Here is a 53,488-nt window from a genome sequence, read left to right as displayed (position 1 = left end):
GGATCGCGCTTCCCTCCGGCGTAAAATCAAGCGCGCTGGCTGGGACAACGCATTCCTCTTGGCCACCCTCAGCCATATGCGATAGCCCTGCCCGCAAGCGGGAGAGGGAGCGCACCACCTTCACCGCAACACCACCACCTGAACCTCCCCACCTGCCATCGCGACAAAATGACGTAGCCGGCACTGGAAGAGGTCCGAACGAATGTTGTTGACTTTAGCTGGCCAGCGCCAAATGTTCGTGCAGCAGGCCTTCGAATTGGCCGAGCTCTTCGGTTTGGAAACCCGCAATAAGTACCGCATCTGCGATCAAAATGGTCGCGATCTGCTCTATGCGGCTGAACAGCAAAAGGGACTTCTCGGCTTCTTGGGGCGCCAAGTATTTGGACATTGGCGCTCTTTCGAGATCCATTTTTTCGACAACACCCGACAGACGGTCATGCGCGGGGTTCATCCCTTCCGCTGGTTCTTTCAGTGTCTGGAACTGCATTCGCGCGACGGCCGGCTCATCGGAACGATCGAGCGTCAGTTTTCGATTCTCACCAAGACATTCCATGTGATCGATGCGCAGGGGAGAGTGGTGCTCGAGGTCAGTTCGCCATTTTGGCGCGTGTGGACGTTCCCGTTCATGCGTGGAGCGAACGAGCACGCGCGCGTCGCGAAAAAATGGTCCGGCCTTGCCTCCGAACTGTTTACGGACCGCGATAGTTTTCTCGTGGAATATCTAGACCCCGGCCTGACGGAAGATGAGCGAGCGCTGGTTCTTGCCGCTGCGATCTGCATCGATCTGATGTATTTCGAAGTCAAAGGCGAGGGCGGCGTCATCAACTTGTTCCGCAATTGAAGCGCGGCGGACCTCTCTCGCTTGTCCACCGCAGCTCCCTGAACCGACCCACAAGGCCAATTCCGGCCGGGAAGTGTCACGCCATGACCGCCTCTGCAACGACCAGTTCCGCCGCGCCATCCCGCCGTCTCGGCGTGATCGGTAGCATCGTCGGCGTGCTGGCGCTGATCGCGGCCGTGTTGCCGCATTGGGTCATACCTGCGATCTACCCGCCACCGCCGGCGGACAAAGTGATCGTCGACACCGGCCATCGACTGAAGGATCGCCTGATCGCACGCGTCAAGGGCGTCGAGTACCAAGCCCCGCCGCGGGAGAAGTCGACGGGGAGCCAATTGAGGGAGGCGTCCTCGATCGCTGCGATCTCGCTCGGCCTGCTTGCCATCCTGCTCTCGGTCCTCGCGCTGGTGTTTCGCGAAGAGCGGCTGCTGGCCGGCGTCGCGGCCGCGCTTGGGGCCGGCGCCATTGCCGTCGAAATCTCATTCCTGGCCATGGGCGTGCTGATGCTGATCGTCATCCTTTATGTGGTGGCGAATGTTATCGGTCTGTTCTAAACGCGGGTCCGACGGGTTTCCTCGGCCGCCGAGTGGCCTTCCGCCGCAACAAGTGCGGAATTGCTCCCCTGCTCAATTCTTTGTAGTTTCCGCCCGAAACAGGCCCGCCCACCCAACAAGACAGCGAGAACCCCGTGGCGCCCATCCAATACATCGTCGAGGGCGGTCACCGGCTCTCGGGCTCGATCGAGCCGTCCGGCAACAAGAATTCGGCGCTGCCGATCATCGCCGCGGCGCTGCTCACCGAGCATCCGGTGACGCTGGAGAATGTGCCGCGCATCCGCGACACCGAGACGCTGGTCGAGCTGATCCGCTCGGTCGGCGCGGCGGCGGAATGGACCGGGCGCAACACGCTTCACATCCATGCCAAGAGCATCCGCGCCGCCGATCTCGACCCTGAGCTGTGCGTGCGCATCCGCGCCTCGATCCTGCTCGCGGGCCCCCTGCTCGCGCGCTGCGGCGAGGTGATGCTGCCGCCGCCCGGCGGCGACGTCATCGGCCGCCGCCGCCTGGACACCCATGTGCTGGCGCTGGAGCAGCTCGGCGCCAGGGTCACCGCGACCGACCGGCTCGAATTCCGCGCGCCCAAGCTTGCCGGCGCGGACGTGTTCCTGGACGAGCCGAGCGTCACCGCGACGGAGAACGCGCTGGTGGCGGCGGTCGCCGCCGACGGCGTCACCCATTTGCGCAACGCGGCCTCCGAGCCGCATGTGCAGGATCTCGCCAACTTCCTGGTCGCGCTCGGTGCGAAGATCGAGGGCATCGGCACCAACACCATGATCATTCATGGGCCGGCAACGCTGGGAGAAGCGACCTATCGGATCCAGCCCGACCATATCGAGGTCGGCTCGCTGATCGGGCTTGCCGCCGTGACGCGCTCGCCGCTTCGCATCACGCGCGCCGGCGTCGAGCATCTGCGCTCGATCCGCATGGGTTTCGAGCGGCTCGGCATCGTCTGCCGCGTCGAGGGCGACGATCTGATCGTGCCGGCGAACCAGACGCTGAAGATCCAGGACGATTTCGGCGGCCACGTGCCGAAGCTGGAAGACCAGCCCTGGCCGGCCTTCCCGGCCGATCTGATGTCGATCGCGATCGTCACCGCCACGCAATGCGAGGGCGTGATCCTGATGTTCGAGAAGATGTTCGAATCCAGGATGTTCTTCGTCGACAAGCTGATCGCAATGGGCGCGCGCATCGTGCTGTGCGACCCGCACCGCGCCATCATCGCAGGCCCCAGCCGCCTGCACGGCGCGACAATGACCTCGCCCGACATCCGCGCCGGCATGGCGATGCTGCTGGCCGCCGTGTGCGCCCAGGGCACCTCCACCATCAACAACGCCGACCAGATCGAGCGCGGCTATGAGCGCATCGAGGAACGGCTGAACGCGCTGGGGGCGAAGATCACGCGCGTGCCGGAGCGGAAGGGCTGAGGTTCGCCCTCATCCCAACCACAGTATCGTAGGGTGGGCAAAGCGAAGCGTGCCCACGCTTCTGTTGCAGTATTGACGAGGTGGTGGGCACGGCGCAAACGCGCCTTTGCCCACCCTACGAGACCGAGCTAGCGGATAGAGCACCTCACCTCTCGTTCTCACGGGCCATGTTTTCGTCGCGCGGCCGTGCTAATGAGCCGCCATGCTCGACACCGTGCAACATCGATCGCAGCCGCAAGCCGGCGTGCCGCAAAACCATCTCGCCGAAGAATTCGTCGAGACGCTGCGGCTGGCCGTGCCGATGATGCTGACGCAGCTCGGGCAGATCGCGATGATCACGACCGATCTCGCGTTGATCGGACGGCTTGGCGAGGATGCGGTAGCCGCGGCGGCGCTGGCGCACACCGTTTATTTCGTCAGCTTCACCTTCGGGCTCGGATTGATGGCTGCGGTGTCGCCCCTGGCCGCGCAGGCATTCGGCGCCGGAGACGTCAGGCTGATCCGCCGCTCCTTGCGCGTCGGCCTGTGGGTCGCGTTGCTGATCTCGCTGCCGATGATGGCCTCGCCGCTCTATGGTGAGCGGATCCTGCTCGCGCTCGGACAGGCGCCGCAATCGGCCGCGCTGGCGCAGCGCTACCTCAACGGCCTGGCCTGGGGCATCGCGCCGGCGCTCGGCTTCATCGCGCTGCGCAGCATGATGAGCGCAGTGAACCGGCCGCAGCCGCCGCTGTGGATCACGCTCGCGGCGATTCCGGTCAATGCCGCGCTGGTCTATGCCCTGATCCACGGCCTGTTCGGCCTGCCGGAGCTCGGCCTGTTCGGCGCCGGACTTGCGACCACGATCGTCAACCTCGGCACGTTCATCGCCGTGCTCGCCATCGCAGGGCTGCGCAAGCCGTTTTCGGACTACCGCCCGCTCGCCCGCCTATGGCGGATCGATTGGCCCCTGATGCGCCAGCTGATTGCGATCGGCGCGCCGATCTCGTTTTCGCTGCTGCTGGAATATGGCCTGTTCTCCTCGGCAGCACTGCTGATGGGGTTGATCTCGACCGCCGCGATTGCCGCGCATCAGATCGCGCTGCAGATCACCGCCGTGCTGTTCATGGTGCCGCTCGGCATCGGCATGGCGGCCACCGTGCGGGTCGGCCACGCCTTCGGCCGCGGCGAGCCGGCGGCGGTGAAGCGCGCCGGGCTCGTCGCCGCCGTGCTCGGCATGGCGCTCGTCTCCGCCCTGACGATCGCCATCATCCTCGGCCGCTACCAGCTGGGCCGGCTGTTCTTCGGCAGCGGCGAGGCGAGTGCGGCCACCATCGAGCTGACCGCAACGCTGCTGCTGGTCGGCGCCACCTTCTTCATCGCCGACGGCCTGCAGACCATCATGGGCGGCGCGCTGCGTGGCATCAACGATACGAGAATGACGCTGCTGTTCGCGGCAATCGGCTACTGGGGCATCGCCTTTCCCATCGCCTGGGTACTGGCCTTCAACGTCGGGCTCGGCGCGGTCGGTGTCTGGGTCGGGTTTTCGCTCGGGACTTTCGTTTATGCCGGGCTCTTGATCTTGCGCTTCCGGATGCTGACGCGCAGACTGGCGGGATGAACGGGACCGTCCGCGAAGTCACGCCTGAGGTCGATGCCATCACGCTGCTGGCAGGCGCGCAATTCGTCGACGCGTTCCGCGTCGAGATCGGCGCAGCGACGGTGAATGCCCGCGAGGCCTGCACCCGGATGGTGCTGCACGGGCCGCGCTGGATCGACGTGCTGCTGCGCCTGCGCAACATTCTGGTGACGCCGTTCGGGCTGAAGACATCGGGCGAAGGCGCACCGGCTCCGCACGGATTGATCGGCCTGTTTCCGGTGGTCGACGAAACGCCCGAGCGTCTGGTCGCGGGCTTCGACGATTACCACCTCGACTTCCGCATCGTGGTCGATGTTGCAGGAGGTGCCACAAGCCGGCAGGTGACCTCGACCACGCTGGTGCGGACGCATAATCTTCTGGGCCGAACCTACCTCGCCCTCATCACACCCTTCCACAAGCTCGTCGTCCGCGCCATGATGGGGCGCATCGTGGAGCCGGCGCGATGACGCTGTCCGTCGATCTGTTCTTCTCCTTCCGCAGCCCTTTCAGCTATCTGGCGCTGCCGAAGACGCTGAAGCTCGTCGAAGACTACGATCTCGCCGTGAACCTGCGGCCGGTCTATCCGCTCGCGGTCCGGGTGCCCGGCTTCTTCAAGAAGGCCAGCCCGAACTTCATTCGCTATGTGGTGCTCGACAGCACGCGCGTGGCGCAGCACGAGGGCATTCCGTTCCGCTTTCCCCGGCCCGATCCGATCGTGCAGGACAAGACGACGTTCGATGTCGCGGCCGAGCAACCCTACATCCACCGCCTGACCCGCCTCGGCGCCATGGCGCAGCTCAAGGGACGCTCGCTCGCATTCAGCTCAGCGATCGCGCGCGTGCTGTGGGACGGCTCGGTGGCAGGCTGGAACGAAGGCGATCATCTCGCGCGCGCCGCCGAGAGCGCCGGCTTCGACCTCGCCGCGATGGATGAAGCGATCAGCGCCGACGCGGATCGCTACGAGCAGGTGATCGCCGGAAACGAGAAGGATCACGCCGCCTCCGGCCATTGGGGGGTGCCGACCTTCGTATTCGAGAACGAGCCGTTCTTCGGCCAGGACCGCATCGATCTCTTGCTCTGGCGCATGCAGGGCAAGGGGCTGACGAAGCGTCCGGACCGACATTGACGAACACCGCCGTGTTCAGCCCACCGGCCCCGGGGTCCAATTGTCCCCTGCAAGCGGACTCACTCTCACATCGGGAATGACCCCGAGGTCCATGCTTGGATCGAAATGGCGCATCGTCCGCTCATTGAGGTCAATGATGCGGCCAGGTCTTAGTGGCCCCACGTCATTTATCTTGACGATGACCTTCTTGCCCACGGCTTCGACGAGGGCATATTTCGGCCTCGCGCCAAATTGAACCCCACCGAATTTGCGACGCAAGCTCGTCTTGATGGCAGCCGTCCAGGCAGAGGGATCATAACGCTCGCCGGTGGCTGTCTTCGGACCGCCCTCCTCCTTGCCGGGCTTGAACGGATTGTATGTGGACGCCGCGCCAACGATCGCATCGCCGGAGGCGGCATCGACGACGTCACTTGAGTGATCCCCGCGTGTTTCACTTCGAGCAACGGCAACAGAGAAGGCGAGCGCAACCAGGGCGCCGCAAATTGCGGCGCTCGAGCGGAATAGCATCATAAGTCCTGTGATTTTTTGGATTGTCCGGTTCCAGAACCGCAAACGTGGTCAAGCGAACGCAGAAGCGTTCATAAACTCGCGCCAATCGTTTTGCGGATTCGAGCCAACCCCTGGCTACGGAACCGTCGTGGGAACCGGAGTGGTCTCACGTCGTGTTTTTCGCTTCACACCGACTAAGACAGAGATTGCGTCAGCAGCATGACCCGATGGAACCCAGCGCGTGCAGCGTCTCAAGTCGCAGGCAGCAGATCACGGCCAAGCCGCGCGACGTGCGCATTTCTCGAAAGCCGAGTTGACGAGGCCGCGCCCGAACTCACTCCGCCACGCGCGCGGATTTGTCGGCCGAGGCCTCCGACCATTCGCCGACGACGCGATCGAGGTCGCAGAGATTCTGGTGCATCTGCTCCAGCGAGAAGCCGAGTGCGAAGAAGCGTTCGGCAGTGTCGCCGGGCTGACCGCGGATCAGGCCGTCGTGGCGGACGGCGGCGACCGCTTCGGCGTAGTGCTGAAGCGCGACATGGACGGGATGGATCGGCGGCGCGCCGGCGCCTTCGCGCAAGGCCGCCGCGGCCGACCGCAGGAAGCGTGCGATCACGGCCGACACTTCCGTCAGCGGAGCTGCGAGCCGCGTCTGCACCTCGATCGGCAACGGCACCACGGTGGCGCGGCCGATCATCACGACGTCATGGCGCAGGCGCAGGACGGTGCGCAACAGCGGCCCGGTGTCCGGACCGCTCGACAGCCGTGCGGCGCGCTCGCGCTCGGCTTCAGCGCCGATCGCAGTGAGACCAACCATCGCGGTGCCGATCCCGTCCTGGATCCGGTGTAGCGCGTCGTTGTCGCGGCCGCGGGTGAGGCCCGCGAGCAGCTCGGTGAACGCGTCCGCGATCAGCTCGAGCAGGATCGCGGCGCTGGCACGGATCTGCCGCACCGCGCGCGAGGGCAGCACCAGGAACGAGACCAGCAATCCCGTAATGGCGCCGACCGCAACCTCGCTGACGCGATCGATCGCCGAGGTCATGGGATCGGAGTGATGCATGGTCGGAACCAGGAGCACGATCACGGCGGTCACGGTGGCGGCGCTGAGGCTCGGATTGATCGCGGCGATGAAGGCGAGCGGCGCGACCGAGAGCACCAGCAGGCCGAGCAGGCCTGCCTCGCTGGAATAAGGAATCAGGATCGCGATGGCGCCGCCATAGATGGCGCCGCCGATGGTGCCGAGCATGTAGTCGCGCGTCGCTTTCAACGAGCGGCCGACGCTCATCTGGGTCACGATCAGCGAGGTCAGCACCGCCCAGAGCGGCAATAGCAGATGCAGCGCGGTGGCCAGCGCATAGGCCGCGGTCGCGGCCACCGTGACCCGGATCGCCAGCCCGAGTTGCGTCCGCCGCGACCTGATCCGCTCCCACACCTGTCCTGCGAATGCCATCGTCAGACGTCCCAATCTTCTCGGGCCAAGCAAAAGCATGGCTGATGCCCGCGGCCCCGAGGCCGCTTGAAAGGCCAAATCAGCCCGCCTAACTTGCGCGCCAAAACGAGGAAACACGATGGCCCACGAAACCGCAACGCTCGCCGCCTATGTCTTCAACCTGAAATACCAGGATATTCCGGCCGAAGTGCTGGACCGCGCCAAGGTGCTGACGCTGGACTTCCTCGGCAGCGCGATCCGGGCCAGGCGCGAGGCGGAGTCGACCCCGTCGATGCTGAAAATGCTGGAGGCGCTGGCGCTCGACACCAAGGGCGAATCCACCGTGTTCGGCGACTCCAAGACCTGGACGCCCGCGGTCGCGGCGCTGCTCAATGGCGCACTCGGCCATTCCCTTGACTTCGACGACACCCACGCGGATTCCTCGCTGCATCCGAGCGCGCCGGTCGTTCCGGCTGCCTTCGCCGTCGGCGAGATGGTCGGCGCATCGGGCCGCGACGTGCTGACCGCGATCGTCGCGGGCTATGAGGTCTGCTGCCGGCTCGGCAACGCACTCGACCCGACCTCGCATTATGCGCGCGGCTTCCACCCGACTGCGACCGCCGGCACCTATGGCGCTGCCGCGGCGGCCGGAAAACTGTTCGGCCTGTCCGAGCAGCAACTCATCGCCGCCTTCGGTGTCTCCGGCAGCCAGGCCGCCGGCTCGCTGCAATTCCTGGTCAACGGCGCCTGGAACAAGCGCTACCAGGTCGGCGCCGCCGCGATGAACGGCGTGATCGCCGCGACGCTGGCGCGCAACGATTTCGTCGGCGCGACGGAATCAGTTGAGGGCAAGCACGGCCTGCTCGCCGGCTACACCGACGATGCACATCCGGACAAGGCGGTCGCCGAGCTCGGCAAGACCTACGAGACCATGAAGATCGGCGTGAAGCCATATCCGAGCTGCCGCTATACCCATGCCGCGATCGATGCGCTGATCGCGATGCGTCGCGAGCACAATCTGACGCCCGACCAGGTCAAGCGCGTCGAGATCGGTTTGCATCGGAACGGCATCACCTTGACCGGCGATGCCGCCACCAAGCGTCATCCGACCTCGATCGTCGGCGGCCAATTCTCGATGTTCTTCACTGGCGCACTCGCGCTCGACCAGGGTTCGTTCGGCTGGGACGACTATAACCGCCTCGGCGATGCCGCCATCGACGCGCTCGCCGACAAGTTCGACGTGGTGCAGGACGACCGGCTCGAGATCGGCCGCACCCATCCGTTCGGTGCCCGCGTCAGCATCACGACGGACGATGGCGTGCATGAGCGGCTCTATGCGGACCCGTCCGGCGAGCCGAATTCGTTCCCGGACGCGCAGGCGATGCAGCAGAAATTCCTGACGCTGGCGCGCCCCGTGCTGAACGCGCGCGCGGAGAAATTCGCGGATGCGATCATGACGCTGGAGCGTTTCGACCGCGTGGCCAAGGCGACGGAATTGGGGCGGTAGAAGCGACGGCTCTTTCCTTCCCTTCTCCCCTTGTGGGAGAAGGGGGCGCGAAGCGCCGGATGAGGGGTACGTCTCCGCGCAATCAACTGCATGGGAGGCGTGCGGAGAGAGACCCCTCACCCGTCTCGCCGCTACGCGGCGAGCCACCCTCTCCCACAAGGAGAGAGGGGAAGTAGCGCCACGCTCTACTTTCAATTCACCCCCGCCAGCTTCCCCTTCTCGCGCGTTGCCGCCACCACATCCCGCACCAGATCGAACACGCCATCGGCCCCCAGCGGCCCGTTCGGTGAGCGACCGAGCCTCACGATCACCAACTTCTCCGACGGGATCATGATCGCGTACTGCCCGATCGTGCCCTTGGCGAAGAAGGCATCGCGCGGCCAGCCGTGCGCGATGCGAAACTTTGCACCAATGCTGGCGCCCTGGTTGGTCCAGAAGCCGGCGCCGATGCCGACCCAGGCATGCGGCGTGGCCGACGCGGAATAATTCACCCAGCCCTCGGGCAGGATACGCTTGCCGCCGGCTATGCCGTCGTTGAGATAGAGCTGGCCGAAGCGCGCCCAGTCGCGCGCAGAGGCCAGCATTTCACCGGCCCCCTCGATCGTGCCTGAAGCGTCGAGCTGAAGCGTCACGTTGACCATGCCGAGTGGCGCGAACAATTCGCGGCGTGCGAAGCGGAGCGCATCGGCAGGCTTGCCGCCGGCGGCATCCCGCAGCAGATGCGCGAGGACGAGAAAGTTGCCGTCGTGATAATTCCACGCCGTGCCCGGCGCGGTCGCAAGCGGCGCGCGCTCGGCAAAGCTGGCCATATCGTCTTCGGCGTATTTCATGGTGTTGACCGGTTCCAGCGCGGCGCCGAGCGAGGCCTCCAGCGAGCTTCCGAGCGCAATGCCTGCGGTGTGACGCAGCAATTGATCGACGGTGATGGGATGACGCGGATCATCCGGATTTTGCCAGGCAGCGACGGGCGCGGGACCGTCGAGCTTCAACTTGCCCTGGCGCACCAGAATGCCTGTCAGCGCTGACATCACCGACTTCGTCATGGAGAAACCGAGCAGTTGCGTCTCCGGCCCGATGCCGTCGGCATAGCGCTCGGCAATGATGCGGCCGGCCTTCATCACGACGATCGCGCGGGTGCGACGATAGGGCGGCTGCGCGGGCTCGGCGAAGGCGCGGTCGAGCGCGGCTGCCAGGCCGTCACTCTGCGGCGGCACGATCCCCGGGCCGGCGATCTCGGGGAGCAGCGCGGGCTGCCTGTCGTCAGGCGGCAACGCGACATCGGCGATCCCCTGCGCGTGCTCGAGCGTACAACCAAGTCCCTCGCGATAGACGGCATGGCTGCGGCCGATTCCGAACAGGGACACCGTGACATCCTTGCGCGTGCGATCGACCCGAAGATCCATCGCCCAGGTGAGCAGACCCGCGCCCGGCATCGCGTCGGTGGTCTCGGCGAGGTCGCGCATGAGATCGAGGCCGGAGACGAATATCTCCGAGCAGAGCGTGTGGGCGATGAAGCCGGTCGCAACCTTCGGCGCGTCGCGGGCGCGTGCGGCGCCGAGCGCGAGGCCGGCACAGGCGATGGTGGTGGTGAGCAGAATGATCTTGCGGCGGCGGGTCACGGGCTTTCTCCGGCTTTGGGGCGAGTGCGGGAGAGCAGGCCGGAGGCGGGCGATACGCGCTCGCCGGATTTGGAAAACGACCTCGTCGAAACTGATCGAGGCTAGTCGATTTCGAAATTCTTACGTGATTTCAAAGGTCTAAAAATCTAGGCCGCATTCACCTTCAGCCGCCGATATTCCGTCGGCGTCACCCCAGTCACCGCCTTGAAAGCGCGATTGAACGGGCCGAGCGACTGGAAGCCGGCATCCATCGCGATGGTGATGACGGGGACCTCGGCCTGGGCGGGATCGGCAAGCGCCGCCTTGGCCTCCTCGATCCGGTGATTGTTCAGGAACACATTGAAGTTGCGATAACCGAGCCGCTGGTTGATCAGCCGGCGCAGCCGGTATTCCGGAATTTTCAGCCGACCCGCCAGCACGCCGATGGTGATGTTCTCCTGACGATAGATCCGCTCGTCCGCCATCAGCCGCATCAGGGCGTCGATGAGTTTTTGATCGGCGGATTCATCGGCCGCTGGCTGACTGAAAACAACCGGCGGGGCGGGCGCCACCGCGGCCGGAAACAAATCCGCTCCATCGATGCGCATCATGGCATAGACGATCGCCGCGACGGTGCAGGCGAGCACGCCGGCATTGATGGTTTCGGCGACATCGCCGACGTGGTGGCCGACGACGGCGATCTGGAGCACCGCGTTCAGCCCGCCATAGAGCGCGATTGCACAGACGACGAAGACACGAGCGCTGCGGCGGCGCTCGACCAGGTCAGCCGGCCAGGAGGCGATCATCTGCCCGACCGCAAGGGCGATGAAACCGAGCACGATCAGATTGACCACCGTCACCGAGAAGCGCACATGGCCGCTGGGTGCAATCCAGACGCAGCCCGCGAAGCTGAAGGCCGTCACCAGCGCCCAGACCCATCCGTGCCACCAGCGGAGGCGAAACTCGTCGTCGAACAGGGAGCGTGTGAACAGCCAGAACACTACGATGGTGCCAGTCGACAACGCGATCAGCGGTGCATGCCAGAGCGCGATCGGCGAGGTGACATCCACCGAATAGCTCACCGCATGCGCGGCCGAGCTGAGCGCGAAGGCGGCGCCGAGGCGGGCTGCCAGCACGTTGCGAAAGTCGTGCAACAGCGACGCCGCCAGCATCAGTAGCAGCGCAACGCTGGCAGCGCGGAAGGCGAGCTCGGTTGCGGCAAGGGTCATCGGCTGGGGCGAACGGGAGTAGTTGGAACCAGCCGAACATCGTTCGTTGGCGTTATTTTTTCAAGGACCATCCTTACTCACAACTGTCAGCGCCCGGTTTCACAGATCGTAGGGTGGGCAAAGCGAAGCGTGCCCACCGCTTCTTCTCGATCAGAGAAAGATGGTGGGCACGGCGCTAGCGCGCCTTTGCCCACCCTACGGCTCGATGCACCGCTTTCGCGGAGCATGACAGCGGAGTATGTGGAGCTATTGCCCCCGGCGACGGCCCCCGGCCTTTGTCGCGACGGCGACGTCAAATCCTGCTACGATCGCGCTCGCTTAATACGGAAGGAATCCACCATGAGCTGGCAACCCTCGAACGATCCCGTGCTCGGCGATCCCATGTCCTGCGATGCGCTCGATCTCGTCATCGTGCCGCGCACGCGCGATCTCGGCGACGGATTCGCGGTGCGGCGTGCGCTGCCGCATGGCAAGCGGCAGATGGTCGGGCCCTTCATCTTCTTCGATCATTTCGGCCCGGTGCAGTTCGTCTCCGGCAAGGGCATGGACGTGCGGCCGCATCCGCATATCGGACTTGCCACCGTCACCTATCTGTTCGATGGCGCGATCATGCATCGCGACAGCGAGGGCAATGTCCAGGAGATCGCGCCCGGCGCGATGAATTTGATGACGGCCGGGCGCGGCATCGCGCATTCCGAGCGCACGCCCGAAGCGCAGCGCGCCTCGGGCCAGAAAATGCTGGGCCTGCAAAGCTGGATCGCGCTGCCGGCGGGATCGGAAGAGATCGCGCCGTCGTTCCAGCATTACGGCGCCGGCGATTTGCCGATGATCTCCGAGCGCGATTTCACCGCGCGGGTGATCGCAGGCACGTCGTTCGGCATCACCTCGCCTGTGGCGATGGTGTCGCCCTGGTTCTACACCGAGGTCACGGCCGCCGCCGGCGCGAGCGTGCCGCTCGATCCCGATCATGAGGAGCGCGCGATCTATATCGTCGACGGCGAGGTCGAGATCGCAAACGAGCGTTACGAGGCGCCGCGACTGCTGATCTTCCGCCCGGGCGACCGCATCACCGTGAAGGCGCTGAAAGCGACCCGGATGATGTTTCTCGGCGGCGATGCGCTGGAGGGGCCGCGCCACGTCTGGTGGAATTTTGTGTCCTCCAGCAAGGAGCGGATCGAGCAGGCCAAGCAGGACTGGAAAACCGGCCGTTTCGCTGCAGTTCCGCAGGAACATGAGTTCATTCCGCTGCCGGAATAGGCTAACCCGGTTGCCGGCCGTGCTGTCCAGTGCGGCCGGATATCCTGCCTGAAAGCCAAGTCCGCGAAAGCTTTGCCGATGACCACCATGCTCTCCAGCGACCTGCCCCTGACCAAGATCGGACGCGGCAAGGTGCGCGATATCTACGCCGTCGACGACGACCGCCTGCTGCTCGTCACCACCGACCGCATCAGCGCCTTTGACGTGGTGATGGGCGAGACCATCCCGATGAAGGGCGCGGTGCTGACGCAGATCAGCGCGTTCTGGTTCGGCAAGCTGGAAGGCGTGGTGCCGCATCATATGATCAGCGCCGATACCGACGAGATCATCGCGGCCGTGCCGGCGCTGAAACCGCACCGCGCCGAGATCCTTGGCCGCGCCATGCTGTGCAAGCGCACCACCGTGTTCCCGATCGAGTGCGTGATCCGCGGCTATATCTCGGGCTCGGCCTGGAAGGAGTACGCCGCCAGCGGCACGCTCGCGGGCGAGAAGCTGAAGGCCGGCCTCGTCGAGAGCGAGAAGCTCGAGCCTTCGATCTTCAGCCCGGCGACCAAGGCCGAGACCGGCCATGACGAGAACATCACGATTGCGAAAATGCGCGAGGTCGTCGGCGACGAGGTCGCCTACACGCTGGAGAGCATGACCCGCGCGATCTACACGCTCGGCGAGGAGCTGGCGCGCGAGCAGGGCATCATCATCGCCGACACCAAGTTCGAATTCGGCCAGGACAAGGACGGCCGCATCATCCTGATCGACGAAGTCATGACGCCGGATTCCTCGCGCTTCTGGGCGGTCGATGCCTACAAGCCCGGCCAGCCGCAGGCGAGCTTCGACAAGCAGCCCCTGCGCGACTATCTCGACGTCGAGCGCCGTGCCGGCCGCTGGAACGGCGACGCCCCGCCGCCGCCATTGCCGGCAAGCGTGGTGGACGCGACCAGCAAGCGCTATCTGGAGGCGTATCGGCGGGTGACGGGGACGGAGCTGAAGATCTAGGTGCGATTGCTGCCGCACGCCCCGCCTCCTACGTCGACCGTCATTCACACTTCGCTGTCGTCCCGGACAAGCGTAGCGCAGATCCGGAACCGTCCGACGGGCAGAGAATTCGGATTTAAGTGGAGTTCGTCCTTAGGGCGGCGCTTTGGCCCCATCTGGGCTGCGATCTCGACTCCATTGATCCAGATCAAACCGGGAGCCAACGATAAAAGGAAGCTGATCACCTCGGCTTGATACAACAACGAGGGAGATTGCCATGAGGCTGGTCGGCATCAAGCGAACGCTACTTTTTGCAGCCGTTCTGGGCTGCGGAATTTTCGGCTCGACCCAATGGTCGAACGACGCCGGCACCGTGTTCGGCGTTTCAAGCGCCGAAGCCAGGGTCGGTCGGCCGGCAACTCCCGCGAGCGTTGCCGGCGTTGCACGCCGAACCACGCGGCGCGCGGTCGTAGGGGGAGCGGCTGTGGGTGCGGCAGCTGCCGGCGCAGCATGCGTCCGCGTCTATGTGAACGGCGCCTACGTGTGCCGCTGATGCCTTCGCGCCGGCGAGTCCAATCGCCGGCGCGGGAGCCTCGATTGCCGGTCAGATCCCAGCCATCATCACGTATTTGATCTCGACATATTCTTCCATGCCGTGACGCGAGCCTTCGCGCCCCAGGCCGCTTTCCTTGACGCCGCCGAAGGGCGCAACCTCGGTGGTGATGAGACCGGTGTTGACGCCGACCATGCCTGATTCCAGCGCTTCGGCGACGCGCCAGACGCGGCCGAGATCGCGGGAGTAGAAATACGACGCCAGGCCAAACGGCGAGGCATTGCACATCGCGACCACGTCGGCCTCGTCCTTGAAGCGGATCACCGGCGCGAGCGGCCCGAAGGTTTCCTCCTGCGACACCAGCGAGTCCGACTTGACGTCGGCCAGCACGGTGGGTTCGAAGAACGAGCGGCCGAGCTCGCTGCGCTTGCCGCCGGTCACGACCTTGGCGCCGCGCTTCACCGCATCCGCAATGTGGCGCTCGACCTTGTCGACCGCCTTCAGGTTGATCAGCGGGCCCTGCGTGACGCCGCTCTCGGTGCCGTCGCCGATCTTCATCGCGGCGACCTTCTTCGACAGCTTCTGCACGAACTCGTCGTAGATCTTGTCCTGGGCGTAGAGGCGGTTGGCGCAGACGCAGGTCTGACCCATGTTGCGATATTTCGAGACGATGGCGCCTTCGACCGCAGCGTCGATATCGGCGTCGTCGAACACCACGAAGGGCGCATTGCCGCCGAGCTCGAGGCCAAGCCGCTTCACGCCGACGGAGGCCTGCTGGTAGAGGATCTTGCCGACCGCGGTCGAGCCGGTGAAGCCGACGAAGCGCACCGCCGGATGCTCGCACAGCACCTTGCCGATCGGCGGCGCATCACCGGTGATGATGTTGAGCACGCCCTTGGGGATTCCGGCCTTCTCGGCAAGCACGGCCAGCGCCAGCGCCGACAGCGGCGTCTCGTTGGCGGGCTTGAGCACCACGGTGCAACCGGCGGCGAGCGCCGGGGAGACCTTGCGGGTGATCATCGAGTTCGGGAAATTCCATGGCGTGATCGCGCCGCAGACGCCGATCGGCTGCTTGATCGCGAGCAGCCGCGCGTCGGGCCGCTGCGTCGGAATGGTCTCGCCGTAGACGCGCCTCGCTTCCTCGGCGAAGAACTCGATATAGGCCGCACCGATATCGACCTCGCCGAGCGCTTCGGAAAGCGGCTTGCCCTGCTCGGAGGTCAGGATCAGCGCGAGATCCTCGCGGTTGGCGATGATCAGCTCGAACCATTTGCGCAGGATGTTGGAGCGCTGCTTGGCGGTGTGCTTGGCCCAGGCCGGAAAGGCACGCTGAGCGGCCTCGACCGCCTTGGTGGTATCGTCGGCACCGAGCTGCGGCACTTTTGCAAGCTCGACACCGGTCGCGGGATTGTTGACGGCAAAGACCGGCGTGCCGACCCAGGTGCCGTCGATGTAGCAGGCCTCCTTCAGGAGCGAGGGGTCTTTCAACCGGTCGCGCAGGGTGGCGGTGGCTTGCGTGGCGCGTGCGGCAGCGGGCGGGGTCATGGCGTTACTCCTCGAACGATCATTTCGGGGCGATCGGATCGGCCGGAATATAGGGACAAGCAGCGCGCAATGCACCGTCCCACAACGCACATCTGATGGGAGCTAAACCGGCAGCGGCCTTAGGCCGCGCCGCTCATATAGGTCTCGCGGCGACCGATCATGCGTTCGGCCGCGGCCTTGGCGTCGGCCTTCGACGAGGTTGCGCAGGTGCGGTATTCGAGATCGGGAACGTCGGACGGGTTGCGGCGGCCAAACCAGTTCTTGGAGCCCACCGGCAGCAGCGCCAGCGCCTGCGCCAGATTGTCGACTGCACCGAAGGAATAGAGCGCGCCCGTCCCGGCGATCCGCACCTCGTAGATCCCAGGCGAGATCGGCGCCTCCAGGTTCTCGCCCCGTCCGGGACGGGGATAGCGCTTCCATTCGCTCCAGGTCGAAATCATCTGAGGTCCCCCCCTCGCGGCCGCTCGGCGACCGCCCAATTTGCATCAAGTCTTAACGTCGGCCGTCGATTGGCCGAGTGCTGAACGCCGCAACGCACAAAATGTTTCAAGTGCTTCAAACACAGGAATCATATCGCCAGCGCCCATTCACGGTCACGGCGAGATGCGGTCATCCACCGCAGATTGTGACGGAGTGTTGCCGTTCGGCCTGCTTGTCGTCCTGCGTGGGGCAGCGACCGTCAAGTCACGACATCGCGACCGAAGCGGGCATCTGGACGCGCTTGCCGCGCGGAGCGTGCGGGAGGACAATCGATCACTGCCAACAATAATCAAACTCGAGGAAACGCCATGCAAAGCAAAGCTGAGATCGACGAGATTCTGCGTCAGAAGAGCGACGCCAAGGAGATCCCCGGCGTCGTCGCCATCGCCGCCAGCGGTAACGACGTGCTGTATCAGGGCGCGTTCGGCAAGCGCGACCTGTCCAAGCCCGACGCGATGACAGCGGACAGCGTGTTCTGGATCGCCTCGATGACGAAGGCGGTGACATCGGCGGGCGCGATGCAGCTGGTCGAGCAGGGCAAGCTGTCGCTGGACGCGCCGATCGGCGACGTGCTGCCCGATCTCGCCAATCCGCAAGTACTCGAGGGCTTCGATGCCAAGGGCGAGGCGAAGCTACGGCCGGCCAAGGGGCCGATCACGCTGCGCCAGCTGATGACCCACACCGCCGGCTTCTGCTACAACATGTGGAACGGCGATCTGGCGGTCTATCTCGACAAGAACGGCATTCCCGCGATCACCACCTGCCAGAACGCGGCGCTGAAGACGCCTGTCATGACCGATCCCGGCACGCGCTGGGAATACGGCACCAACATCGATTTCGTCGGCAAGGCCGTGGAAGCCGTCAGCGGCAAGCGGCTGGACGCCTACCTGCGCGACAATCTTTTCGCGCCGCTCGGCATGAGCGACACGGCGTTCAAGATCACCGACAGCATGCGCAAGCGCCTCGTCGGCATGCACGCGCGCGGCGAGGACGGGCAGCTCGCATCGATCCCGTTCGAGCTCGAGCAGAATCCGGAATTCCACATGGGTGGCGGCGGCCTCTATTCGACCGCAGCCGACTACATCAAGTTCACCCAGATGATCCTGAACAAGGGGAGCGGCAACGGCAACCAGGTGCTGAAGGCCGATACGATCGCCATGATGAGCCAGAACCAGATGGGCGATCTCAACATGACCAAGATGACGACGGCTGCGCCGATGTACACCAACGACGTCGATCTCTATCCGGAGCAGGTCAAGAAGTGGGGCCTCAGCTTCATGATCAACACCGCCAAGACGGCTGAAGGCCGCAGCGCCGGCAGCCTCGCCTGGGCGGGCCTTGCCAACACCTATTACTGGATCGACCCGGCGCGTGACGTCACCGGGGTGATCCTGATGCAGCTGCTGCCGTTCGCGGATGGAAAGTGCCTGGAGACATTCGCGGGCTTCGAGCGCGGGGTGTACGCCGGGCTTGATGCGGGGAGCGGGCAGAAGGCTGCCTAGCCACTTAGTATGAGGTGCGCGGCGTCGCGCGCCTTCGCCGCAATCGATAACCTCGTGCCCAAGGCCATCGGCCAGGCACGAGGCACCAGCTTTGAGGAGACGAACTTGGCGGACGATCTGGCAGATAAAGCCGACAGCTACGTTTGCGGCATCTCGGACACGCCGCTGCTCGGCGACACCATTGGCCGCAGCCTCGACCGCGCGGTGCGGCGCTGGGGCGATCGCGAGGCACTGGTCTCGCCCAGCCACGGCGTCAGATGGACCTGGAAAGAATTCGCCGAGCGGGTCGATGCGCTCGCCGCCGGCTTTCTCGCGCTCGGGCTCGAACGCGGGGAGCGGATCGGCATCTGGTCGCTGAACCGGCCGGAATGGACGTTGACCCAGTTCGCCGCCGCCAAAGCCGGCCTGATCCTGGTGACGATCAATCCCGCCTACCGGCTCAGCGAGCTGGAGTTCGCGCTGAGGAAGGTCGGCTGCGCCGCGATCGTCACGGCGACGGCGTTCAAGACCAGCAACTACATGGAGATGCTCAACACGCTGCTGCCGGAGTTGGCGCGTGCCAAACCCGGACAGTTGCAGGCGGCGCAACTGCCGGCCTTGCGGATGGTGATCCAGATCGGCGACCCGGCGGCCTCAGGTACGATCCCTTTCGAGGAGGTCGCGCGCATGGGCCAAGCGGAGCATCGCGAGCAACTTGCCGCGCTCGGTGCTGCGCTTCAGTTCGACGACCCCGTCAACATCCAGTTCACCAGCGGCACCACTGGATCGCCGAAGGGCGTCACGCTGACCCACCACAACATCCTCAACAACGGCTATTTCACGGGACGCGCGATGCGCCTGACGGAAGCGGACCGCATCTGCATTCCGGTGCCGCTCTATCATTGCTTCGGCATGGTGATGGGCAACCTTGCCTCGGTCACGCTCGGCACCACCATGGTCTACCCGGGTGAGGGCTTCGATCCGCTCGCGACGCTGCGCGCGGTCGAGCAGGAGAGGTGTACCGCGCTGTATGGCGTGCCGACCATGTTCATTGCGGAGCTCGATCACCCCGAATTCAAGAATTTCAATTTGAAATCACTGCGCACCGGCATCATGGCCGGCGCGCCCTGCCCGATCGAGGTGATGAAGCGCGTCAACACCGAGATGAACATGCGCGAGGTCACCATCGCCTATGGCATGACCGAGACCAGCCCGGTGAGCTTCCAGAGCGCGACTGACGATCCGCTCGAACGGCGCGTCTCCACGGTGGGGCGCATTCATCCACACGTCGAGGTCAAGGTCGTCGATCTCGAAGGCAGGATCGTGAAGCGGGGCGAACGCGGCGAGCTCTGCACCCGCGGCTATAGCGTCATGCTGGGCTATTGGGAGGAGAAGGAAAAGACGGCCGACGTGCTCGACGCCAATGGCTGGATGCACACCGGCGACCTCGCCACCATCGATGCCGCCGGTTATTGCAACATCGTCGGCCGCATCAAGGATCTGGTGATCCGCGGCGGCGAAAACCTCTACCCGCGCGAGATCGAGGAGTTCTTGTACCGTCACCCCAAGATCCAGGACGTGCAGATCTTTGGCGTCGCCGACACCCGCTACGGCGAGGAGCTCTGCGCCTGGATCCGCGTCAGGCCGGGCGAGACGCTGACGGCCGAGGAGGTCCGCGCCTTCTGCGACGGCCAGATCGCCCACAACAAGATCCCGCGCTACGTCGAGTTCGTCGACGAATTCCCGATGACGGTGACGGGAAAGATCCAGAAATTCGTGATGCGCGATGCGGTGGAGCAGCGGCTGGGATTGAAGGCGGCGAAGACGGCGTGAGGGACTGAACACTTTGCCACGCAATCGCTGTCATTCCCCGCGGAGGCGGGGAATCCAGTACACTGCGGCTTCTCGATTCAATCACAACCGCCTCTGGAATACTGGATCGCCCGGTCGAGCCGGGCGATGACAGCGAGGCGGTGCGCGACTTCCCTAAACCGTCAGCCCGCGCTGCTGGGCCAGCTCCCTCAGCGACACAAGCGGACGCGCACCTATGTGCTGGATCACTTCGGCGGCCGCGAGCGCGCCGAGCTCGCCGCACTGCTTGTGCGCGAGGTTACGTGAAAGGCCGTAGAGGAAGCCCGCTGCGAAGAGATCGCCGGCGCCGGTCGTGTCCACCAGTTTCGTGACCGGCGAGGCCGGGGCTGCGACGGCGTCGGTCGGTGTCACCACGACGCAGCCCTTCTCGCTGCGGGTGACCACGCCGAGATTGACGTCGTTGCGCAGCTGCTTCAGGGCGGTGTCGAAATCCGAGGTCATGTAGAGCGAATGCAGCTCGGATTCGTTGGCAAAGACGATGTCGACGGTGCCGTTGCGCATCAGCGCGAGAAACTCGTCGCGATAGCGATCGACGCAGAAGGAATCCGACAGCGTCAGCGCCACCTTGCGCTTGGCATCATGGGCGATCTTGGCCGCCTTGACGAAGGCGTCCTTGGCGTTCTTGGGGTCCCAGAGATAACCCTCGAGATAGACGATGCCGGCGGCGGCGATCTCGGCCGGATCGATGTCGGCGGGCGAAAGATCCTGCGCGGCGCCGAGATAGGTGTTCATGGTGCGCTCGCCGTCACCGGTGACCAGGATGTAGGAGCAGCCGGTGGCGGGGCCGTCCTGCGCGGCGGGCGTGTTGAAGGCGACGCCGGCAGCGCGGATGTCATGGACATAGAGCTTGCCGATCTGGTCATCCTTGACCTTGCCGACATAGGCGGCACGTGCCCCCAAGCTGCCGATGCCGACGATGGTGTTGGCGGCAGATCCCCCCGAGACTTCCGTGGCCGGCCCCATGTCCTTGTAGATGGCGGCCGCCCTTGCCTCGTCGATCAGGGACATGCTGCCCTTGGTCATGCCATGCTTGCCCAAAAAGGCCTCGTCGGTCCTGACCAGCACGTCGAACAGCGCGTTGCCGATGCCGAGAACGTCATATTTCACGTCAGCCATTCACCTTGATCCTGTTTGGCGGATTGCGAACCCTGCGGAAATCCGCTTCCTGTCATCCCGAAATCTGGCTCGCGGCCTATCACGACCGGGCCTGCGCGAGCAAGCAACGGTATGATAAAGAGCCGATGATCCGCTCCTTCCTGACCGTCTCGACGGGAACACTGGCCTCGCGGCTGCTGGGCTTTGCCCGCGATTCCCTGATCGCGGCGCTGCTCGGCACCGGCGCCGTGGCGGACGCATTCCTGGCCGCCTTCCAGCTGGTCAATGTGGTGCGCCGGCTGCTCAGCGAAGGCGCGCTGAACGCGGCGCTGATCCCGGCCTGGCTGCGCATCCGTGACCGCGACGGCCCGGCGGCTGCGGCGGCGTTCGCCGGGCGCGTGCTCGGCACGGTCAGCGCGGCGCTGATCATAATCTCGATCGGCATTGCCCTGCTGATGCCGCTGATCATGACGGTCATCGCGCCCGGCTTTCTCGGTGCCGGCACGCTCGATCTCGCGGTCCAGAACGCGCGGCTGATGCTGCCTTATCTCGCCTTCGCCGGTCCCGTCACCGTGCTGATGGGCCTGCTCAACGCGCAAGGACGCTTTGCACTCACGGCATTCTCGCCCCTGCTGTTCAACATCGCGCTGATCGCCGCGATCGCTTTGCTGCTGGTCTGGCACGCTGATTCCGGCTTCGCCGCGTGGCTGCTGGCGGCCACGGTCGGCATCGCCGGCCTGCTGCAGCTCCTGATGCTGCTGTCGCAGAGGAGTGCGCGCCTCGCCACGTCTCTGCGCGTTAGTTTCGACAAGGAGATGCGCAGCTTCTTCGCCAAGGCGATCCCCGGCATGATCGCAAGCTCGGGACCGCAATGGCTGATGGTCGCGGGCGCGATCATCGCATCGGCGACGCCGTCCGCGGTGTCCTGGCTCTATTTCGCCAACCGCCTGATCGAGCTGCCGCTCGGCATCGTCGGCGTCGCCATGGGCACCGTGCTGGTGCCGGAGCTGACGCGCGCGGTGAGTGGCGGCGACCGTGATACGGTGGCGCACGCGCAATCGCGCGCGCTGGAGCTTGCGACCGGGCTGGCACTCCCCGCCATGCTCGGCCTGATCGTGCTGGCCGAGCCGATCGTGCGGCTGTTGTTCGAGCATGGCGCTTTCGGCGCCGAGGACAGCATGGCGACCGCGCACGCGCTGATGTGGCTGGCACTGGGTCTGCCGGCCCATGTGCTGATCAAGGCGCTGTCGCCGGCCTTCTATGCCCGCAGCGACACGATGACGCCGCTGCTGGCGACGGCCAAAGGCTTTGTGGTCGCGGTCGTGCTCGCCGTGCTGCTCGGCCATTTCTTTGGCACCAGCGGGATCGCGGCGAGCATCGCGGCCGGCGCCTGGAGTGGCGCGCTCTCGCTGCTTCGGAAGGGCACCAGGGAGTTCGGCTTCTCGGTCGACACTGCTGCCCGCAACCGGCTGCCGCGGATCGTGCTCGCCGCAGCCGCCATGGGCGCCCTGCTCTGGCTGACCACGGGCCTTGTGCCTTCAGACGCGCATGGCTTCATCCGCTTCGTCGTGCTCGGCCTGCAGATCGGGGCCGGCATCGCGGTCTATGGCCTGCTGCTGCAGATCCTGGGCGCGGCCTCGTGGCGCGAGGCGGCTGCCGCCTTGAAGCGGCCCGCCTGAACGGGCTGCGCTTGCGAATTGCCCTTGACGGGGCAGCGCTGCTGTTGGAAACGACGGCCGAATACCTATGGGAAGGCTTACCATGCCATTCGTTGAACGGGTCTTTTCGGGCGTCCAGCCGACGGGCAATCTGCATCTCGGCAATTACCTCGGCGCCATCGTCAACTTCGTGAAGATGCAGGAAACCCACAACTGCATCTATTGCGTCGTGGATATGCACGCGATCACGCAAGGGGTGGACGTCTGGGGCGGGCCGGCCGAGCTCGCGCGCAACACCCGCGAGGTGACCGCGGCGTTCATCGCGAGCGGCATCGATCCCAAGAAGCACATCGTGTTCAACCAGAGCCAGGTCTCCGGCCATGCCGAGCTCGCCTGGATCTTCAACTGCGTCGCGCGCATGGGCTGGCTCGGCCGCATGACCCAGTTCAAGGAAAAGGCCGGCAAGGACCGCGAGAATGCCTCCGTCGGCCTGTTCGACTATCCCGTGCTGATGGCGGCCGACATCCTGCTCTATCGCGCCACCCATGTGCCGGTCGGCGAGGACCAGAAGCAGCATCTCGAGCTCTCGCGCGACATCGCGCAGAAGTTCAACAACGACTTTGGCGACTCGATCCGCAACCTCGGGGCCAATGACGGGCTGTTCTTCCCGCTGCCGGAACCCCTGATCACGGGCCCCGCGACGCGGGTGATGAGCCTGCGCGACGGCACCAAGAAGATGTCGAAGTCCGATGCGTCGGACAATTCGCGCATCAATCTGACCGACGATGCCGACACCATCGCGCAGAAGATCCGCAAGGCGAAGACCGATCCGGAGCCGTTGCCGTCAGAGGAGAAGGGCCTGGAAGCCCGGCCGGAGGCCGACAACCTCGTCGGCATCTTCGCCGCGCTCTCCGGCCGCCCCAAGGCGGACGTGCTGCGCGAATTCGGCGGCGGCCAGTTCTCCAGCTTCAAGAACGCGCTGGCGGAGCTGTGCGTCACCAAGCTGGCGCCGATCGCCGGCGAGATGAAGCGCCTCGTCGCCGACCCCGGCCATATCGATTCGATCCTGAATGAAGGTTCCGACCGGGCCCGCGCCATCGCCGACGAGACGATGAAGCTCTCCAAGGACATCGTCGGCTTCATCCGCCGACGATAGAGACGGTCGGCGCAGTGCGCCGGCCGCATCTCCTCTCCCCAACCCTGCGGGAGTGTGGCAGCATGCCGGCCGTGCACATGCCGGGAGATGCATGACCAGCAAGCGCCTTTGCTTCGAGCCGGGTCACAAGCCCAAATGCCTCGTCGTCGTCGACGACACCGCCGAATGGGATCGCGCGGTCTACTATGCCAGCCGCTGGGCGATCCGCGCCGGCGGCGGCGTAGTGATGCTGCGCATCATCGAACCCGAACAGCAGAGCCAGGAATGGCTGGGGGTCGCCGACATCATGCGCGCCGAAGCGCAGGAAGCGGCGGAGGCCGCGCTCGACCGTGCCGCCGGCCGCGCCAACGGCATCGCCGCAATCACCCCGGAGCGGGTGATCCGCGAGGGTGTGCCGATGGAGCAACTGCTGGCGGTGATCGACGAGGACCCTGATATCGCCATGCTGGTGCTCGCCGCCAATCCGGGCGCGGAAGGGCCTGGCCCCCTGGTCGCGCTGCTGGCCCACGCGGTCGGAACCTTCCCGATTCCCGTGACCATCATTTCCGGCGCGCTCAGCGACCAGAGCGTGGATTCGCTATCGTAGGCTGCTGCTCTTCTTGCCCTCCCCTGGAGGGGAGGGTCGCTACGCGTGCAGCGAAGTGGAATGCGTAGCGGGGTGGGGTGACGGTCTGTCCACCTCGCACACTGCCCGTGTTGAGAGATCACCCCACCTCGCTCGCGCTGCGCGCGATCGACCCTCCCCCTCCAGGGGAGGGTAAAGCGAAGCCAACCCTCTGAAATTCATAGACTAATATCTCACATCCCCTTGATCGTGCGTTCTCCGTCGCCATCTGCTAGTGGATAGAGCACGCGCCGGCCTTGAACCGGCGACGTCTGGAGAAAACCATGTTCATTCAAACCGAAGCCACCCCCAATCCCGCCACGCTGAAGTTCATTCCGGGCCGCGTCGTGGTCGACGGCAGCCCGATGGAGTTTGCGAGCCGCGAAGCCGCCGCCCGCTCGCCGCTGGCCGAAAAGCTGTTCGAGGTGCCCGGCGTCACCGGCGTGTTCTACGGATCGGACTTCATCACCGTGACCAAGGCGAACGGTGAATGGCAGCAGCTCAAGCCCGCGATCCTCGGCGCCATCATGGAGCACTATATGTCCGGCGCGCCGCTGCTCGCCGGAGGCGAAGCGCACAGCGATGCCGATCTCGACGACGAGGACGAGTTCTTCGACGAGGCCGATGCCGAAACGGTCGACATGATCAAGGACCTGATCGAGACCCGCGTGCGGCCGGCGGTGGCCAATGACGGCGGCGACATCACCTTCCGCGGCTTCAAGGACGGCATCGTCTATCTCAACATGAAGGGCGCCTGCTCCGGCTGCCCGTCATCGACCGCGACCCTCCAGCACGGCATCCAGAACCTGCTGAAGCACTTCGTGCCCGACGTGGTCGAAGTCCGGCCGATGTAAGCGCGGCATCGTAGGTGCCGTAGGGTGGGCAAAGCGAAGCGTGCCCACCTTTTCTGCCATAAGATAAAGGTGGTGGGCACGGCGCAAGTGCGCCTTTGACCACCCTACGAAGTAAGTCATATCGGAGGCCTGCAAATCGTGCGTGACGAATGGCGTATCGGCGCCTGGTTCGCTAGACTGTTCGCCATTCACCACTCGCCATTCGCTTGTCCATGCTGATCCTCGCCATCGATACCGCGCTCGACGCCTGCTCCGTCGCCGTACTCGACACCGAAACGGCCGAGCTCGTTGCGCAGGAGCAGCTTCTGATGAAGCGCGGTCACGCCGAGGCGCTGATGCCGATGATCGCGCGCGTCATGCAATCGGCCAATCTCGCCTTCACCTCGCTCGACCGCATCGCGGTCACTATCGGCCCCGGAAGCTTCACCGGCCTGCGCGTCGGCATTTCGGCGGCGCGCGGCCTTGCGCTTGCGGCCGAGCGGCCGGCGATCGGCCTGACCACCTTGTCGGCCTATGCCGCCGCCATCGTCGGCCAGAGCAAATCGGCACCCGTGATCTCTGCAATCGACGCGCGGCACGACCATGTCTATTTCCAGATCGTCGCCGGCGACGGCAGCCAGTTGGTGCGGCCGAGCGTCGCTCCCATCGACGAGGCGATCGCGGCCTCGCAATTCGGCGCGCCGCATCTGGTCGGCAATGCCGCAAACATCCTCGCCGACCGCTGGCCGAAGGATGTCCCGCAGCCGGTCGCGGTCGACGCGCAGCCCGCGCCCGATATCGGCTGGGTCGCATGGCTCGGCGCTGCCGCCGATCCCGCGACGAATCCGGCGCGGCCGTTCTATCTGAAGGCGCCCGATGCCAAGCCGGCGGCACAGCCGCCATTCGCAGCACAAGCCGCGACCCCATGATGAGATGGCTGTCGGAATGGTGGCGCGGCGGCACCGCCGCCGTCGAGCCCGCATCCGTGCGTGACGCCGCGCAGCTGGCGCAGCTTCACGGCGCCTCCTTCGCGCGCGGCTGGGGCGAGGGCGAATTCGAGAGCATGCTCAGTGAGCGCAACACGCTGGTGCACCGGTTGCGCCTCGGCCGCAGGACCGTCGGATTTGCGGTGTCGCGGATCGGGGCGGATGAAGCGGAAATCCTCTCGATCGCGGTGGACGAGGCCTATCGCGGCCGCGGTCTCTCCCGCACGCTGCTGATGACCCATCTCGGCCACCTCGCGGGGCGCGGCGTGCGCACAATATTTCTCGAAGTTGAGGAAAATAACCAGCCGGCGCGGCGACTCTACGAGAGGGCCGGATTCGTGGTGGTCGGGCGCCGCGAACGCTACTATAAGCAGCCGAACGGGGAACAATTGAACGCCCTTCTGATGCGACGTGACTTGTCGTAACATTGGTGGCAGAAAGCGCCCCCGCCAGGCAGACAAACTATGACCGCACTGAAACCTTCTTCCGCGTCCAAGGCGTCCGGCATCGAGGCGCGCTGTGCCGCCACCGGCATGCGCATGACCGAGCAGCGCCGTGTCATCGCCCGCGTGCTCGCGGAGGCGATCGATCATCCCGATGTCGAGGAACTGTACCGTCGCTGCGTTGCCGTCGACGACAAGATCTCGATTTCGACCGTGTATCGCACCGTCAAGCTGTTCGAGGATGCCGGCATCATCGAGCGCCATGATTTCCGCGAGGGCCGCGCGCGCTACGAGCAGATGCGCGACAGCCATCACGATCACCTCATCAATCTGCGCGACGGCAAGGTGATCGAGTTCACCTCCGAGGAGATCGAGAAGCTGCAGGCGGAAATCGCCCGCAAGCTCGGCTACCGGCTGGTCGATCACCGGCTCGAGCTCTATTGCGTCCCGCTCGACGACGACAAGCCGACGTCTTGAGTGGCATGATCTCCGCGCAAACGCGTTTCGCGTTTGTCGCGCGGGAAAACCGCTACACACTTTTCCGGATCATGCCTTAGTGCCGATAGACCTCATCATCTTCGATTGCGACGGTGTACTCGTGGACAGCGAGGTGATCTCCTGTCGCGCCCATGCCGATGCGCTGACGCGGCACGGCTATCCGATCACCTCGGAGCAGGTGTTCGAACGTTTCCTCGGCCGCTCAACGCGGCAGGCCAATCTGGAGATCGAGACCGAGCTTGGCCGCAAGCTGCCCGAGGCCTATCACGACGATCTGCAGGACGAGCTGTTCCGCTCGTTCGAGGCCGACCTCGAGGCGATCCGCGGCATTCGCGATGTGCTTGATGTCGTCACGCAAGCCGTCTGCGTCGCCTCTAGCGGCTCGCATCAGCGCATGCGCGTGAGCCTGGGAAGCACCGGCCTCTACGAACGTCTCGCGCCAAATATCTTCTCGGCCTCGCAGGTGAGGAACGGCAAGCCGGCGCCGGACCTGTTCCTGTTCGCGGCGAACGAAATGGGCCTGCCGCCCGAGCGCTGTGTCGTGATCGAGGACAGCCTGGCCGGAATTGCCGGCGCCCGGGCCGCCGGCATGACGGTGTTCGGCTTTTACGGGGGCAGCCATTGCGGGGAAAGCCATGCCGAGACCCTGCGTCAGGCCGGCGCTGACTTGACCTTTGCCGACATGCATCAATTGCCGGAGTTGGTCCGCCGGGTCGGCGCGGATGTCCTGGCGGGCTGAGGGGCTTCTTCCCGGTCATTCCGGAGCACGCGCGGAGGCGTGAACCCGGAATCTCGCCCAAAACCTCCCGGATTCCGGGTTCGCGACTGCGTCGCGCCCCGGAATAACGGCTCAAGAGGCTCCATTCGCTGGATTTTCGTCCCTCCAACCTATATTTGAAGGCCGTCCTCCACCTCCATTCCAGGTTCCATGACGCCGCCGCGCAAGCTGCACATCAAATCATATGGCTGCCAGATGAACGTCTACGATGCCCAGCGCATGGTGGACACGCTGGCTCCGGAAGGATTCGTTGAGACGGCCAGCGCTGAAGACGCCGACCTCGTCATCCTCAACACCTGCCACATCCGCGAGAAGGCGTCCGAAAAGGTCTATTCGGAGCTGGGCCGATTGCGCGTCGCCAAGGACGAGGCTGCGCGCGGCGGGCGAGCGATGCAGATCGCGGTTGCCGGCTGCGTCGCGCAGGCCGAGGGCGAGGAGATCGTGCGCCGCGCGCCTGTCGTGGATGTCGTGGTCGGACCGCAGAGCTATCATCACCTGCCGGAGCTGCTGAAGCGCGCCGGCAACGAAGGCCGCGCGATCGAGACCGAGTTTCCGGCCCAGGACAAGTTCGGCTTCCTGGCTCAACCCAAGCCCGACGCGATCCGGGCGCGCGGCATTTCCGCTTTCGTCACGGTGCAGGAAGGTTGCGACAAGTTCTGCACCTTCTGCGTCGTGCCCTACACGCGCGGCTCGGAAGTCTCGCGCCCTGTCGCCAAGATCGTCGACGATGTGAAGCGGCTCGCCGACAACGGCGTGCGCGAGCTGACGCTGATCGGGCAGAACGTCAACGCCTATCATGGCGAGGGACCGGACGGGAAAACCTGGCCGCTCGGCAGGCTGCTCGAGCATCTGGCGACAATTCCCGGCATCGCGCGGCTGCGCTATTCGACCAGCCACCCCCGCGACGTCGACGACAGCCTGATTGCCGCCCATCGCGATCTCGGTGCCCTGATGCCGTTCGTGCACCTGCCGGTGCAATCGGGTTCGGACCGCATTCTGGCGGCCATGAACCGGAAACATACCGCCGATGATTATCGGCGGGTCATCGACCGTTTCCGCGCCGCGCGGCAAGACATTGCTTTTTCATCAGATTTTATCGTGGGTTTCCCCGGCGAGGACGAGCAAGATTTTCTCGCCACCCTCGCGCTTGTCACGCAAATCGGCTACGCTGCGGCTTATTCGTTCAAATACTCCGCCCGGCCGGGAACGCCGGCCGCGGACATGCAGGAGACGGTGTCCCCCGCCGAGATGGACCAGCGATTGGAGCGGATCCAGGAACTGATCGACAGCCAGCAATCGGCCTTCAACAAGGCCGCGATTGGCTCAACGGTCGATGTGCTGTTCGAGCGTCCGGCCCGCAAGGACGGCCAGATCGTCGGCCGCACCGCATTCCTGCAGCCCGCCCATGTGATGGCCTCGCCCGACATCATCGGACACATCCTGCCTGTCAGGATCGACAGCCTCGAACGCTACAGCTTTCTCGGTGAGCTCGTGACGCCGCGTGGGGCGCACGAGCCCGCTTTATCGCCAGCCATCGGAGCCTGAACCCTTGCCAAAAAGCGCATCGGATTCGTCTTCTCTCGCTCCCAGCCGCAAATTTGACCGCGACATGCAAGTTCCGCCCGAGACCCAGGTCGTCATCGACTTCGACGACAACCGCGCCGCTTCCGCGCTGGTCGGCCCCTACGGCCAGCATCTGGCGCAGATCGAGCGGCGGCTCGGCGTCGTCGTCGATTCCAAGGGCAACCACATCACGATCGGCGGCACGCGTGACGGCTGCGACGCCGCACGCCGCGTGCTGGAGATGCTCTACGCGCAGGCCGTGAAGGGGCAGGATCTCGACCAGGGCGAGGTCGAGGGCGCCATCCGGGCCGTGATCGCGCAAGGCTCGCTGTTCGAGTTCGACGCCAAATCGGCCAAAGGGGCGACCTTCGACAGCATCAATCTGCGCAAGCGTCCGGTGCGCGCGCGCACCGCCGCCCAGGACTCCTATATCCGCGCGCTGAAGCGCCACGAGCTCGTGTTCGGCATCGGCCCTGCCGGCACCGGCAAGACCTGGCTCGCGGTCGCACATGCCGCGCAGCTGTTCGAGCGCAAGGAGGTCGACAAGATCATCCTGTCGCGGCCGGCGGTGGAAGCCGGCGAGCGGCTCGGCTTCCTGCCCGGTGATCTCCGCGAGAAGGTCGATCCTTATCTCCGCCCGATCTACGACGCGCTCTACGACCTCATGGATGCGCGCATCGTCGAGCGCGCACTCCAGACCGGCGAGATCGAGATCGCGCCGCTCGCCTTCATGCGCGGCCGCACCCTCACCAACGCCGCCATCATCCTGGACGAGGCGCAGAACACCACGTCGATGCAGATGAAGATGTTTTTGACGCGCCTCGGCGAGAACAGCCGCATGATCGTGACCGGCGATCCCTCGCAGATCGACCTGCCGAACGGCCAGACCTCGGGCCTGGCCGAAGCGACCCGCCTCCTGGGCGGCGTCGAGGGCATTGCCCAGGTTCATTTCAAAGCCGAGGACGTGATCCGCCACGAACTCGTGGCCCGAATCGTCGCCGCTTACGAAGGCTCGCCGCAGCGGCCGGCCGCCGGCAAATCCTGACGAGGCAACAGCCGGACCCAGAGGACGCGGATGAAGGCGCCTCATCGTTCCGAACAAAGACAATGTCACATCCGAACCTTCCCATGACCGAGGTCCTCGTCGTCGCCGATTGCTGGCAGCGCGAGCCCAATTCCGAAGCCGTGATCCAGCGCGCGGTTGCGGCCGCCGCCGAGAGTGTCGACGAAGACGTCGCCGACGCGGAAGTGGCGGTGATGCTGACCGATGATGCCGGCATCCGCACCCTCAACAGCAACTGGCGCGGCATCGACAAGCCTACCAACGTGCTGTCGTTTCCCGCACTCCAGCAGGAGGGCGAGTGGAAGCCGGGCGATGCGCCGCGCATGCTCGGCGATATCGCGATCGCCTACGAGACCATGCGGCGCGAGGCGGACGAGGAACACAAGCCGTTTGACCACCATTTGAGCCATCTCGCCGTGCACGGCTTCCTGCACCTGATCGGCTACGATCACGAGAACGACGGCGACGCCGAGGAGATGGAAGCCCTGGAGACGCAGATCCTGGCTCACCTTGGAATTCCCGATCCCTATGCAGACCGCGCAGGGACGCACTGAGATGCCGGACTCCGACCCGATTCACGACAACCCACGCCACACGGCCAATCTGCCGGCCGTAGTGACCCAGGGCGAGGTGATACGCCCGACCGCCGATGGCTGGCTCCTGCGCGCCATCCGCACGCTGTTCGGCTGGAAGGCGGGATCGGTGCGCGACGACCTCCAGGTCGTGCTCGATGCGACCACGCCCGACGACACCGGCTTCTCGGCGGTCGAGCGCACCATGCTGCGCAACATCCTCGGTCTGCACGAGCGCCGCATCGCCGACGTCATGGTCCATCGCGCCGACGTCGTCGCGGTGAAGCGCGACATCCCGCTCGGCGAGTTGATGGACCGCTTCGAGAGCGCCGGCCATTCGCGCCTCGTGGTCTACAACGAGACGCTCGACGATCCCGTCGGCATCGTCCACATCCGCGACTTGCTCGCCTTCATGACCGCGCGTGCGCGCGTGCCGGAAGCCACCAAGACCAAGCGCAAGAAGCCGCTGCCGGCCGGGCTCGACCTCCGCGCCGTCGATCTCGCGCTGCCGCTCGAGGAAGCGCGCATTATCCGCAAGCTGCTCTACGTGCCGCCGTCGATGCGGGCGATCGACCTGCTCGCGCAGATGCAGGCCACGCGCATTCACCTCGCGCTGGTGGTCGACGAATATGGCGGCAGCGACGGGCTGGTTTCGCTCGAGGACATCGTCGAGCAGATCGTCGGCGAGATCGACGACGAGCACGACAGCGACGAGCCGCCGTCGATCGTGCGGCTGCCCGACAATGCCTTCATCGCTGACGCCCGTGCCAGCCTCGACGACGTCCGCTCGGTGATCGGCGAGGATTTCGTCACCGGCGAGGCCGGCGAGGAAGTGGAGACGCTGGGCGGCTATCTCGTCAGCTTCGTCGGGCGCCTGCCGGTGCGCGGCGAGGTGATCTCGGGTCCCGGCAATTACGAGATCGAGGTGCTCGATGCCGATCCGCGCCGCGTCAAGCGGCTGCGCATCTCGACGCGGAAGGAGCGTCCCGCGCCGCGCACCCAGCGCGAGAGCCGACGCCGCGAGGCTGCGCCGGACAGCGGTCCATCGCCGGCCAATGACACGCCCAGCCCGCCGCCAAGCGACGGGACCGGCCAACAGTGAGCCCGTTCCAGCGACTTCGGCAGATTGCGCTTGCCATCATCCTTGCCTGGGGATGGAAACGCGCCGTCATCGCCATGGGGTGCGGAGCGCTGTCGGTGCTGGCGCTGGCGCCGTTCAACCTCTTCCCGGTGCTGTTCATCACCTTCCCGGTGCTGGTCTGGCTGATTGACGGCGCCGGCGCCGGACGCTATCGCGGCGTCCCCGCCGCGGCGCTGACCGGCTACTGGTTCGGACTCGGCTATTTCGTCCCCGGCCTCTACTGGATCGGCTACGCCTTCTTCGTCGAGGCCGACGTGTTCGCCTGGCTGACGCCGTTCGCCGTGCTCGGCCTGCCGGCCTATCTGTCCATCTTCACGGCGATCGGCTTTGCGCTGGCGCGGCTGCTCTGGACCAAGAACGCGACGCGCGTGCTTGCACTTGCGGCAAGCCTCACAATCAGCGAATGGCTGCGCGGCCACCTGCTGACCGGCTTTCCCTGGAACGCGTTCGGCTATGCGCTGTCCGAGCCGCTGCCGCTGGCGCAGACGGCCTCGCTGGTCGGCCTGTGGGGCATGACGTTCCTGACCGTTGCGATCTTCGCGAGCCCCGCGACGCTGATCGACCGCACGCCCGATCGCCGCCTGGCGTGGCGGGTGCCGGCGGCTGCAATCGCGCTCCTGCTTGTCATGAGCATCTTCGGCGCGATCCGCCTGTCGCTGCATCCGACCACGATGGTCTCAGGCGCCAAGCTGCGCCTGATGCAGCCGAACCTGCAGCAGGACGCCAAATTCAATTACGCCGCCAAGTCGGAGGTGATGAAAAAATATTTGGCGCTGTCGGACCGCGCCTCCGGCCCGCAATCGACCGGCGTGCGCGACGCCACCATCCTGATCTGGCCGGAATCCGCATTTCCGTTCTTCCTGACCCGCGAAGCCGACGCGATGGCACAGATCGCCGATCTTCTGCCCAAGGGCACGGTGCTGATCACGGGGTCGGTCCGCGCGCCCGACCTGCCGCGCGGCACGCCGATCACGCGTGCCTATAATTCGATCTACGTCATCGATCACGACGGCAGCGTGCTCGCAGTGTACGACAAGTTGCATTTGGTGCCGTTCGGAGAATTTCTTCCTTACCAGGCACTGATGGAGAAGCTCGGCTTCGAGCAACTGACGCGGGTGCGCGGCGGCTTCATTCCCGGCACGGTGCGGCATGCGCTGCAGGTGCCCGGCGCGCCGCCCGCGCTACCGCTGATCTGTTACGAGGCAATCTTTCCCGGCGAGGTGGCTGGACGCAACGAACGTCCGGGCTGGATCGTGAACCTCACCAATGACGGTTGGTTCGGCATCTCGACCGGCCCCTATCAGCATCTGGAGCAGTCGCGCATGCGCGCGATCGAGCTGGGATTGCCGCTGGTCCGCTCTGCCAATACCGGTATCTCTGCGGTGATCGATCCAATGGGCCGCACCGTCGCCAGCCTCGGTCTCGGCATCGAAGGCATTTTGGATGCAAGCCTGCCTGCCGCGATATCACCGACCGTCTATGCGCGGGTTGGCGATGTGCCGGCCGCCATGCTCGTCGCGCTGGCCGTGATTCTGGCGGTCCGCCGACGTGTCACCAAGCGGAAGGCCTGATCGCGCCGTCGCCGCGGAGGCGGCCGGAAACTTTTGACAACCGTAGTCCCACGGTTGACAGACTGCACATGGGCTCCCCATTCTGCACCGGCTGCAAAAGACAGTGGGCATTGCTAAATTTCTCCGCAATGTTTCCCAATAAGAGGGTCTGATTTGACGATGCTTGCACCTGAGGCACTCCAGTTGATTGCGCTGAAGGTGGTGTTTGGAGGGCTGAGGAAATGTCGAAAGCGCCCAACCCTGTTGACAAATATGTCGGCAGTCGCGTGCGTATGCGCCGCATCATGTTGGGCATGAGCCAGGAAAAGCTCGGTGAAGCTTTGGGCCTGACTTTCCAGCAGATCCAGAAATACGAGAAGGGCACGAACCGGGTCGGTGCGAGCCGAATCCAGCAGATCGCCGAAATTCTCCAGGTGCCGGTGTCGTTCCTGTTCGAGGGCGGCCCGAGCGGCGTGCCGGGTCCGGATGGCTTCAGCGAAGGCGCCTCGCCTTCCTATGTGTCGGACTTTCTCGCGACGTCCGAAGGACTTGCACTGACCAAGGCGTTCACGCGAATCACCGATTCGAAGATGCGCCGCTCGATCGTCGATCTCGTCGAGCAGATTGCGGCTCGCGAAGGTCCTGACAAGCGCTGATCGCCAGCGCAATGGCGATTTGAGACCGCGTCAAATCTGGCCTATGTCGTCATTTGTGGCCGCGCTTTGATGCGCGTCCGCTTCGATGATGCGATTCAAAGGCACAGATGCGTCCATGGCCAGCTCCAATTGGTTCGATTCTCAAACTATTCTCGATGGCATCCGCCGCTGGGTGGAGGTCGAGACGCCGACGGAAGCGCCCGAACAGGTCAACAGGCTGATCTCAATGGTCGCGGAGCAATACCGCGATCTGCCTGTCACGCTCGAACGCGTCGCCGGCGTCGATGGTTGCGGCGATCATCTCATGGCGCGCTCGAATTGGGGGCAGGACCGGCCGGGCATCCTGGTGCTGAGCCATCTCGATACCGTCCATCCCATGGGATTCATCGAACGTCTGCCGTTCAAGGTCGAAGGCGACGTCGCGTACGGCCCCGGCATCTACGACATGAAGGGCGGCGCCTACATCGCCCATCACGCGTTTGCCGCGCTGTGTGCCACAGCCGATCGCTCGCCGCTCGGCATCACGCATTTGTTCACCTCCGACGAGGAGATCGGAAGTCCCACCTCGCGCGCACTCATCGAGACGGAAGGGCGCAGGGCCAAATACGTGCTGGTGACGGAGCCGGCGCGCGACGGCGGCAAGATCGTCACCGGGCGCAAGGGCGTCGGGCGCTTCAAGGTTTTCATCAAGGGCGTGCCCGCGCATGCCGGCTCGCGGCCGGAAGATGGCCGCAGCGCCGTGCGCGAGCTTGGCAACGTCATCCTCGCCCTGGAAGGGATGAACGACCTGACACGCGGCGTCAGCGTCAATGTCGGCGTGGTGCGTGGCGGCACGCGTCCCAACGTCACGCCGGAAGCGGCCTATGCCGAGGTCGATCTGCGCGTGCTGAGCCTCAAGGACGCAGAGGAGTTCGTCGGCAAGATTCTTGGGCTGACGTCCAAGACCGACGGCGTCACCGTCACGGTCACCGGCGAGCTCAACCGTCCGCCCTACGAAAAGAGCAACGCAGGCGCCTCGCTGTACGAGCACGCGAAGACACTCGCCGGCGAGATCGGCTTCGATCTGGTCGACACCCACACCGGCGGCGGCTCGGACGGCAATTTCACCGCGGCCCATACCGCAACGCTCGACGGCCTCGGCGTCGACGGCAAGGGCGCGCACACTCATTATGAGCAGCTCTATATCTCGTCGCTCGCGCCGCGCGCGCGGCTGCTCCATCGCCTGTACCAGACGCTGCGATGAGCGAGCGCAAATCAGAGCCCGGTCGCGATGACAGCGAGCGCGCGTTCTTCGGACGCCGCAAGGGGCACAAGCTCAGGCAGCATCAGGCCGAGCTGATCGGTCAACTGCTGCCGCATCTGGCGCTCGACATCGACGGTGAGACGCCGGCGGATGCAAACGAGATCTTCGATCCCGCCGCCGACGATGTCAGGCTCGAGATCGGCTTCGGCGGCGGCGAGCATCTCGCGGCCGAGGCCCAGAGCTTCGCCACGACAGGCTTCATCGGCTGCGAGCCCTATGTCAACGGCATGGCCAAGATCCTCGCGCAGATCGAGGCCGCCAACATCGGCAACATTCGCCTGTTCGCGGGCGATGCCGCCGAGCTGCTGGCCTGGCTGCCCAAGGCATCGCTGTCGCGGATCGACCTGATCCATCCCGATCCCTGGCCGAAGCGGCGGCACTGGAAACGGCGCTTCGTCCAGGACAGGACCATCGCCGCGATGGCGCGCGTGCTGAAGCCGAACGGCGAATTCCGCTTCGTCTGCGACATCGACGATTACTGCGCCTGGACGCTGTCGCATCTTGCGCGTTCGCAGGATTTCGTCTGGCTGGCCGAACGCGCCGACGATTTCAGGCAGCCATGGGCGGGCTACACCATGACGCGCTACGGCCGGAAGGCCGCGCGCGAAGGACGGAAGGCTGCGTATTTGCGGTTCAGACGACTCTAGATCGTCTGCCGGTTGCGCCAGAAATTGACGACGCGCTCGGCGGTCGTCGGCATCAGGCGCGTGAAGTTCACGCGCGCGGCCTCGATATCGGCATCGGCCGGCGTGCGATGCGGACCGTACCAGAGCAGGATGAGCGCGCGCACCGTGGGCCAGCCGAGATTCAGCACGCGGCCGAGAATGAGGATCGGGTCGTAGCGGTCGCCTGCGATCAGGCGGTCGAGCACAGAGAGGCGAACGCCGGACATCGCCGAAAGCGAGGCGATCGATTCCTCGTATTTGTTCGCCTTGGCGAAGCCGAGCAGCGCGCTCTCGCCGAGATGGCCCTCGCGATGCAACACCAGCACCGTGCGCTGGGCCGCGGAGAAATCGCGCCGCGGTCCCGGCGGCAGCGTGGCCTCCTCGATGGCCACCATCGCGCGCTTGATCTCGACCTGGCGCGCGGGATTGACCACGCTGGAGAGCCGGCGGCGGATGACGTCGAGCGTGCCGTCGAGAAGCTGTTTCAGGTTCTCGCCCGAGAGATCACGACGCTGGCCGATCTTGAGCGTCAGCACACCGTCCTGCGCCGCACGCTTGATCAGCTCGGAATAGCTGCCAGGCGAGAACACCGCACCGGCATTGCCCGCGGCGCGGCGCACCACGTCGCGATCGCCGCGCTCCACCAGCACGTCGGTGATGACGGGAGACAAAGCGGGGCGCTCCGTCATCGCAAGCAAATGCCCCTGGCCCTTCAGCCGCGCGATCTCGACCAGTGCGGCGTCATCGAGCACGGGCGAGCGGCGCAGCACCGGGCCGGCCACCATGATCTCGTTCTCGCGCGCGAGTTGATTGACCAGATGCGGCGGCGCGTTGTTCAGGTGCGAGAAGCGCTCGGCGAGGTCGACGCGCGAGGCAAGCTCCGCATGCGGGACGAGATCGATCAGGAGGTTGTCGAAGAGATCGATGAGCTCGGGCCGAAGATTGGCGGAATCCTGGAAGAACAATTCGGAGATGGCGCGCGCGATTTCGCCGCGTCGTCGCGGATCGCCGCGTTTGACGATATCGTCCAGTCCGGGAATGAGCGACGTGGCAACGGTCATGAAAACGCTACTCGAACAGGGCACGCCGCGGGTGCGCCCTTGGTCCAAGCCGCCCCACAATCAGGGAATTTAGCCCCCCGAGGTGAAGGAAGCGTTAGGCCCGGGGCGCCGCGAATCGGGCGCAAAAAGCCTCGTCTGGCCCGCGATGGGCCTTGTCCGGGGGGACAGAAAGCGCTATATCAGCGCCAATTCATCTTCTCATACGATCCGCGTAGTGAGAGTGGGCCCGAAAGGACCCGCTCTTTTTTATTACCCGAACGCGGCTTGGCGGAAGATGCGGCCCGACGCGCTGTCGGGAAGTTCCGAAGCGGGCTTTGAAAATCGTAACCAAGCCTTAACCATCGAGCGCCTTGACCCCTGATATGACCGAACCGAACACTGGTTCCACGGATGCCGAGTTGCTGGCCGAGCCGAGGCTCGTGGTCGAGCCGGGCGTGGCAGCACGTGTGTCCGCGGTCGCAGCACCGGTGCTCGAGGGCATGGGCTACCGTCTGGTGCGGATCCGCATTTCCGGGGAAGCCGGCTGCACCGTGCAGATCATGGCCGAGCGGCCGGACGGCTCGATGCAGCTCGAGGATTGCGAGGCGATCTCGCGGGCGCTGTCGCCTGTGCTCGATGTTGCCGACCCCATCGATCGCGCCTACCGGCTGGAAATCTCCTCGCCGGGAATCGACCGGCCGCTGGTCCGCCGTTCCGATTTCGAGCGCTATTCCGGCCATCTGGTGAAGATCGAGATGGCGGTTGCCCATGAGGGGCGCAAGCGGTTCCGCGGCATGATCGGTCCCGTCGAAGGCGACCGCGTGCATCTGCGTCGCGACGACGTCAAGGCGGGCGATGATCCCGACGTGCTCCTGACGATGGAGGATATCGGCGAGGCCCGCTTGGTGCTGACCGACGAGCTGATCGCCGAATCGATGCGCCGCGGCAAGGCCGAGGAGCGCCAGATGCGCCGGGATCTCGGCCTGGAGCCGCCGCAGGCGCCGCACGCCAAGATCAGCGAAAAGACCACCAAGAACACCAGGCCGAAGAAGAAGCCGGCCCCGACCAATACGAAGAAGCATCGCCTGGCCGCCGAACGCGCGCGACGGGGCGAGATCGAGCCTGACGAAGGAGACTAGCCATGGCAGTCAGCGCCAATCGACTTGAGTTGCTCCAGATCGCCGATGCCGTTGCGCGCGAGAAATCGATCGACCGCGGCATCGTCATCGCGGCGATGGAGGACGCCATCGCCAAGGCGGCGCGCGCCCGTTACGGCAGCGAAACTGACGTTCATGCCGAGATCGACCCGAAGAAGGGTGAGCTGCGGCTGTCGCGCCACATGCTGGTGGTCGAGAAGGTCGAAAACCATTCCAACCAGATCTCGCTGGTGGACGCGCAACGCGCCAATCCCGGTGCCCAGGTCGGCGACACCATCGCCGACACCCTGCCGCCGCTGGAATATGGCCGCATCGCCGCGCAATCGGCCAAGCAGGTCATCGTGCAGAAGGTGCGCGAGGCCGAGCGCGACCGGCAATATCAGGAATTCAAGGATCGCATCGGCGACATCGTCAACGGCGTCGTCAAGCGCGTCGAATATGGCAGCGTGATCGTCGACCTCGGCCGCGGCGAAGCCATCATCCGCCGCGACGAGATGCTGCCGCGCGAAGTCTTCCGCAACGGCGACCGCGTCCGTGCCTACATCTTCGACGTCCGCCGCGAGACGAGAGGTCCGCAGATCTTCCTTTCCCGCACCCATCCGCAATTCATGGCGAAGCTGTTCGCGCAGGAAGTGCCGGAAATCTATGACGGCATCGTCGAGATCAAGGCGGTTGCCCGCGATCCGGGCTCGCGCGCAAAAATCGGCGTGATTTCCCGCGATTCCTCGGTCGATCCGGTCGGCGCCTGCGTCGGTATGCGCGGCTCGCGCGTGCAGGCCGTGGTGAACGAATTGCAGGGCGAGAAGATCGACATCATTCCGTGGTCGCCCGACATCGCGACCTTCGTGGTCAACGCGCTGGCGCCGGCCGAAGTCTCCAAGGTCGTCATCGACGAAGACCGCGAGCGCATCGAAGTGGTCGTGCCCGACACCAACAACCAGCTTTCGCTGGCGATCGGCCGCCGCGGCCAGAACGTGCGTCTGGCCTCGCAGCTCACCGGCTGGGACATCGACATCCTGACCGAGCAGGAGGAATCGGAGCGCCGCCAGGCCGACTTCGAGAACTCCACCCGCGTCTTCATGGAATCGCTCAACGTCGACGAAGTGGTCGGCCAGCTGCTGGCGTCCGAAGGCTTCACCTCGGTCGAGGAACTCGCCATGGTGGACCTCAAGGAACTCGCCGGCATCGAAGGTTTTGACGAGGAGACCGCGCAGGAACTGCAGAGCCGTGCCCGCGAATATCTCGAGCAGCAGGAAGCTGAGATCGAGGCCAGGCGCAAAGAGCTCGGTGTCGAGGACGCGGTCAAGGACGTGCCCGGCGTCACCTCGAAGATGCTGGTGAAGTTCGGCGAGAACGACATCAAGACGGTCGACGACCTCGCCGGCTGCGCCACCGACGATCTGGTCGGCTGGACCGAACGCAAGGAAGGCGGCGAGCAGACCAAGTTCCCCGGCGCGCTCGACGGTATCGACATCTCCCGTGACGATGCCGAGGCGATGATCATGCAGGCCCGCGTCAAGGCCGGCTGGATCACCGAGGCCGATCTGGCCAAGCCCGCCGAGGAGGCTGAAGCCACCGAAGATCAGCCGGCTTAAGGGCAAAGGAGAATGTCGCCCGGATGCTCACCGATACTGACCCCGAACTCGACCATGGCCCGCGGACCGAAAGGTCCGCGACCATGCGGATGTGCGCGGTCAGTCGGCAGGTCCGGCCGATCGACGAGCTGATCCGCTTCGTCATTTCGCCGCAAGGCGACGTAGTTCCAGATCTCAAGCGCAAGCTGCCCGGACGCGGCATGTGGCTCACCGCCTCACGCGGGGTGGTTGCGGAAGCCGTCCGGCGTCACCAATTTAGCAAGGCCTTCAAGCGCGAGCTGCGCATCCCTCAGACGCTTCCTGCCGATATCGAGGCGCTCCTGGTTCGGAGCGTGACGGAAGCCCTTGGGATCGCCGCCAAAGCGGGTCAGGTCGTGGCCGGCTTCGGCAAGGTCGAAAGCGCCCTTCGGGAAGGCACGGCCGGGGTCCTGATCCACGCCAGCGACGGGGCCGCGGACGGAATCCGCAAATTGGACATGCTGGCGCGTCAAAATGCCGGAAATCGCGGCGCCAAGCCGCAGATTCCCGTCGTCACCGCGTTGAAATCGTTAGAATTGGATTTGGCACTGACCCGGTCAAATGTGATACATGCTGCCCTGCTCGCGGGCCCGGCGAGCAAGTCATTCCTGTCACGTAGCCAGATGCTGGTCCGATACCGGATGGCGGACGCTGACAAGACTGCCGAAAAGCCCGGCCAGGATTTCTGAGAGATACGACGACCCGATAGGACGGTGCGGCAACGCACAACACTGATAAATCAGGATTAGGACTGCTGAATGGTTGATACCAAGACCCCTGACGACAAGAAGCTGAGCGTTCCGAGCAAGACGCTATCGCTCAAGCCGCGCGTCGAAACGGGCACTGTCCGCCAGAGCTTCAGCCATGGCCGCAGCAAGCAGGTCGTGGTCGAGAAGCGCGGCAAGCGCCGCATCGACGGCAGTGCCGAACCGCAGGCCCCCACGGTCGTCGCGAAGCCGGCGCCGGCCGCGCCAACTCCGACGCCCGCTCCGTCGCGCCCCGCGCCGCCGCGCAACGCCGGATCCGGCGTGGTGCTGCGTACGCTGACCGAGGACGAACGTTCCGCCCGCGCCAGCGCGCTGGCCGATGCCAAGGTGCGCGAAGTCGAAGAGCGCCGCCAGGCCGAGGAAGAGGCCCAGCGCCGCGCTGTTCGCGAAGCCGCTGAACGCGTCGAGCGCGAAGCTGCCGAATCCCGCCGCAAGGCCGAGGAAGAGCGTCACCGTCACGAGGACGAAGCCAAGCGCAAGGCAGAGACCGAGGCCAAGAAGCGTTTTGGCGAAGGCGAGCAGCCGGCATCTGCGCCGCGCCCCGCAGCCGCCGCCCCGGCCACTCCGGCGCCGCGCCCCGGCGCCCCCGCCGCGCGCCCCGGCACCACCACGGCACGCCCGGGAACATCGACCGCGCGCCCCGGAACGACCACAGCGAGACCGGCAGGAGGCCCGTTGGGCCGCGCTCCGGCGGTTGCTGCCGGCCCGGACGAGGACGATGGTCCGCGCCAGATCCGCCGCGGTCCCGGCGGCGCCGCGCGTCCCGTGGTAGCCCCCAAGCCCACCCACAAGCCCGGCCCGCAGAAGGAGCGCGGCCGCCTGACCGTCGTCACCGCGCTCAATGCCGACGAAGTCCGCGAGCGTTCGATCGCCTCGTTCCGCCGGCGCACCCAGCGCCTGAAGGGCCACGCCTCGAACGAGCCGAAGGAGAAGCTCATCCGCGAGGTGGTCATTCCGGAAGCGATCACGATCCAGGAACTCGCCAACCGCATGGCCGAGCGCGCGGTCGACGTCATCCGCATGCTGATGAAGCAGGGCGCGATGCACAAGATCACCGACGTGATCGACGCCGACACCGCGCAGCTCATTGCCGAAGAGCTCGGCCACACCGTCAAGCGCGTTGCTGCGTCCGACGTTGAAGAGGGTCTGTTCGACGCCACCGACGATTCGACCGACACCGAGACCCGTTCGCCCGTGGTGACCGTCATGGGTCACGTCGACCACGGCAAGACTTCGCTGCTCGACGCGCTCCGTCATGCCAACGTCGTCTCCGGCGAAGCCGGCGGCATCACCCAGCATATCGGCGCCTATCAGGTGCTGTCGCCCGAAAGCGGCAAGAAGATCACCTTCATCGACACGCCCGGCCACGCCGCGTTCACCGCGATGCGCGCCCGCGGCGCCAAGGTGACCGACATCGTCGTGCTGGTGGTTGCGGCCGATGACGGCGTCATGCCGCAGACGATCGAAGCCATCAACCACGCCAAGGCGGCGCGGGTGCCGATCATCGTTGCCATCAACAAGATCGACAAGCCCGATGCCAAGCCCGAGCGCGTGCGCACCGAGCTGCTCCAGCACGAGGTGCAGGTGGAATCCTTCGGCGGCGAAGTCGTCGACGTCGAAGTGTCCGCCAAGAACAAGACCAATCTCGACAAGCTGCTCGAGATGATCGCGCTCCAGGCCGATATCCTCGACCTCAAGACCAATTCGGAACGGCCGGCCGAGGGCACCGTGATCGAGGCCAAGCTCGATCGCGGCCGCGGTCCGGTCGCGACCGTGCTGGTCCAGCGCGGCACGCTCCGGGTCGGCGACATCATCGTCGCAGGCGCCGAGATGGGCCGCGTCCGCGCGCTGATCTCGGATCAGGGCGAGACCGTGCAGGAAGCAGGTCCCTCGGTGCCGGTCGAAGTGCTCGGCTTCAACGGTCCGCCGGAAGCCGGCGATCGTCTCGCCGTGGTCGAGAACGAAGCCCGCGCCCGCCAGGTCACCAGCTACCGTGCGCACCAGAAGCGCGAGAACGCGGCTGCCTCGATCTCCGGCATGCGCGGCTCGCTCGAGCAGATGATGTCGCAATTGAAGACCGCGGGCCGCAAGGAATTCCCGCTGATCATCAAGGCCGACGTGCAGGGCTCGCTGGAAGCGATCCTCGGCTCGCTGGAGAAGCTCGGCACCGACGAAGTCGCAGCCCGCATCCTGCATGCCGGCGTCGGCGGCATCTCGGAATCCGACGTGACGCTGGCCGAAGGCTTCAACGCCGCGATCATCGGCTTCTCGGTTCGTGCCAACAAGGAGGCCGCTGCGGCGGCCAAGCGCAACGGCATCGAGATCCGCTACTACAACATCATCTACGACCTTGTGGACGACGTGAAGAAGGCGATGAGCGGCCTGCTCGCGCCGACCTTGCGCGAAACCATGCTCGGCAATGCCTCCATCCTGGAGATCTTCAACATCTCCAAGGTCGGCAAGGTCGCCGGCTGCCGCGTCACCGACGGCACCGTGGAACGCGGCGCCAATGTGCGCCTGATCCGCGACAACGTCGTCGTGCACGAAGGCAAGCTGTCGACGCTGAAGCGCTTCAAGGACGAAGTGAAGGAAGTCCAGTCCGGTCAGGAATGCGGCATGGCCTTCGAGAACTACCACGACATGCGCGCAGGCGATGTCATCGAGTGTTATCGCGTGGAGACGATCCAGCGCTCCCTGTAAGTCCAAATCTTACCGAAGCGACTGGATCTTTTTGAGCTGAAATTGCGGGAGTGCGATGGCCGGATTTATTCCGGCCATCGCACCGCATTCGTTTCAACAGGACAAATGACAATGCTCGTGTCCCAAACGCGGGCATGACGAGGTGATTTTCGAGAATGCCACGCCATCATCAGAAAAAAAATTCCGCACCCGGCGGAGGCTCGCAACGTCAGTTGCGCGTCGGCGAGCAGGTTCGCCACGCGATGGCCGATATTCTGGCGCAAGGCAATGTGCATGATGCGGATCTCGAAGGTCACATCATCACCGTGCCGGAGGTGCGGATGTCGCCCGACCTGAAGCTCGCGACAGTCTATGTGATGCCGCTCGGTGGCCACGACACCGCGGTCGTCATTGCTGCGCTCGAACGCAACAAGAAGTTTCTGCGCGGCGAGGTCGCGCGGCGCGTTAACCTGAAATTTGCACCTGATCTTCGTTTCCGCGTCGACGAACGATTCGACGAAGCGGAACGGATCGAGAAGCTTTTGCGAACACCTGCGGTTCAGAAGGACCTCGAACAGGATTTGGAACAGGATCCGGAGACGGATCGGGAAGAAGAACGATGACCATGGACCCGGCTCACGACACGATCAGCGGCGAACAGGCCGATCAGCGCGACGTGCAGAAAAATAATTTTGCGGACGACAATTTTGCGGACCTGGGCGGCAATTCCCGGCCGCATCAGGAGCCGCGCCGCGTCAACAACGATCCGCGCGCCAATGCCAAGCAGAAGGGCAACCAGGTTCGCCGCGACCGGCGTGACGTCCATGGCTGGGTCGTGCTCGACAAGCCGATCGGCATGACCTCGACGCAGGCGGTCGCGGTGCTGAAGCGCCTGTTCAACGCCAAGCGCGCCGGACACGCCGGCACGCTCGATCCGCTCGCCTCGGGCGGGCTGCCGATTGCGCTCGGGGAAGCCACCAAGACCGTTCCCTTCGTCATGGACGGCCGCAAGCGCTACCAGTTCACGGTGTGCTGGGGCGAGGAGCGTGACACCGACGACATCGAGGGCCGGGTGACCGCGACCTCGGACCAGCGTCCGACCCGCGAGGCCATCCTGGCCCTGTTGCCCCGCTTCACCGGGGTGATCGAGCAGATCCCGCCGCGTTATTCCGCGATCAAGGTCCAGGGCGAGCGCGCCTACGACCTCGCCCGCGATGGCGAGGTCGTAGAGCTGGCTCCCCGCCCGGTCGAGATTCACCAATTAACCCTTGTGGATCAACCGGATAACGACCGGGCCGTGTTCGAGGCCGAATGCGGCAAGGGCACCTATGTCCGGGCGCTGGCCCGTGATATGGGCCGGATTCTCGGCACTTTCGGCCATATCTGCGCGCTCAGGCGGACCCTGGTCGGCCCATTTGGCGAAAACGACATGATTCCGCTGGATCAGCTGGAGGCTTTGTGCGATAGAGCCGCGTCCGGCGAGGGTAGCCTCGCCGACGCGCTTATGCCCGTTGAGACCGCGCTGGACGACATCCCGGCACTGGCCGTCACTCGGGCTGATGCGGCAAGGCTCCATCGGGGTCAGGCCGTTTTGTTGCGCGGACGGGATGCGCCCACTTGTAGCGGCACAGTCTATGTCACGGTGGCAGGCCGTCTTCTCGCGCTTGCTGAAGTCGGCAATGGCGAAATCATCCCCAAGCGTGTGTTCAACCTGACCGGCCTGACTGCCAGCCCCGGTCGCAACGAGAGAAATTGACGATGTCGATTGCCGCAGAACGCAAAGCGGAAGTCATCAAGACGAATGCCAACAAGGCCGGCGACACCGGCTCGCCCGAGGTTCAGGTCGCGATCCTGTCGGAACGCATCAACAACCTCACCAACCATTTCAAGACCCACGTGAAGGACAACCATTCGCGTCGCGGCCTCTTGAAGCTGGTCTCGACCCGCCGCTCGCTGCTCGACTACCTCAAGAAGCGGGACGAGGCGCGTTACAAGGCGCTGCTCGAGAAGCACAACATTCGCCGTTAAGAGTTCTTGCGCGCGCCAACGGCGCGCGTTTTCGCACGTGGTTTCGAACGAAAGCGCTTATTTTAAGCTTTTTGATCGAGGTTGCGCGCACGTCGGAGACGGATCGTTGATGATTCGCATCCGGGGCACGATCAGCGAAGACCGCGATTCGGTGTTCGCATTCGTGCCGACTGACAGTCCAGCAGCAATCCGGCGGCTGGGCACAACGGGCAAGGCGCCCGTATGACCCGAAAGGATGGACGCCATCCGAAATCCAAAAACCATGGCAGGATCGCAGGACGCTGATCACCCGCTTCGATCAGCGCCCCGCAATCTTGCGCATGGTTTTTGTTTTTCGAGCCGTCCTTCTTTCGAGAACCCATGAAAGAAGACATCTATGTTCAATAAGCATTCGGTCGAGATCGACTGGGGTGGACGCACTCTCAAGCTGGAAACCGGCAAGATCGCCCGTCAGGCCGACGGCGCCGTCGTCGCCACCTATGGCGAGACCGTGGTGCTCGCCACCGTCGTCGCGGCCAAGGCGCCGCGCGAAGGCGTCGACTTCCTGCCTCTGACCGTCGACTACCAGGAGAAGACCTACGCTGCGGGCCGCATTCCCGGCGGCTATTTCAAGCGCGAGGGACGTCCGACCGAGAAGGAGACGCTGGTCTCCCGCCTGATCGACCGTCCGATCCGTCCGCTGTTCGTCGACGGCTGGCGCAACGAGACCCAGGTGATCGCCACCGTGCTGTCGCACGACATGGAAAACGACCCTGACATCGTCGCACTGGTGGCTTCGTCCGCTGCGCTGACGCTGTCCGGCGCGCCCTTCAAGGGCCCGATCGGCGCCGCCCGCGTCGGCTTCGCCAATGACGAATTCATCCTCAACCCGACGCTCGACGAGATGGTCGACACCCAGCTCGACCTCGTCGTCGCCGGCACCGCCGACGCCGTGCTGATGGTGGAATCGGAAGCCAAGGAACTGAACGAAGACATCATGCTCGGCGCCGTGATGTTCGGTCACCGCCACTTCCAGCCGGTGATCAACGCGATCATCGAGCTCGCCGAGAAGGCGGCCAAGGAGCCGCGCGAAGTCACCGTCATCGACAATTCGGCGCTCGAGAAGGAAATGCTCGGCCTGGTCGAGCAGGAGCTGCGCGCCGCCTACGCCATTCCGGTCAAGCAGGATCGCTACGCTGCGGTCGGCAAGGTCAAGGAAAAGGTGACCGCCCACTACTTCCCGGAAGGGCAGGAGCCGAAATACGACAAGCTGCGCATCGCCGGCGTGTTCAAGGAGCTCGAAGCCAAGATCGTTCGCTGGAACATCCTCGACACCGGCAAGCGCATCGACGGTCGCGACAGCAAGACCGTGCGCAATATCGTCGCCGAAGTCGGCGTGCTGCCCCGCGCTCACGGTTCGGCGCTGTTCACCCGCGGCGAGACCCAGGCAATGGTCGTGACCACGCTGGGCACCGGCGAGGACGAGCAGTACATCGACGCGCTGTCGGGAACGTACAAAGAGACGTTCCTGCTGCACTACAACTTCCCTCCCTACTCGGTCGGTGAGACCGGTCGCCTCGGCGGCACCAAGCGTCGCGAGATCGGCCACGGCAAGCTGGCCTGGCGCGCGATCCACCCGGTGCTGCCGCCGCATCACGAATTCCCCTACACCACGCGCGTGGTGTCGGAGATCACCGAGTCGAACGGCTCGTCCTCGATGGCTTCGGTCTGCGGCGCTTCGCTCGCGCTGATGGATGCCGGCGTGCCGTTGAAGCGGCCGACCGCGGGCATCGCGATGGGCCTGATCCTCGAAGACAAGCGCTTCGCGGTCCTCTCGGACATCCTCGGTGACGAGGACCATCTCGGCGACATGGACTTCAAGGTCGCCGGTACCGAGCAAGGCATCACCTCGCTCCAGATGGACATCAAGATCGAGGGCATCACCGAAGAGATCATGAAGGTCGCGCTCGCCCAGGCCAAGGATGGACGTATCCACATCCTCGGCGAGATGGCCAAGGCGCTCACCAACGCCCGTGCCGAGCTCGGCGAATACGCGCCGCGCATCGAGACCTTCAAGATCGCCACCGACAAGATCCGCGAAGTGATCGGCACCGGCGGCAAGGTGATCCGCGAGATCGTCGAGAAGACCGGCGCCAAGGTCAACATCGAGGACGACGGCACCGTGAAGGTCGCCTCCAGCGATGGCGAGGCGATGAAGGCCGCGATCAAGTGGATCAAGTCGATCGCCTCCGATCCGGAAGTCGGCCAGATCTATGACGGCACCGTCGTCAAGGTGATGGAGTTCGGCGCCTTCGTGAACTTCTTCGGCTCCAAGGATGGTCTCGTCCACATCAGCCAGCTCGCGTCGGCGCGCGTGCAGAAGACCTCCGACGTCGTCAAGGAAGGCGACAAGGTCAAGGTCAAGCTGCTCGGCTTCGACGATCGCGGCAAGACCCGCCTGTCGATGAAGGTGGTCGATCAGACCACCGGCGAGGACCTCGAGGGCAAGGACAAGGGCGGCGAGGGCGAGAAGGCCCCGCGCGAAGCAGCCGGCGAGTAAGCCTCGCTACACTGCAGAAAACGAAAGGGCGGCCGAAAGGCCGCCCTTTTGTTTGTGCCGCTCCGGGCGAGATGCGCCCCCTCTGCCGCTTGCAGGGGAGGGTTGGGTGGCAGTGCTTCCGTAAGGAGAATCCCAACGACGAGAGAGCCCCCACCCGCGCCTTCGGCGCGACCTCCCCCGCAAGCGGGAGAGGTTGCACCGAGCCCGAGGTGAGATCAGCCGACCTCAGCCCACGATGTCGTAGCGGTCGAGGTTCATCACCTTGGTCCAGGCCTTGGCGAAGTCCTTTACGAACTTCTCCTTGGAGTCCGAGGTGGCATAGACCTCGGCGAAGGCGCGGAGCTGGGAGTGCGCACCGAAGATCAGGTCGGCGCGCGTGCCAGTCCACTTCACCGCGTTGGTCTTGCGGTCGCGGGCCTCGTAGCTGCCGTCGGCCACCGGCGTCCACTGCGCACTCATGTCGAGCAGATTGACGAAGAAGTCGTTGCTGAGCGTGCCCACCTTCGAAGTGAGAATGCCATGCTTCGAACCGTTCGCATTGGCGCCGAGCACGCGCAGACCACCGAGCAGGACCGTCATTTCCGGACCGGTGAGCCTGAGCAGCTGGGCGCGATCGACGAGGGCTTCTTCCTGCTGCAGGAACTGATGCTTCTTGCCGACATAGTTGCGGAAGCCATCGGCCCGCGGCTCGAGCGGCGCGAAGGACTCAGCATCGGTCTGCTCCTGCGAAGCATCCATGCGGCCCGGCGTGAAGCCGACCTTCACGTCGACGCCGGCATCCCTGGCGGCCTTCTCGACCGCGGCGGTACCGCCGAGCACGATGAGGTCCGCGAGCGAGACCTTCTTCGCGCCTGAAGACGCGTTGAAGTCCTTCTGGATCGCTTCGAGCTTGCCGAGAACCTTGGAGAGCTGAGCCGGCTGGTTCACCTCCCAATCCTTCTGCGGGGCAAGGCGGATGCGTGCGCCGTTGGCGCCGCCGCGCTTGTCCGAGCCGCGGAACGTCGAGGCCGACGCCCACGCGGTCGAGACCAGCTCGGAGACCGACAGACCCGACGCCAGGATCTTGGTCTTCAGCGCAGCGATGTCCTGCTCGCTGACCAGCTCGTGATTCACGGCCGGAATCGGATCCTGCCAGATCAGCGTCTCCTTCGGCACCAGCGGGCCGAGATAGCGCTGGATCGGCCCCATGTCGCGATGGGTGAGCTTGAACCAGGCGCGGGCAAAGGCGTCCGCGAACTGATCCGGGTTCTCCAGGAAGCGACGCGAGATCTTCTCGTAGGCCGGATCGAAGCGCAGCGAGAGGTCGGTGGTCAGCATCGTCGGCCGATGCTTCTTCGACTTGTCGAAGGCATCGGGAATGATCGCGTCGGCGCCCTTGGCGGTCCACTGGTTCGCACCGCCCGGGCTCTTCGTCAGCTCCCATTCGAAATTGAAGAGGTTCTCGAAGAAGTTGTTGCTCCACTTGGTCGGCGTCGCCGTCCAGGTGACTTCGAGACCGCTGGTGATGGAATCACCGGCGAGGCCCGAAGCGTGCTTGCTCTTCCAGCCGAGGCCTTGATCCTCGAGCGCGCCCGCTTCCGGCTCCGGACCGACCAGCGAAGGATCGCCGGCGCCGTGTGTCTTGCCGAAGGAATGGCCGCCGGCGATCAGTGCGACGGTCTCTTCGTCGTTCATCGCCATGCGGGCGAAGGTCTCGCGGATGTCCTTGGCCGCAGCGACCGGATCCGGCTTGCCGTTCGGGCCTTCCGGATTGACGTAGATGAGGCCCATCTGCACCGCGCCGAGCGGCTCGGCGAGCTGGCGTTCGCCGCTGTAGCGCTCATCACCAAGCCACGTGCCCTCGGGACCCCAATAGAGCTCTTCCGGCTCCCAGACGTCGGCGCGGCCGCCGGCAAAGCCGAAGGTCTTGAAGCCCATCGATTCCAGCGCGACGTTGCCGGCGAGAACCATCAGGTCGGCCCAGGAGAGCTTGCGGCCGTATTTCTGCTTGATCGGCCACAGCAGCCGGCGCGCCTTGTCGAGGTTGGCGTTGTCGGGCCAGCTGTTGAGCGGCGCGAAACGCTGCTGGCCGGCACCGGCGCCGCCACGGCCGTCGGTGATGCGGTAGGTGCCTGCGCTGTGCCAAGCCATGCGGATCATGAGACCGCCATAGTGACCGAAATCGGCGGGCCACCACTCCTGCGAGTCCGTCATCAGCGCGGTCAGGTCCTTGACCACCGCCTTAAGGTCGAGCGTCTTGAATTCCTTGGCATAGTCGAATTCGTCGCCCATCGGATCGGATAGGCCGGAATTCTTGTGCAGCATCTCGATGCTGAGCTGAGTTGGCCACCAATCGCGGTTCGCTGGCACGCGTTTTCCACCCGAAAACGGGCACTTCGAAGTGTCGTCCATGAATACCTCCTCTGGTGGCGTCGAACTCGCGCCTTTGACCAGGTAGAACCACTCTAAGCGTCGCGTCCTATCAGGTAAAGTTGACTTTAATGATCGCTGCGATAGGATTTTCTGATGATAAACCTGACGCTGCGCCAGCTCCGGTATTTCGACGCCTTGGCGCGCCACGGGCATTTCGGCCGCGCGGCCGAGTCCTGCTCCATCTCGCAACCGGCCTTGTCGATGCAGATCAAGGAGTTGGAGGAGACGCTCGGCGGCCTGCTGCTGGAGCGCAGCGCCCGGCAGGTGGCGCTGACGCGGTTCGGCGAGGAGCTCGCGCAACGCGTCCGCGACATTTTGCGCTCGGTCGATGAGCTCGGCGATTTCGCCCGCGCCTCGCAGGACCGCTTCGCCGGCCGCCTGCGCATCGGCATGATCCCGACGATCGCGCCCTATCTGCTGCCCACGATCACCAAGAATCTCACGCGCATGCATCCGGAGCTCGACATCCGTGTGCGCGAGACCATGACGCCGCGATTGATCCAGGAGTTGGTGGAAGGGCGGCTCGACACCGCCATCGTGGCGCTGCCGGTGTCCGAGCCTTCGCTCACCGAGGTCGCCCTGTTCGAGGAGAAATTCCTGCTGGTCCGGCCGAGCGCGGATGAGGGGACCCCGGCACCGTCGCGCGAGATGATGCGCGAGATGCGGCTGTTGCTGCTCGAAGAGGGGCACTGCTTCCGCGATCAGGCGCTGTCGTTTTGCAACATGCAGTCGGCGCCGCCGCGCGAGATGCTGGATGCCAATTCGCTGTCGACGCTGGTCCAGATGGTCAGCGCCGGCATCGGGGTCACATTGATCCCGGAGATGGCGGTGCCGGTGGAAACGCGATCGGCCTCGGTCTCGCTCGCGCGCTTCCGCGACCCGCAGCCATCCCGCACCATCGGCATGGTCTGGCGCAAGACCAGCCCGCTGGCGCGGCAGCTGCTGCAAATCTCCGAAGTGGTGTGCCTGTCGGCCGGCAAGGTGCGCGCACGCCCACCTGTACGCAACCAGCGGGCCTGAGGCTCCAATGCCGCAACCGATCATCCGCCTCGCCCGCGCCGACGAATATGACGAGGTCGGCCGCGTCTGGATGGAGAGCTGGGTCTCGACCGGGTTCGGCGAGGCCAGCGACTTTCTGCTCGCCAATCTCCGCGCCCGCATCCGACGCGAGATCGAGAACGGCTGGAGCCTGTTCGTCGCCGATGATCGCGGCACGATCGCCGCCATGCTGGCGCTGCATGTGCCAAAACTCTATCTGGATATGCTTTTCGTTGGACCCGCCTATCAGGGGCAGTCGCTCGGGCGAAAGCTGCTCGCCTTCACCCGCACGCAGATGCCGGATGAGATGTATCTGCGCTGCGTGCGCGAGAACGAAAAAGCCTGGCGCTGGTACGAGCGCGAAGGCTTTGTGTTCGAGAAAGAGGAGATCGAGCCGTCGAACGGGTTCATGATGAAATATTACCGGTGGCAGAAGACGTCATAGGTTCTGCTTGCGGAGGCGCCCCGCACGCTCTAGTTTGCAGATTACATCTCAGCAACTTCCGCTCCCGAGTGATGTTACGCAATCTCGCCGTCGCCGCCCTGTTCGCGTCGCTTTGTGCATCGACCGGATGGGCCCAGTCTCCCTCCGCTCCACCAACTGCCACACCCCCGGCAACAGCCAAGCCTGTTGCAAGAAAGGCTGCGCCGAAGGCCAAGCAGCCGGCAGCGAACAAACCGCAAGCGGTGGACGTCGGCCCCTGCAAGCTCGGCGTAATCTCCGTGATCGGGGAGCGCTACTCCGTCCAGAAGTTCGGGCTGACCATCTTCGAGAACGAGGAGGCCGAAGTTCCTATCGACTGGGGTCTCGACGATCTCGTGTTTGCGCGCGTGAAAGCGGCAACAGGCGGCGATCCCGGTGTTCGCAGGATCGCCTACCCCAAGGGTGCCTTCGAACCGTTCTATCATCCGAAATCGCGATTCATTCCGGATCCCAACGAACGCCTGCCAGCGATCGTGCGTGGCATCACGCCGAACGTGAGCTGCGATCGCTATCTGGTTGCGACGACGTACAAGGGAGAATTGCCGGGCAGCCGCATGATGTTGAACGGAATCGGCACATTCAACCAAGGGCTCGGAAATCTGATCCGGCATTCGCATTTGTTCGCGAACATCTCGATCAACCTGATCGACGGCCGGAGCTACGAGGAGATCAAGCGCCCCTTTGTAAATTTCGGCGCGAACTTCGCCGCAAGTATGCGACTGACCGAAGACCCGCTTAACAAGCTCGACAATGACCAGTTCCCCAACCCGCCCGCGACCGCTTCGAGCAGCGCGATCCTGCGCGAGAGAACGCGGGCGCTCATCACCGACAGGCTCGATCGGGGGCTTCCCGGTTATCTGAAGCAAGACTGACACGCACTCATTCGCGTCGACCAAGATGTTGACGACCGAACGCTGCATCGGACCAACCGTAGTGCGTTGCGATTTCGAAGCAGACACGCGATGAATAGCCTCGCCCGCCTCACGCCGATGGAAGGTTCCGCGCCATGATCAAGCTCTATTGGTCGCCCCGCTCGCGCTCGTTCACGACGCTCTGGCTGATGGAAGAGAGCGGCCTTGCCTATGAACGCGAGCTGACCGACATCTCGACCGGCGCGCAGAAGGCGCCGGACTATCTGAAGATCAATCCGATGGGCAAGGTGCCCGCGCTCAGCGACGGCGACGCCGCACTC

General features: G+C 64.9%; 49 protein-coding genes (1 of these 49 running past the window's edge). 40 read left to right on the top strand and 9 right to left on the bottom strand.

Annotation, left to right across the window (positions count from 1 at the left end):
• The first annotated feature begins 202 nt into the window (after positions 1-202).
• The 6 genes from GGD65_RS36785 (at position 203) to GGD65_RS36760 (ending at position 5,563) form a co-directional block, all read left to right on the top strand.
• Positions 203-841 (top strand): phospholipid scramblase family protein, encoded by a 639-nt coding sequence (locus GGD65_RS36785; RefSeq protein ID WP_246783534.1) that lies wholly within the window; start codon positions 203-205, stop codon positions 839-841.
• 83 nt (positions 842-924) lie between these two features.
• Entirely contained in the window at positions 925-1,392 is a 468-nt protein-coding gene (locus tag GGD65_RS36780) for a hypothetical protein (RefSeq protein WP_018319455.1), read from the top strand.
• A 134-nt stretch (positions 1,393-1,526) separates the two neighbouring features.
• Complete coding sequence (gene murA / locus GGD65_RS36775; protein WP_092251522.1) at positions 1,527-2,822, top strand: UDP-N-acetylglucosamine 1-carboxyvinyltransferase; 1,296 nt, start codon at positions 1,527-1,529, stop codon at positions 2,820-2,822.
• 202 nt (positions 2,823-3,024) lie between these two features.
• Positions 3,025-4,419 (top strand): MATE family efflux transporter, encoded by a 1,395-nt coding sequence (locus tag GGD65_RS36770; protein ID WP_183238357.1) that lies wholly within the window; start codon positions 3,025-3,027, stop codon positions 4,417-4,419.
• Complete coding sequence (locus GGD65_RS36765; RefSeq protein ID WP_018319452.1) at positions 4,416-4,904, top strand: DUF2867 domain-containing protein; 489 nt, start codon at positions 4,416-4,418, stop codon at positions 4,902-4,904. The genes GGD65_RS36770 and GGD65_RS36765 overlap by 4 nt, the downstream gene beginning before the upstream one ends.
• The gene (locus GGD65_RS36760; protein WP_183238356.1) at positions 4,901-5,563 is read left to right on the top strand and encodes a 2-hydroxychromene-2-carboxylate isomerase; all 663 of its coding nucleotides are present in this window, start codon (positions 4,901-4,903) and stop codon (positions 5,561-5,563) included. Before GGD65_RS36765 ends, GGD65_RS36760 begins: the two co-directional genes overlap by 4 nt.
• A gap of 15 nt (positions 5,564-5,578) precedes the next feature.
• Here GGD65_RS36760 and GGD65_RS36755 read toward each other — a convergent pair whose 3' ends face one another.
• Positions 5,579-6,073, bottom strand: coding sequence for a septal ring lytic transglycosylase RlpA family protein (locus GGD65_RS36755; protein ID WP_018319450.1), 495 nt, complete (start codon positions 6,071-6,073; stop codon positions 5,579-5,581).
• A gap of 313 nt (positions 6,074-6,386) precedes the next feature.
• The gene (locus tag GGD65_RS36750) at positions 6,387-7,502 is read right to left on the bottom strand and encodes an aromatic acid exporter family protein (RefSeq protein ID WP_179732657.1); all 1,116 of its coding nucleotides are present in this window, start codon (positions 7,500-7,502) and stop codon (positions 6,387-6,389) included.
• Between the two features lie 118 nt (positions 7,503-7,620).
• Here GGD65_RS36750 and GGD65_RS36745 point away from each other — a divergent pair, with 118 nt between their 5' ends.
• Positions 7,621-8,988: an MmgE/PrpD family protein gene (locus GGD65_RS36745; protein ID WP_018319448.1), complete on the top strand. Its 1,368-nt coding sequence runs from the start codon at positions 7,621-7,623 to the stop codon at positions 8,986-8,988.
• 191 nt (positions 8,989-9,179) lie between these two features.
• On the opposite strand, the gene GGD65_RS36740 is transcribed toward GGD65_RS36745, so the two are convergent.
• Positions 9,180-10,607 carry a serine hydrolase gene (locus GGD65_RS36740; protein WP_183238355.1) on the bottom strand — a complete coding sequence of 476 codons (1,428 nt, stop codon included), beginning with the start codon at positions 10,605-10,607 and terminating at the stop codon, positions 9,180-9,182.
• A gap of 146 nt (positions 10,608-10,753) precedes the next feature.
• Positions 10,754-11,815, bottom strand: a complete 1,062-nt coding sequence (locus tag GGD65_RS36735; protein ID WP_183238354.1) for a helix-turn-helix domain-containing protein — start codon at positions 11,813-11,815, stop codon at positions 10,754-10,756.
• A 339-nt stretch (positions 11,816-12,154) separates the two neighbouring features.
• Here GGD65_RS36735 and GGD65_RS36730 point away from each other — a divergent pair, with 339 nt between their 5' ends.
• The 3 genes from GGD65_RS36730 (at position 12,155) to GGD65_RS36720 (ending at position 14,597) form a co-directional block, all read left to right on the top strand.
• Entirely contained in the window at positions 12,155-13,072 is a 918-nt protein-coding gene (locus GGD65_RS36730; RefSeq protein ID WP_018319445.1) for a pirin family protein, read from the top strand.
• A 78-nt stretch (positions 13,073-13,150) separates the two neighbouring features.
• A complete protein-coding gene (locus tag GGD65_RS36725) occupies positions 13,151-14,065 on the top strand; it encodes a phosphoribosylaminoimidazolesuccinocarboxamide synthase (RefSeq protein ID WP_092251509.1) in 915 nt (304 codons plus the stop codon).
• A gap of 256 nt (positions 14,066-14,321) precedes the next feature.
• A complete protein-coding gene (locus GGD65_RS36720; RefSeq protein ID WP_018319442.1) occupies positions 14,322-14,597 on the top strand; it encodes a hypothetical protein in 276 nt (91 codons plus the stop codon).
• A 51-nt stretch (positions 14,598-14,648) separates the two neighbouring features.
• On the opposite strand, the gene GGD65_RS36715 is transcribed toward GGD65_RS36720, so the two are convergent.
• On the bottom strand, positions 14,649-16,142 hold the full coding sequence (locus GGD65_RS36715) for an NAD-dependent succinate-semialdehyde dehydrogenase (RefSeq protein WP_018319441.1): 1,494 nt from the start codon (positions 16,140-16,142) through the stop codon (positions 14,649-14,651).
• 119 nt (positions 16,143-16,261) lie between these two features.
• Positions 16,262-16,582: a hypothetical protein gene (locus GGD65_RS36710; protein ID WP_018319440.1), complete on the bottom strand. Its 321-nt coding sequence runs from the start codon at positions 16,580-16,582 to the stop codon at positions 16,262-16,264.
• Between the two features lie 348 nt (positions 16,583-16,930).
• Between GGD65_RS36710 and GGD65_RS36705 the strand changes: the two genes are divergently transcribed.
• Positions 16,931-18,124, top strand: coding sequence for a serine hydrolase (locus GGD65_RS36705; RefSeq protein ID WP_018319439.1), 1,194 nt, complete (start codon positions 16,931-16,933; stop codon positions 18,122-18,124).
• Between the two features lie 117 nt (positions 18,125-18,241).
• The gene (locus GGD65_RS36700) at positions 18,242-19,936 is read left to right on the top strand and encodes an AMP-binding protein (protein ID WP_183238361.1); all 1,695 of its coding nucleotides are present in this window, start codon (positions 18,242-18,244) and stop codon (positions 19,934-19,936) included.
• Between the two features lie 153 nt (positions 19,937-20,089).
• Here GGD65_RS36700 and GGD65_RS36695 read toward each other — a convergent pair whose 3' ends face one another.
• Positions 20,090-21,091 (bottom strand): adenosine kinase, encoded by a 1,002-nt coding sequence (locus GGD65_RS36695; RefSeq protein ID WP_183238353.1) that lies wholly within the window; start codon positions 21,089-21,091, stop codon positions 20,090-20,092.
• 125 nt (positions 21,092-21,216) lie between these two features.
• On the opposite strand from GGD65_RS36695, the gene murJ reads away from it, so the two are divergent.
• From murJ to trmB, 16 genes are all read left to right on the top strand, one after another.
• Positions 21,217-22,749, top strand: coding sequence for a murein biosynthesis integral membrane protein MurJ (gene murJ / locus GGD65_RS36690; RefSeq protein WP_183238352.1), 1,533 nt, complete (start codon positions 21,217-21,219; stop codon positions 22,747-22,749).
• 82 nt (positions 22,750-22,831) lie between these two features.
• Complete coding sequence (gene trpS, locus GGD65_RS36685) at positions 22,832-23,884, top strand: tryptophan--tRNA ligase (protein ID WP_018319435.1); 1,053 nt, start codon at positions 22,832-22,834, stop codon at positions 23,882-23,884.
• Positions 23,885-23,975: 91 nt separating this feature from the next.
• Positions 23,976-24,470: a universal stress protein gene (locus GGD65_RS36680; protein WP_026202179.1), complete on the top strand. Its 495-nt coding sequence runs from the start codon at positions 23,976-23,978 to the stop codon at positions 24,468-24,470.
• Positions 24,471-24,772: 302 nt separating this feature from the next.
• Positions 24,773-25,342, top strand: coding sequence for a NifU family protein (locus tag GGD65_RS36675; RefSeq protein WP_018319433.1), 570 nt, complete (start codon positions 24,773-24,775; stop codon positions 25,340-25,342).
• A 212-nt stretch (positions 25,343-25,554) separates the two neighbouring features.
• A complete protein-coding gene (gene tsaB / locus GGD65_RS36670) occupies positions 25,555-26,250 on the top strand; it encodes a tRNA (adenosine(37)-N6)-threonylcarbamoyltransferase complex dimerization subunit type 1 TsaB (RefSeq protein ID WP_183232246.1) in 696 nt (231 codons plus the stop codon).
• Positions 26,247-26,732, top strand: a complete 486-nt coding sequence (gene rimI, locus GGD65_RS36665) for a ribosomal protein S18-alanine N-acetyltransferase (protein WP_018319431.1) — start codon at positions 26,247-26,249, stop codon at positions 26,730-26,732. The genes tsaB and rimI overlap by 4 nt, the downstream gene beginning before the upstream one ends.
• 39 nt (positions 26,733-26,771) lie before the next feature.
• Entirely contained in the window at positions 26,772-27,227 is a 456-nt protein-coding gene (locus tag GGD65_RS36660) for a Fur family transcriptional regulator (protein WP_018319430.1), read from the top strand.
• Between the two features lie 79 nt (positions 27,228-27,306).
• Positions 27,307-27,987, top strand: coding sequence for an HAD family hydrolase (locus GGD65_RS36655; protein WP_183238351.1), 681 nt, complete (start codon positions 27,307-27,309; stop codon positions 27,985-27,987).
• Between the two features lie 189 nt (positions 27,988-28,176).
• Positions 28,177-29,571, top strand: coding sequence for a tRNA (N6-isopentenyl adenosine(37)-C2)-methylthiotransferase MiaB (gene miaB, locus GGD65_RS36650; RefSeq protein ID WP_018319428.1), 1,395 nt, complete (start codon positions 28,177-28,179; stop codon positions 29,569-29,571).
• 64 nt (positions 29,572-29,635) lie between these two features.
• Positions 29,636-30,634, top strand: a complete 999-nt coding sequence (locus GGD65_RS36645) for a PhoH family protein (protein ID WP_018319427.1) — start codon at positions 29,636-29,638, stop codon at positions 30,632-30,634.
• An 83-nt stretch (positions 30,635-30,717) separates the two neighbouring features.
• On the top strand, positions 30,718-31,206 hold the full coding sequence (gene ybeY / locus GGD65_RS36640; RefSeq protein ID WP_246783533.1) for an rRNA maturation RNase YbeY: 489 nt from the start codon (positions 30,718-30,720) through the stop codon (positions 31,204-31,206).
• A gap of 1 nt (position 31,207) precedes the next feature.
• Entirely contained in the window at positions 31,208-32,326 is a 1,119-nt protein-coding gene (locus GGD65_RS36635) for a hemolysin family protein (RefSeq protein WP_246783532.1), read from the top strand.
• Entirely contained in the window at positions 32,323-33,936 is a 1,614-nt protein-coding gene (gene lnt / locus GGD65_RS36630; RefSeq protein WP_183238348.1) for an apolipoprotein N-acyltransferase, read from the top strand. The genes GGD65_RS36635 and lnt overlap by 4 nt, the downstream gene beginning before the upstream one ends.
• Positions 33,937-34,157: 221 nt before the next feature.
• Positions 34,158-34,571, top strand: coding sequence for a helix-turn-helix domain-containing protein (locus tag GGD65_RS36625; protein ID WP_018319423.1), 414 nt, complete (start codon positions 34,158-34,160; stop codon positions 34,569-34,571).
• Between the two features lie 85 nt (positions 34,572-34,656).
• Positions 34,657-35,814 (top strand): M20 family metallopeptidase, encoded by a 1,158-nt coding sequence (locus tag GGD65_RS36620; protein WP_183238347.1) that lies wholly within the window; start codon positions 34,657-34,659, stop codon positions 35,812-35,814.
• A complete protein-coding gene (gene trmB / locus GGD65_RS36615; protein WP_183238346.1) occupies positions 35,811-36,521 on the top strand; it encodes a tRNA (guanosine(46)-N7)-methyltransferase TrmB in 711 nt (236 codons plus the stop codon). The genes GGD65_RS36620 and trmB overlap by 4 nt, the downstream gene beginning before the upstream one ends.
• Here the strand turns inward: trmB and GGD65_RS36610 are convergent.
• Positions 36,518-37,600, bottom strand: a complete 1,083-nt coding sequence (locus tag GGD65_RS36610; RefSeq protein WP_179732629.1) for a DUF2336 domain-containing protein — start codon at positions 37,598-37,600, stop codon at positions 36,518-36,520. The two genes, trmB and GGD65_RS36610, sit on opposite strands and share 4 nt — an antisense overlap.
• 362 nt (positions 37,601-37,962) lie before the next feature.
• On the opposite strand from GGD65_RS36610, the gene rimP reads away from it, so the two are divergent.
• From rimP to pnp, 8 genes are all read left to right on the top strand, one after another.
• Complete coding sequence (gene rimP, locus GGD65_RS36605) at positions 37,963-38,718, top strand: ribosome maturation factor RimP (RefSeq protein ID WP_018319419.1); 756 nt, start codon at positions 37,963-37,965, stop codon at positions 38,716-38,718.
• A gap of 2 nt (positions 38,719-38,720) precedes the next feature.
• Positions 38,721-40,331, top strand: coding sequence for a transcription termination factor NusA (nusA, locus tag GGD65_RS36600; RefSeq protein ID WP_018319418.1), 1,611 nt, complete (start codon positions 38,721-38,723; stop codon positions 40,329-40,331).
• A 23-nt stretch (positions 40,332-40,354) separates the two neighbouring features.
• Positions 40,355-41,038, top strand: coding sequence for an RNA-binding protein (locus tag GGD65_RS36595; protein WP_018319417.1), 684 nt, complete (start codon positions 40,355-40,357; stop codon positions 41,036-41,038).
• A gap of 69 nt (positions 41,039-41,107) precedes the next feature.
• The gene (gene infB / locus GGD65_RS36590; protein WP_018319416.1) at positions 41,108-43,816 is read left to right on the top strand and encodes a translation initiation factor IF-2; all 2,709 of its coding nucleotides are present in this window, start codon (positions 41,108-41,110) and stop codon (positions 43,814-43,816) included.
• Between the two features lie 155 nt (positions 43,817-43,971).
• Entirely contained in the window at positions 43,972-44,418 is a 447-nt protein-coding gene (rbfA, locus tag GGD65_RS36585; protein ID WP_018319415.1) for a 30S ribosome-binding factor RbfA, read from the top strand.
• The gene (gene truB, locus GGD65_RS36580) at positions 44,415-45,551 is read left to right on the top strand and encodes a tRNA pseudouridine(55) synthase TruB (protein WP_179732627.1); all 1,137 of its coding nucleotides are present in this window, start codon (positions 44,415-44,417) and stop codon (positions 45,549-45,551) included. Before rbfA ends, truB begins: the two co-directional genes overlap by 4 nt.
• A gap of 2 nt (positions 45,552-45,553) precedes the next feature.
• A complete protein-coding gene (rpsO, locus tag GGD65_RS36575; RefSeq protein ID WP_008131787.1) occupies positions 45,554-45,823 on the top strand; it encodes a 30S ribosomal protein S15 in 270 nt (89 codons plus the stop codon).
• A 376-nt stretch (positions 45,824-46,199) separates the two neighbouring features.
• Positions 46,200-48,362: a polyribonucleotide nucleotidyltransferase gene (pnp, locus tag GGD65_RS36570; RefSeq protein WP_183238345.1), complete on the top strand. Its 2,163-nt coding sequence runs from the start codon at positions 46,200-46,202 to the stop codon at positions 48,360-48,362.
• A gap of 225 nt (positions 48,363-48,587) precedes the next feature.
• Here pnp and katG read toward each other — a convergent pair whose 3' ends face one another.
• On the bottom strand, positions 48,588-50,753 hold the full coding sequence (katG, locus tag GGD65_RS36565) for a catalase/peroxidase HPI (RefSeq protein WP_183238344.1): 2,166 nt from the start codon (positions 50,751-50,753) through the stop codon (positions 48,588-48,590).
• Positions 50,754-50,867: 114 nt separating this feature from the next.
• On the opposite strand from katG, the gene GGD65_RS36560 reads away from it, so the two are divergent.
• The 4 genes from GGD65_RS36560 to GGD65_RS36545 all read left to right on the top strand — a co-directional run.
• Positions 50,868-51,794, top strand: coding sequence for a hydrogen peroxide-inducible genes activator (locus GGD65_RS36560; RefSeq protein WP_018323398.1), 927 nt, complete (start codon positions 50,868-50,870; stop codon positions 51,792-51,794).
• A 7-nt stretch (positions 51,795-51,801) separates the two neighbouring features.
• Positions 51,802-52,257, top strand: coding sequence for a GNAT family N-acetyltransferase (locus tag GGD65_RS36555; protein ID WP_183238343.1), 456 nt, complete (start codon positions 51,802-51,804; stop codon positions 52,255-52,257).
• A 71-nt stretch (positions 52,258-52,328) separates the two neighbouring features.
• A complete protein-coding gene (locus GGD65_RS36550; RefSeq protein ID WP_246783531.1) occupies positions 52,329-53,168 on the top strand; it encodes a hypothetical protein in 840 nt (279 codons plus the stop codon).
• A 134-nt stretch (positions 53,169-53,302) separates the two neighbouring features.
• On the top strand, positions 53,303-53,488 hold the 5' end (the start) of the coding sequence (locus tag GGD65_RS36545; protein ID WP_183238342.1) for a glutathione S-transferase family protein. 411 nt of this gene lie beyond the right edge of the window; the window shows 186 of its 597 coding nt (coding positions 1-186); it begins with the start codon at positions 53,303-53,305; the stop codon falls past the right edge of the window.

It is taken from the genome of Bradyrhizobium sp. CIR18 (assembly GCF_014198295.1).
In the GTDB taxonomy this organism is placed as follows: Bacteria; Pseudomonadota; Alphaproteobacteria; order Rhizobiales; family Xanthobacteraceae; genus Bradyrhizobium.
This window is presented reverse-complemented; position numbering and strand designations above follow the sequence as displayed.

Excerpts from the sequence above, each read along its gene's own strand:
- infB (WP_018319416.1), top strand. The coding sequence starts at position 41,108 with ATGGTTGATACCAAGACCCCTGACGACAAGAAGCTGAGCGTTCCGAGC.
- GGD65_RS36760 (WP_183238356.1), top strand. The coding sequence starts at position 4,901 with ATGACGCTGTCCGTCGATCTGTTCTTCTCCTTCCGCAGCCCTTTCAGC.
- GGD65_RS36705 (WP_018319439.1), top strand. The coding sequence starts at position 16,931 with ATGCAAAGCAAAGCTGAGATCGACGAGATTCTGCGTCAGAAGAGCGAC.
- GGD65_RS36660 (WP_018319430.1), top strand. The coding sequence starts at position 26,772 with ATGACCGCACTGAAACCTTCTTCCGCGTCCAAGGCGTCCGGCATCGAG.
- rimI (WP_018319431.1), top strand. The coding sequence starts at position 26,247 with ATGATGAGATGGCTGTCGGAATGGTGGCGCGGCGGCACCGCCGCCGTC.
- GGD65_RS36680 (WP_026202179.1), top strand. The coding sequence starts at position 23,976 with ATGACCAGCAAGCGCCTTTGCTTCGAGCCGGGTCACAAGCCCAAATGC.
- GGD65_RS36695 (WP_183238353.1), bottom strand. The coding sequence starts at position 21,091 with ATGGCTGACGTGAAATATGACGTTCTCGGCATCGGCAACGCGCTGTTC.
- GGD65_RS36610 (WP_179732629.1), bottom strand. The coding sequence starts at position 37,600 with ATGACCGTTGCCACGTCGCTCATTCCCGGACTGGACGATATCGTCAAA.
- pnp (WP_183238345.1), top strand. The coding sequence starts at position 46,200 with ATGTTCAATAAGCATTCGGTCGAGATCGACTGGGGTGGACGCACTCTC.
- rbfA (WP_018319415.1), top strand. The coding sequence starts at position 43,972 with ATGCCACGCCATCATCAGAAAAAAAATTCCGCACCCGGCGGAGGCTCG.
- miaB (WP_018319428.1), top strand. The coding sequence starts at position 28,177 with ATGACGCCGCCGCGCAAGCTGCACATCAAATCATATGGCTGCCAGATG.
- GGD65_RS36625 (WP_018319423.1), top strand. The coding sequence starts at position 34,158 with ATGTCGAAAGCGCCCAACCCTGTTGACAAATATGTCGGCAGTCGCGTG.
- GGD65_RS36595 (WP_018319417.1), top strand. The coding sequence starts at position 40,355 with ATGCTCACCGATACTGACCCCGAACTCGACCATGGCCCGCGGACCGAA.
- GGD65_RS36710 (WP_018319440.1), bottom strand. The coding sequence starts at position 16,582 with ATGATTTCGACCTGGAGCGAATGGAAGCGCTATCCCCGTCCCGGACGG.
- GGD65_RS36715 (WP_018319441.1), bottom strand. The coding sequence starts at position 16,142 with ATGACCCCGCCCGCTGCCGCACGCGCCACGCAAGCCACCGCCACCCTG.
- GGD65_RS36730 (WP_018319445.1), top strand. The coding sequence starts at position 12,155 with ATGAGCTGGCAACCCTCGAACGATCCCGTGCTCGGCGATCCCATGTCC.
- GGD65_RS36765 (WP_018319452.1), top strand. The coding sequence starts at position 4,416 with ATGAACGGGACCGTCCGCGAAGTCACGCCTGAGGTCGATGCCATCACG.
- trpS (WP_018319435.1), top strand. The coding sequence starts at position 22,832 with ATGCCATTCGTTGAACGGGTCTTTTCGGGCGTCCAGCCGACGGGCAAT.
- GGD65_RS36550 (WP_246783531.1), top strand. The coding sequence starts at position 52,329 with ATGTTACGCAATCTCGCCGTCGCCGCCCTGTTCGCGTCGCTTTGTGCA.
- GGD65_RS36755 (WP_018319450.1), bottom strand. The coding sequence starts at position 6,073 with ATGATGCTATTCCGCTCGAGCGCCGCAATTTGCGGCGCCCTGGTTGCG.
- rimP (WP_018319419.1), top strand. The coding sequence starts at position 37,963 with ATGACCGAACCGAACACTGGTTCCACGGATGCCGAGTTGCTGGCCGAG.
- GGD65_RS36750 (WP_179732657.1), bottom strand. The coding sequence starts at position 7,502 with ATGGCATTCGCAGGACAGGTGTGGGAGCGGATCAGGTCGCGGCGGACG.
- rpsO (WP_008131787.1), top strand. The coding sequence starts at position 45,554 with ATGTCGATTGCCGCAGAACGCAAAGCGGAAGTCATCAAGACGAATGCC.
- GGD65_RS36645 (WP_018319427.1), top strand. The coding sequence starts at position 29,636 with ATGCAAGTTCCGCCCGAGACCCAGGTCGTCATCGACTTCGACGACAAC.
- GGD65_RS36555 (WP_183238343.1), top strand. The coding sequence starts at position 51,802 with ATGCCGCAACCGATCATCCGCCTCGCCCGCGCCGACGAATATGACGAG.
- GGD65_RS36725 (WP_092251509.1), top strand. The coding sequence starts at position 13,151 with ATGACCACCATGCTCTCCAGCGACCTGCCCCTGACCAAGATCGGACGC.
- GGD65_RS36560 (WP_018323398.1), top strand. The coding sequence starts at position 50,868 with ATGATAAACCTGACGCTGCGCCAGCTCCGGTATTTCGACGCCTTGGCG.
- GGD65_RS36780 (WP_018319455.1), top strand. The coding sequence starts at position 925 with ATGACCGCCTCTGCAACGACCAGTTCCGCCGCGCCATCCCGCCGTCTC.
- GGD65_RS36635 (WP_246783532.1), top strand. The coding sequence starts at position 31,208 with ATGCCGGACTCCGACCCGATTCACGACAACCCACGCCACACGGCCAAT.
- GGD65_RS36620 (WP_183238347.1), top strand. The coding sequence starts at position 34,657 with ATGATGCGATTCAAAGGCACAGATGCGTCCATGGCCAGCTCCAATTGG.
- nusA (WP_018319418.1), top strand. The coding sequence starts at position 38,721 with ATGGCAGTCAGCGCCAATCGACTTGAGTTGCTCCAGATCGCCGATGCC.
- GGD65_RS36785 (WP_246783534.1), top strand. The coding sequence starts at position 203 with ATGTTGTTGACTTTAGCTGGCCAGCGCCAAATGTTCGTGCAGCAGGCC.
- katG (WP_183238344.1), bottom strand. The coding sequence starts at position 50,753 with ATGGACGACACTTCGAAGTGCCCGTTTTCGGGTGGAAAACGCGTGCCA.
- murJ (WP_183238352.1), top strand. The coding sequence starts at position 21,217 with ATGATCCGCTCCTTCCTGACCGTCTCGACGGGAACACTGGCCTCGCGG.
- truB (WP_179732627.1), top strand. The coding sequence starts at position 44,415 with ATGACCATGGACCCGGCTCACGACACGATCAGCGGCGAACAGGCCGAT.
- GGD65_RS36770 (WP_183238357.1), top strand. The coding sequence starts at position 3,025 with ATGCTCGACACCGTGCAACATCGATCGCAGCCGCAAGCCGGCGTGCCG.
- GGD65_RS36745 (WP_018319448.1), top strand. The coding sequence starts at position 7,621 with ATGGCCCACGAAACCGCAACGCTCGCCGCCTATGTCTTCAACCTGAAA.
- GGD65_RS36675 (WP_018319433.1), top strand. The coding sequence starts at position 24,773 with ATGTTCATTCAAACCGAAGCCACCCCCAATCCCGCCACGCTGAAGTTC.
- GGD65_RS36735 (WP_183238354.1), bottom strand. The coding sequence starts at position 11,815 with ATGACCCTTGCCGCAACCGAGCTCGCCTTCCGCGCTGCCAGCGTTGCG.
- GGD65_RS36720 (WP_018319442.1), top strand. The coding sequence starts at position 14,322 with ATGAGGCTGGTCGGCATCAAGCGAACGCTACTTTTTGCAGCCGTTCTG.
- tsaB (WP_183232246.1), top strand. The coding sequence starts at position 25,555 with ATGCTGATCCTCGCCATCGATACCGCGCTCGACGCCTGCTCCGTCGCC.
- ybeY (WP_246783533.1), top strand. The coding sequence starts at position 30,718 with ATGACCGAGGTCCTCGTCGTCGCCGATTGCTGGCAGCGCGAGCCCAAT.
- trmB (WP_183238346.1), top strand. The coding sequence starts at position 35,811 with ATGAGCGAGCGCAAATCAGAGCCCGGTCGCGATGACAGCGAGCGCGCG.